General features: G+C 52.0%; 55 protein-coding genes and 1 other annotated feature (1 of these 56 cut by a window edge). Of the genes, 10 read left to right on the top strand and 45 right to left on the bottom strand.

What is annotated here, in order from left to right:
* The 4 genes from F3J29_RS03140 to F3J29_RS03130 all read right to left on the bottom strand — a co-directional run.
* On the bottom strand, positions 1 to 347 hold the 5' portion of the coding sequence (locus F3J29_RS03140; RefSeq protein WP_166862934.1) for an APC family permease. 1,018 nt of this gene lie to the left of the window's left edge; the window shows 347 of its 1,365 coding nt (coding positions 1-347); it begins with the start codon at positions 345 to 347; its stop codon lies off the left edge, out of view.
* Positions 337 to 399, bottom strand: a complete 63-nt coding sequence (locus F3J29_RS22900; protein WP_494493252.1) for a hypothetical protein — start codon at positions 397 to 399, stop codon at positions 337 to 339. The genes F3J29_RS03140 and F3J29_RS22900 overlap by 11 nt, the downstream gene beginning before the upstream one ends.
* A gap of 373 nt (positions 400 to 772) precedes the next feature.
* Complete coding sequence (locus tag F3J29_RS03135; RefSeq protein ID WP_166862932.1) at positions 773 to 1,687, bottom strand: LysR substrate-binding domain-containing protein; 915 nt, start codon at positions 1,685 to 1,687, stop codon at positions 773 to 775.
* A gap of 26 nt (positions 1,688 to 1,713) precedes the next feature.
* Positions 1,714 to 2,541: an SDR family oxidoreductase gene (locus tag F3J29_RS03130; protein WP_166862930.1), complete on the bottom strand. Its 828-nt coding sequence runs from the start codon at positions 2,539 to 2,541 to the stop codon at positions 1,714 to 1,716.
* 200 nt (positions 2,542 to 2,741) lie between these two features.
* Here F3J29_RS03130 and hisL point away from each other — a divergent pair, with 200 nt between their 5' ends.
* From hisL to hisIE, 9 genes are all read left to right on the top strand, one after another.
* Positions 2,742 to 2,792 (top strand): his operon leader peptide, encoded by a 51-nt coding sequence (hisL, locus tag F3J29_RS03125; protein WP_126358378.1) that lies wholly within the window; start codon positions 2,742 to 2,744, stop codon positions 2,790 to 2,792.
* Positions 2,768 to 2,890: a sequence feature (His leader region), on the top strand. (Overlaps the previous gene by 25 nt.)
* Positions 2,891 to 2,927: 37 nt before the next feature.
* A complete protein-coding gene (hisG, locus tag F3J29_RS03120) occupies positions 2,928 to 3,827 on the top strand; it encodes an ATP phosphoribosyltransferase (RefSeq protein ID WP_008455029.1) in 900 nt (299 codons plus the stop codon).
* Positions 3,828 to 3,831: 4 nt separating this feature from the next.
* Positions 3,832 to 5,139, top strand: coding sequence for a histidinol dehydrogenase (gene hisD, locus F3J29_RS03115; RefSeq protein WP_166862927.1), 1,308 nt, complete (start codon positions 3,832 to 3,834; stop codon positions 5,137 to 5,139).
* Positions 5,136 to 6,218, top strand: coding sequence for a histidinol-phosphate transaminase (gene hisC / locus F3J29_RS03110; RefSeq protein ID WP_166862925.1), 1,083 nt, complete (start codon positions 5,136 to 5,138; stop codon positions 6,216 to 6,218). Before hisD ends, hisC begins: the two co-directional genes overlap by 4 nt.
* Positions 6,215 to 7,282 carry a bifunctional histidinol-phosphatase/imidazoleglycerol-phosphate dehydratase HisB gene (hisB, locus tag F3J29_RS03105; RefSeq protein ID WP_166862923.1) on the top strand — a complete coding sequence of 356 codons (1,068 nt, stop codon included), beginning with the start codon at positions 6,215 to 6,217 and terminating at the stop codon, positions 7,280 to 7,282. The genes hisC and hisB overlap by 4 nt, the downstream gene beginning before the upstream one ends.
* Positions 7,282 to 7,872, top strand: a complete 591-nt coding sequence (gene hisH, locus F3J29_RS03100) for an imidazole glycerol phosphate synthase subunit HisH (RefSeq protein ID WP_166862921.1) — start codon at positions 7,282 to 7,284, stop codon at positions 7,870 to 7,872. Before hisB ends, hisH begins: the two co-directional genes overlap by 1 nt.
* A 3-nt stretch (positions 7,873 to 7,875) precedes the next feature.
* Positions 7,876 to 8,613: a 1-(5-phosphoribosyl)-5-[(5-phosphoribosylamino)methylideneamino]imidazole-4-carboxamide isomerase gene (hisA, locus tag F3J29_RS03095; RefSeq protein WP_166862919.1), complete on the top strand. Its 738-nt coding sequence runs from the start codon at positions 7,876 to 7,878 to the stop codon at positions 8,611 to 8,613.
* Positions 8,595 to 9,371, top strand: coding sequence for an imidazole glycerol phosphate synthase subunit HisF (gene hisF, locus F3J29_RS03090; protein ID WP_166862917.1), 777 nt, complete (start codon positions 8,595 to 8,597; stop codon positions 9,369 to 9,371). Before hisA ends, hisF begins: the two co-directional genes overlap by 19 nt.
* A complete protein-coding gene (gene hisIE, locus F3J29_RS03085) occupies positions 9,365 to 9,976 on the top strand; it encodes a bifunctional phosphoribosyl-AMP cyclohydrolase/phosphoribosyl-ATP diphosphatase HisIE (protein ID WP_166862915.1) in 612 nt (203 codons plus the stop codon). The genes hisF and hisIE overlap by 7 nt, the downstream gene beginning before the upstream one ends.
* A 57-nt stretch (positions 9,977 to 10,033) precedes the next feature.
* On the opposite strand, the gene wzzB is transcribed toward hisIE, so the two are convergent.
* The 38 genes from wzzB to F3J29_RS02895 all read right to left on the bottom strand — a co-directional run bounded on the left by wzzB (position 10,034) and on the right by F3J29_RS02895 (position 52,016).
* Positions 10,034 to 11,029, bottom strand: a complete 996-nt coding sequence (gene wzzB / locus F3J29_RS03080; RefSeq protein WP_166862913.1) for an LPS O-antigen chain length determinant protein WzzB — start codon at positions 11,027 to 11,029, stop codon at positions 10,034 to 10,036.
* A gap of 232 nt (positions 11,030 to 11,261) precedes the next feature.
* Positions 11,262 to 12,671, bottom strand: a complete 1,410-nt coding sequence (gnd, locus tag F3J29_RS03075) for an NADP-dependent phosphogluconate dehydrogenase (RefSeq protein WP_166862911.1) — start codon at positions 12,669 to 12,671, stop codon at positions 11,262 to 11,264.
* Between the two features lie 140 nt (positions 12,672 to 12,811).
* Positions 12,812 to 14,185, bottom strand: a complete 1,374-nt coding sequence (gene cpsG / locus F3J29_RS03070) for a phosphomannomutase CpsG (protein WP_166862909.1) — start codon at positions 14,183 to 14,185, stop codon at positions 12,812 to 12,814.
* Positions 14,186 to 14,219: 34 nt separating this feature from the next.
* A complete protein-coding gene (locus tag F3J29_RS03065; RefSeq protein ID WP_166862907.1) occupies positions 14,220 to 14,966 on the bottom strand; it encodes a glycosyltransferase family 2 protein in 747 nt (248 codons plus the stop codon).
* A gap of 63 nt (positions 14,967 to 15,029) precedes the next feature.
* Positions 15,030 to 16,436: a mannose-1-phosphate guanylyltransferase/mannose-6-phosphate isomerase gene (locus tag F3J29_RS03060; protein ID WP_353620541.1), complete on the bottom strand. Its 1,407-nt coding sequence runs from the start codon at positions 16,434 to 16,436 to the stop codon at positions 15,030 to 15,032.
* An 18-nt stretch (positions 16,437 to 16,454) separates the two neighbouring features.
* Positions 16,455 to 16,901, bottom strand: a complete 447-nt coding sequence (locus tag F3J29_RS03055) for a GDP-mannose mannosyl hydrolase (protein ID WP_166862903.1) — start codon at positions 16,899 to 16,901, stop codon at positions 16,455 to 16,457.
* A 9-nt stretch (positions 16,902 to 16,910) separates the two neighbouring features.
* Positions 16,911 to 17,873, bottom strand: coding sequence for a GDP-L-fucose synthase (gene fcl / locus F3J29_RS03050; RefSeq protein WP_205246629.1), 963 nt, complete (start codon positions 17,871 to 17,873; stop codon positions 16,911 to 16,913).
* A 3-nt stretch (positions 17,874 to 17,876) separates the two neighbouring features.
* Complete coding sequence (gene gmd, locus F3J29_RS03045) at positions 17,877 to 18,995, bottom strand: GDP-mannose 4,6-dehydratase (RefSeq protein WP_166862901.1); 1,119 nt, start codon at positions 18,993 to 18,995, stop codon at positions 17,877 to 17,879.
* Positions 18,992 to 20,026 (bottom strand): glycosyltransferase family 4 protein, encoded by a 1,035-nt coding sequence (locus tag F3J29_RS03040; RefSeq protein ID WP_166862899.1) that lies wholly within the window; start codon positions 20,024 to 20,026, stop codon positions 18,992 to 18,994. Before F3J29_RS03040 ends, gmd (F3J29_RS03045) begins: the two co-directional genes overlap by 4 nt.
* Complete coding sequence (locus F3J29_RS03035) at positions 20,026 to 21,363, bottom strand: hypothetical protein (protein ID WP_166862897.1); 1,338 nt, start codon at positions 21,361 to 21,363, stop codon at positions 20,026 to 20,028. Before F3J29_RS03035 ends, F3J29_RS03040 begins: the two co-directional genes overlap by 1 nt.
* Positions 21,364 to 21,379: 16 nt before the next feature.
* Positions 21,380 to 22,621 carry a glycosyltransferase family protein gene (locus F3J29_RS03030; RefSeq protein ID WP_166862895.1) on the bottom strand — a complete coding sequence of 414 codons (1,242 nt, stop codon included), beginning with the start codon at positions 22,619 to 22,621 and terminating at the stop codon, positions 21,380 to 21,382.
* Between the two features lie 20 nt (positions 22,622 to 22,641).
* Positions 22,642 to 23,892 carry an O-antigen translocase gene (locus F3J29_RS03025; protein WP_166862893.1) on the bottom strand — a complete coding sequence of 417 codons (1,251 nt, stop codon included), beginning with the start codon at positions 23,890 to 23,892 and terminating at the stop codon, positions 22,642 to 22,644.
* A complete protein-coding gene (locus F3J29_RS03020) occupies positions 23,889 to 24,992 on the bottom strand; it encodes a DegT/DnrJ/EryC1/StrS family aminotransferase (RefSeq protein ID WP_166862891.1) in 1,104 nt (367 codons plus the stop codon). The genes F3J29_RS03025 and F3J29_RS03020 overlap by 4 nt, the downstream gene beginning before the upstream one ends.
* 4 nt (positions 24,993 to 24,996) lie before the next feature.
* Positions 24,997 to 25,455 (bottom strand): acyltransferase, encoded by a 459-nt coding sequence (locus tag F3J29_RS03015; RefSeq protein WP_166862889.1) that lies wholly within the window; start codon positions 25,453 to 25,455, stop codon positions 24,997 to 24,999.
* A complete protein-coding gene (locus F3J29_RS03010; protein ID WP_166862887.1) occupies positions 25,455 to 25,850 on the bottom strand; it encodes a sugar 3,4-ketoisomerase in 396 nt (131 codons plus the stop codon). The genes F3J29_RS03015 and F3J29_RS03010 overlap by 1 nt, the downstream gene beginning before the upstream one ends.
* An 8-nt stretch (positions 25,851 to 25,858) precedes the next feature.
* Complete coding sequence (gene rfbA, locus F3J29_RS03005; RefSeq protein WP_166862885.1) at positions 25,859 to 26,722, bottom strand: glucose-1-phosphate thymidylyltransferase RfbA; 864 nt, start codon at positions 26,720 to 26,722, stop codon at positions 25,859 to 25,861.
* Entirely contained in the window at positions 26,722 to 27,795 is a 1,074-nt protein-coding gene (rfbB, locus tag F3J29_RS03000; RefSeq protein ID WP_166862883.1) for a dTDP-glucose 4,6-dehydratase, read from the bottom strand. Before rfbB ends, rfbA begins: the two co-directional genes overlap by 1 nt.
* A 400-nt stretch (positions 27,796 to 28,195) precedes the next feature.
* Positions 28,196 to 29,095, bottom strand: a complete 900-nt coding sequence (gene galF, locus F3J29_RS02995) for a UTP--glucose-1-phosphate uridylyltransferase GalF (RefSeq protein WP_039304633.1) — start codon at positions 29,093 to 29,095, stop codon at positions 28,196 to 28,198.
* A 174-nt stretch (positions 29,096 to 29,269) separates the two neighbouring features.
* On the bottom strand, positions 29,270 to 30,694 hold the full coding sequence (gene wcaM / locus F3J29_RS02990) for a colanic acid biosynthesis protein WcaM (RefSeq protein WP_166862881.1): 1,425 nt from the start codon (positions 30,692 to 30,694) through the stop codon (positions 29,270 to 29,272).
* 26 nt (positions 30,695 to 30,720) lie between these two features.
* Entirely contained in the window at positions 30,721 to 31,941 is a 1,221-nt protein-coding gene (gene wcaL, locus F3J29_RS02985) for a colanic acid biosynthesis glycosyltransferase WcaL (protein WP_166862879.1), read from the bottom strand.
* The gene (wcaK, locus tag F3J29_RS02980; protein ID WP_166862877.1) at positions 31,938 to 33,218 is read right to left on the bottom strand and encodes a colanic acid biosynthesis pyruvyl transferase WcaK; all 1,281 of its coding nucleotides are present in this window, start codon (positions 33,216 to 33,218) and stop codon (positions 31,938 to 31,940) included. Before wcaK ends, wcaL begins: the two co-directional genes overlap by 4 nt.
* Positions 33,219 to 33,275: 57 nt before the next feature.
* A complete protein-coding gene (locus F3J29_RS02975; protein WP_166862875.1) occupies positions 33,276 to 34,754 on the bottom strand; it encodes an MOP flippase family protein in 1,479 nt (492 codons plus the stop codon).
* Between the two features lie 12 nt (positions 34,755 to 34,766).
* Positions 34,767 to 36,161 carry an undecaprenyl-phosphate glucose phosphotransferase gene (wcaJ, locus tag F3J29_RS02970; RefSeq protein WP_166862873.1) on the bottom strand — a complete coding sequence of 465 codons (1,395 nt, stop codon included), beginning with the start codon at positions 36,159 to 36,161 and terminating at the stop codon, positions 34,767 to 34,769.
* 236 nt (positions 36,162 to 36,397) lie between these two features.
* The gene (cpsG, locus tag F3J29_RS02965; RefSeq protein ID WP_166862871.1) at positions 36,398 to 37,768 is read right to left on the bottom strand and encodes a phosphomannomutase CpsG; all 1,371 of its coding nucleotides are present in this window, start codon (positions 37,766 to 37,768) and stop codon (positions 36,398 to 36,400) included.
* Between the two features lie 73 nt (positions 37,769 to 37,841).
* Positions 37,842 to 39,284: a mannose-1-phosphate guanyltransferase gene (gene cpsB / locus F3J29_RS02960; RefSeq protein ID WP_166862869.1), complete on the bottom strand. Its 1,443-nt coding sequence runs from the start codon at positions 39,282 to 39,284 to the stop codon at positions 37,842 to 37,844.
* Positions 39,285 to 39,287: 3 nt separating this feature from the next.
* The gene (gene wcaI, locus F3J29_RS02955; protein ID WP_166862867.1) at positions 39,288 to 40,508 is read right to left on the bottom strand and encodes a colanic acid biosynthesis fucosyltransferase WcaI; all 1,221 of its coding nucleotides are present in this window, start codon (positions 40,506 to 40,508) and stop codon (positions 39,288 to 39,290) included.
* Positions 40,505 to 40,984: a GDP-mannose mannosyl hydrolase gene (locus F3J29_RS02950; protein WP_166862865.1), complete on the bottom strand. Its 480-nt coding sequence runs from the start codon at positions 40,982 to 40,984 to the stop codon at positions 40,505 to 40,507. The genes wcaI and F3J29_RS02950 overlap by 4 nt, the downstream gene beginning before the upstream one ends.
* 2 nt (positions 40,985 to 40,986) lie before the next feature.
* Entirely contained in the window at positions 40,987 to 41,952 is a 966-nt protein-coding gene (gene fcl, locus F3J29_RS02945; RefSeq protein WP_166862863.1) for a GDP-L-fucose synthase, read from the bottom strand.
* Positions 41,953 to 41,954: 2 nt separating this feature from the next.
* Positions 41,955 to 43,076, bottom strand: a complete 1,122-nt coding sequence (gene gmd, locus F3J29_RS02940) for a GDP-mannose 4,6-dehydratase (RefSeq protein WP_039304664.1) — start codon at positions 43,074 to 43,076, stop codon at positions 41,955 to 41,957.
* Between the two features lie 102 nt (positions 43,077 to 43,178).
* Positions 43,179 to 43,718, bottom strand: coding sequence for a colanic acid biosynthesis acetyltransferase WcaF (gene wcaF, locus F3J29_RS02935; protein WP_166862861.1), 540 nt, complete (start codon positions 43,716 to 43,718; stop codon positions 43,179 to 43,181).
* A 17-nt stretch (positions 43,719 to 43,735) separates the two neighbouring features.
* Positions 43,736 to 44,488: a colanic acid biosynthesis glycosyltransferase WcaE gene (gene wcaE / locus F3J29_RS02930; RefSeq protein ID WP_166862859.1), complete on the bottom strand. Its 753-nt coding sequence runs from the start codon at positions 44,486 to 44,488 to the stop codon at positions 43,736 to 43,738.
* Entirely contained in the window at positions 44,488 to 45,720 is a 1,233-nt protein-coding gene (gene wcaD / locus F3J29_RS02925; RefSeq protein WP_166862858.1) for a colanic acid polymerase WcaD, read from the bottom strand. Before wcaD ends, wcaE begins: the two co-directional genes overlap by 1 nt.
* Entirely contained in the window at positions 45,695 to 46,912 is a 1,218-nt protein-coding gene (locus F3J29_RS02920) for a glycosyltransferase (protein ID WP_166862856.1), read from the bottom strand. Before F3J29_RS02920 ends, wcaD begins: the two co-directional genes overlap by 26 nt.
* Entirely contained in the window at positions 46,909 to 47,394 is a 486-nt protein-coding gene (gene wcaB, locus F3J29_RS02915) for a colanic acid biosynthesis acetyltransferase WcaB (protein ID WP_166862854.1), read from the bottom strand. Before wcaB ends, F3J29_RS02920 begins: the two co-directional genes overlap by 4 nt.
* A 2-nt stretch (positions 47,395 to 47,396) precedes the next feature.
* Complete coding sequence (wcaA, locus tag F3J29_RS02910; protein ID WP_166862852.1) at positions 47,397 to 48,245, bottom strand: colanic acid biosynthesis glycosyltransferase WcaA; 849 nt, start codon at positions 48,243 to 48,245, stop codon at positions 47,397 to 47,399.
* A 10-nt stretch (positions 48,246 to 48,255) separates the two neighbouring features.
* A complete protein-coding gene (gene wzc / locus F3J29_RS02905; protein WP_166862850.1) occupies positions 48,256 to 50,424 on the bottom strand; it encodes a tyrosine-protein kinase Wzc in 2,169 nt (722 codons plus the stop codon).
* Between the two features lie 2 nt (positions 50,425 to 50,426).
* The gene (gene wzb / locus F3J29_RS02900; RefSeq protein WP_045783167.1) at positions 50,427 to 50,870 is read right to left on the bottom strand and encodes a low molecular weight protein-tyrosine-phosphatase Wzb; all 444 of its coding nucleotides are present in this window, start codon (positions 50,868 to 50,870) and stop codon (positions 50,427 to 50,429) included.
* A 6-nt stretch (positions 50,871 to 50,876) separates the two neighbouring features.
* Positions 50,877 to 52,016, bottom strand: a complete 1,140-nt coding sequence (locus tag F3J29_RS02895) for a polysaccharide export protein (RefSeq protein ID WP_166862848.1) — start codon at positions 52,014 to 52,016, stop codon at positions 50,877 to 50,879.
* 727 nt (positions 52,017 to 52,743) lie between these two features.
* On the opposite strand from F3J29_RS02895, the gene F3J29_RS02890 reads away from it, so the two are divergent.
* Positions 52,744 to 54,327, top strand: coding sequence for a TerC family protein (locus F3J29_RS02890; RefSeq protein ID WP_166862846.1), 1,584 nt, complete (start codon positions 52,744 to 52,746; stop codon positions 54,325 to 54,327).
* 30 nt (positions 54,328 to 54,357) lie between these two features.
* Here F3J29_RS02890 and asmA read toward each other — a convergent pair whose 3' ends face one another.
* The 3 genes from asmA to udk form a co-directional block, all read right to left on the bottom strand.
* Positions 54,358 to 56,211 carry an outer membrane assembly protein AsmA gene (asmA, locus tag F3J29_RS02885; RefSeq protein WP_166862844.1) on the bottom strand — a complete coding sequence of 618 codons (1,854 nt, stop codon included), beginning with the start codon at positions 56,209 to 56,211 and terminating at the stop codon, positions 54,358 to 54,360.
* 46 nt (positions 56,212 to 56,257) lie between these two features.
* The gene (gene dcd, locus F3J29_RS02880) at positions 56,258 to 56,839 is read right to left on the bottom strand and encodes a dCTP deaminase (protein ID WP_039304717.1); all 582 of its coding nucleotides are present in this window, start codon (positions 56,837 to 56,839) and stop codon (positions 56,258 to 56,260) included.
* Between the two features lie 124 nt (positions 56,840 to 56,963).
* A complete protein-coding gene (udk, locus tag F3J29_RS02875; RefSeq protein ID WP_008455103.1) occupies positions 56,964 to 57,605 on the bottom strand; it encodes a uridine kinase in 642 nt (213 codons plus the stop codon).
* Between the last annotated feature and the right edge of the window lie 66 nt (positions 57,606 to 57,671).

Here is a 57,671-nt window from a genome sequence, read left to right as displayed (position 1 = left end):
AGAATGTTGATCATCGGCATGAACAAATAGTCCAGCAGCGACGACCAGCCAACCATAAACCCAACGGTAGGGTTAATGGACTTCTGAGCGTAGGTATAGGCGGAGCCCGCAGACGGGAAACGACGCACCAGCTTGCCATAGCTCAGCGCGGTGAACAGAATCGCCACCAGAGCAAAGGCATAAGCCGTCGGCACATGGCCGTCGGTCATCCCGGAAACAATACCGAAAGTATCAAACAAGGTCATCGGCTGCATGTAGGCAAGGCCCATCATGACTACCGGTACCAGCGTCAGGGTCTTACGCAGACCTGGGCGGGTGTTTGCACCTGCGGTGACGTTAAGCGACATGGTTGTTTCCCTCAGTAGAGAAAGCCTGCGCAAAAGCAAAAATCTGCCCCATCTTAATTTCCTCGGCGACACGACTGTCGTTTTTTAAAAGCTAGTATCTATCCGGTACGAAGCCCGGCCTCTTGGTTTTTTTGGCAAATGCCGTTTGTCTGACTTAATTGATTGCAAAAAAATAACCGACGTCTCTTAAACGTCGGTTAGTTTTCTATTTTGCAGGCCGCATATTTTGCACCATTTGAAGGCACAATGACAAGATGTTAAAGCCATCTTTAGCAATTTCTTTTTCAGCCTCTGGCGGCAGTAAAAACTGGCTAGTCCCACAGAGCAGAAGAAGATCGGCCTGAAACGCACTCTCAGCGCCATACGTCCTGTCTGGCTGCATAGAACATAGTAGAGCGAATTCAAAACCGCCAGTCAAAAAGGCACTATTTTTCTACTGGCATATACACCAGGGCAATATGCGGGTCACCGACGATTTTTTCGCGCCACCATTCGCTGGCGAGCCCGGCCGTTTGCTCATTCCAGCCTATCCAGACCGGGACATAAGATACCTGCCCTGCGACCTGTTTTTCCACCAGCGCACCGCTCTCAATATAACGCTGAGCCATATAGCGCGGCATGTACCCGCAGCCAATGCCGCTGATTTGCAGCTCGAGCTTGGTTTTGAAATCAAACACGGTGATCGCCTCCTGCTCTTCAAGCAAATGCAGCGCTCTGGCGGACTCGATTCTGGAGGTGTCTCCCACTACCACCGCCCGGGACTGTTTGACTAAACGGCGCGGCAGCGGTTCCTCGGCTTTCGCCAGTGAATGGTGGGGCGCCACAACAAAGACGATCTCCAGCCTGCCCAGCAGCGTATAGCCGAAACCGCTCAGCGAAGGCGGTTCGCTCATCGCCCCGACAATAATGTCCGCCCGCCCTTCCGTGAGCGCTTCCCACGAGCCGCCAAGCACATCGTTGATAAATTTTAGCCGCGTGACGCTGTAGCTTTGATAGAACGCCTCGATTAACGGCGTCAGCAGGGAAAAGGGAAACGCGTTGTCCACGCCGATGGTGAGTTCGTGCTCCCAGCCCTGCTGGAGTTTGATCGCCTGCTTTTCCAGTTCGCGCACCGAATGCAGAATTTCCCGACCTTTTTCCAGAAGAAGCTGGCCGGTCCGCGTAAAACGTGCCCGGTGGCCGCTGCGGTCGAGGATTTGAATATTGAGGTCGCTTTCCAGCTTTTGCACGCTGTAGCTCAGCGCCGAGGGGGTTTTAAAGAGTTTTGCCGCCGCGGCAGCAAAACTCCCTTCTTTATCCAGCGCATCGAGAATGATCAGGACCTCCAGTAAAGGTTTCATATTCACTCCCGGATATGTGGCTGAATTTACTGCATAGGCATCAGCAGCGGATTAGGATATTGATAGTCGAAGCCTAGCTCATTACAGATACGGCTGCCGTCAATCAGCTTGCCGTGGCCGGCTGCCGTGTCTTTACGAAACGACGGTGCCTCAAGACCAATTTGCCTGGCCATGCGCGTATAAAACTCTTCTCGCGTTGGGTGAGCAGGGGCACAAAGATTATAGACTCGCCCGCCTTTTGGCGCCTGAAGCAGCAGCGTAATGGCCGAAACCACATCTTCCAGATGGACCAGGTTCACGCCGTGCTGCCCGTTTGCCACATCCGTTTTCCCCGCCAGAAAACGCCCGGGATGACGTTCCGGCCCCACCAGCCCCGCGAGGCGGAGGATATCCACGGACGTTCCCGGCAGTTTGTGCAGCCAGTCTTCAAGCTCTTTAAGCACTTTGCCGCTGGCGGTGACAGGGTTAAGTGGAGATGTCTCTTTTAGGTTGCCCTCGCCCTCACCATACACGGAGGTCGAGCTGGTAAAGATAATGCGCGGCACGGAATGTGCGAGCGCGCTGTCGACAATTTCCTGCACCGCCTGCAGATAAAAATCATCACCTTCACCGCTGCGTCGGGCGGGTAGCGTCACCACTAACGCGTCGACGTTCAGCAGCGCTTCCAGATCCTCACTGTCGCAAACCAGTTCCGGCTGCAGATGCAGCTGATAACTTTCGATCCCGCACATGCGGGCTGCTTCTACGCCATCCCGCGTGGTTTTGCTGCCGGTGACCTGATAACCGCGCGCTGACAATGAAAGCGCCAGCGGCATTCCCAACCACCCTAACCCGACTATTGCGACCCTTTTCATGCCTTGTCTCCTGACCTTGCAGCATTATCTTCTGAAGAGTGAATTTAGCTCTCCGTTAAGGCTACGCCACCCGGGCAGAACTGACAATTCCCTCAGTCTTACAGAATATTAATCAACGAGGAAAAAACCCCTTGCGCTCGGTGCGTCATCTGGTTTACGTTAATTGGCACATAATGAATAGTCATTCATACGAGAATTTTATGACACGCGCTCAGTTTAAAAACCACCATCATCACCATCACCCTGACTAGTCTTTCAGGCGATTGGTGCTGGGAGACGAAAAGATCTTCCAGTGGTGCGTGAACGCGAGAAAAAGCCCCCGGAAGATATCTTCCGGGGGCTTTTTTATTGGGCGTCAGACAGGAATTGATAAGGGGTAACTACCGATGACCGACAACAACCGTTTACGCATAGCTATGCAGAAATCAGGCCGTCTTAGCGATGATTCACGCGAATTACTCGCCCGCTGCGGCATAAAAATCAACCTGCACACCCAACGCCTGATTGCGCTGGCCGAAAATATGCCCATCGACATCCTCCGCGTACGTGATGACGACATTCCGGGGCTGGTGATGGACGGCGTAGTGGACCTCGGTATCATCGGTGAAAACGTCCTCGAAGAAGAGCTGCTTACGCGCCGCGCCCAGGGCGAAGATCCGCGTTATTACACGCTACGTCGCCTGGATTTTGGCGGCTGCCGCCTGTCCCTGGCTACCGCCGTGGACGAACCCTGGGATGGCCCGGCAAGCCTCAACAACAAACGCATTGCGACCTCTTACCCGCACCTGCTGAAGCGCTACCTCGACCAGAAAGGCGTGCAGTTTAAATCCTGCCTGCTGAACGGCTCGGTGGAAGTGGCGCCGCGCGCCGGTCTGGCCGATGCCATCTGTGACCTGGTCTCTACCGGCGCAACGCTTGAAGCCAACGGCCTGCGTGAAGTCGAAGTTATCTACCGCTCTAAAGCCTGCCTGATCCAGCGTGACGGCGAAATGCCGGCGGCCAAGCAGCAGCTGATCGACAAACTGCTGACCCGTATCCAGGGCGTGATTCAGGCTCGCGAGTCCAAATACATCATGATGCACGCGCCAACCGAGCGCCTGGATGAAGTGATTGCCCTGCTGCCGGGCGCCGAGCGTCCAACCATTCTGCCGCTGGCCGGCGATCAGCAGCGCGTGGCGATGCACATGGTGAGCAGTGAGACGCTGTTCTGGGAAACGATGGAAAAACTGAAGGCGCTGGGTGCCAGCTCCATTCTGGTGCTGCCGATTGAGAAGATGATGGAGTGATGTGATGAGCAACTTCAACACGCTGATTAACTGGAACGACTGCGACGAAGCCGCTCGCCGCTCGCTGCTGATGCGCCCTGCTATCTCCGCTTCGGACAGCATAACCCGCACCGTGGCGGAAATCCTGAACAACGTTAAAAGCAACGGCGATGCCGCCCTGCGTGAATACAGCGCGAAGTTCGATAAAACTGAAGTGAAGCAGCTGCAGGTCACTCAGCAGCAAATCGATGAAGCCGTCGCGAGACTCGGCAGCGAGATTAAAGAGGCGATGGCCGTGGCCGTTGCTAACATCGAAAAATTCCACCTCGCGCAGCAGCTTGCGCCGGTGGATGTGGAAACCATGCCCGGCGTACGCTGCCAGCAGGTAACCCGCCCTGTAGCCTCCGTGGGCCTGTACATTCCCGGCGGCTCTGCGCCACTCTTCTCGACCGTGCTGATGCTGGCCACGCCTGCCCGCATCGCCGGATGCAAAAAAGTGGTGCTTTGCTCCCCGCCGCCGATTGCCGATGAGATCCTCTATGCCGCACGGCTCTGCGGCGTACAGGACGTGTTTCAGGTCGGTGGCGCCCAGGCTATTGCCGCGCTGGCGCTAGGCACAGAAAGCATTCCTAAAGTGGACAAGATTTTTGGGCCAGGCAACGCCTTCGTTACCGAAGCGAAGCGCCAGGTCAGCCAGCGCCTCGACGGCGCGGCCATTGATATGCCTGCGGGCCCGTCGGAAGTACTGGTGATCGCCGACAGCGGTGCCACGCCTGATTTCGTGGCCTCCGACCTGCTTTCTCAGGCAGAACACGGCCCGGATTCTCAGGTCGTTCTGTTGACCCCGGACAGCGCCATGGCCCAGGCCGTAGCCGATGCTGTCGAGCGCCAGCTTGCCGCCCTGCCGCGCGCAGAAACCGCCCGCAAGGCGCTGGAAAGCAGCCGTTTAATCATTGCCCGTGATTTAGCGCAGTGCATTGAGATCTCGAATCAATACGGCCCGGAGCACCTGATCATTCAGACGCGCAACGCCCGTGAGCTGGTGGATGATATTACCAGCGCGGGCTCGGTATTTCTGGGCGACTGGTCGCCGGAATCCGCCGGGGATTATGCCTCAGGAACGAATCACGTGCTGCCGACCTACGGTTACACCGCCACCTGCTCAAGCCTCGGGCTGGCGGATTTCCAGAAGCGCATGACCGTGCAGGAGCTGTCAGCACAAGGGTTTGCTTCTCTGGCAAAAACCATTGAAACCCTGGCCGCCGCCGAACAACTGACCGCCCACAAAAACGCCGTTACCCTACGCGTCGCCGCCCTGAAGGAGCAAGCATGAGCATCGAAGAGTTAGCCCGCGCCAACGTTCGCGCCCTGACCCCTTATCAGTCCGCCCGTCGCCTGGGCGGGCACGGCGACGTCTGGCTGAACGCCAACGAATACCCGACGCCGGTAGAGTTCCAGTTAACCGCGCAGACGCTGAACCGCTACCCGGAATGCCAGCCCAAACAGGTCATCGCCAACTATGCCAGCTACGCAGGCGTGAAGCCTGAGCAGGTTTTGGTGAGCCGCGGCGCGGATGAAGGTATTGAGCTGCTGATTCGCGCGTTTTGCGAACCGGGCAAAGATGCCATTCTCTATTGCCCGCCGACCTACGGCATGTACACCGTCAGCGCAGAGACTTTTGGCGTGGAGTGCCGCACGGTAGCCACGCTGGATAACTGGCAGCTGGATCTGCCGGCGATTGCAGAAAACCTCGACGGCGTAAAAGTCGTTTATGTTTGCAGCCCAAACAACCCAACTGGCCAGCTGATTAACCCGCAGGATTTGCGTGTACTGCTGGAAATGACCCGTGGCAAAGCATTAGTCGTTGCCGATGAAGCCTATATTGAGTTTTGCCCTCAGGCGACGCTGGCGGGCTGGCTCGACGAATATCCGAACCTGGTCGTGCTGCGGACGCTCTCTAAGGCGTTTGCCCTGGCCGGCCTGCGCTGCGGCTTTACGCTGGCGAATGAAGAAGTGATTAATCTGCTGCTAAAAGTCATCGCCCCTTACCCGCTTTCTACGCCGGTGGCCGACATCGCCGCCCAGGCGCTTAGCCCGCAGGGCATTAACGCAATGCGTGAGCGCGTGGCCGACGTGCTGCTTAATCGCCAGTACCTGATTAATGAGCTGAAAAGCGTACCTTGCGTTGAGCAGGTTTTCGACAGTGAAACCAACTACATCATTGCCAAAATTACCGCCTCCAGCGCGGTCTTTAAATCGCTGTGGGATCAGGGCATTATCTTACGTGACCAGAATAAACAACCGACGTTAAGCGGCTGCCTGCGCATCAGCATCGGCACGCGCGAAGAGTGCCAGCGCGCCATTGAGGCGCTGCGTCAGCAACCCGGCCTGCAGGCCACGGAGAGCAAATGAGCCAGAAAGTACTTTTTATTGACCGCGACGGGACCCTGATTTCCGAACCACCGAGCGATTATCAGGTCGACCGCATGGATAAACTCGCCTTCGAACCGGCCGTTATCCCGGCTCTGCTGCAGCTGCAAAAGGCGGGTTATCGCCTGGTGATGATCACCAACCAGGACGGCCTGGGGACCACCAGCTTCCCACAGGCCGATTTCGACGGCCCGCACAACCTGATGATGCAGGTGCTGACCTCACAGGATGTTATTTTTGATGAGGTACTGATTTGCCCTCACCTGCCGGCGGACAACTGCGACTGCCGTAAGCCAAAGCTGGCGCTGGTCACCGGCTACCTGCAGGACGGCGTGCTGGACAAAGCCAACAGCTATGTTATTGGCGACCGCGCCACGGACGTTGAGCTGGCCGAGAACATGGGCATTCAGGGCCTGCGCTACAACAGCGATGGCCTGGACTGGAAGCAAATCGCCGAGAAACTCACTAAGCGCGATCGCTACGCCCACGTTGAGCGCAACACCAAAGAAACGCAGATTGACGTGAAGGTGTGGCTGGATCGTGAAGGCGGCAGCAAGATTGCTACCGGCGTGGGTTTCTTCGACCACATGCTGGACCAGATCTGCACCCACGGCGGCTTCCGCATGGAGATCGCGGTGAAAGGCGATTTATACATCGACGATCACCACACCGTGGAAGATACCGGCCTGGCGCTGGGCGAAGCGCTGAAGCTGGCGCTCGGCGACAAGCGGGGCATCACCCGCTTTGGCTTTGTGCTGCCGATGGACGAATGCCTCGCCCGCTGCGCGCTGGATATCTCCGGCCGCCCGCACCTCGAATATAAAGCCGAGTTCAACTACCAGCGCGTGGGCGATCTCAGCACCGAGATGGTGGAGCACTTCTTCCGCTCGCTCTCTTACACCATGGGCGTGACGCTGCACCTGAAGACCAAAGGCAAGAACGATCACCACCGCGTGGAGAGCCTGTTTAAAGTCTTTGGCCGCACCCTGCGCCAGGCAATTCGCGTAGAGGGCGACACGCTTCCCTCCTCGAAAGGAGTCCTGTAATGAACGTGGTGATCCTCGATACGGGCTGCGCCAACCTGCATTCGGTAAAATCGGCCATTCAGCGCCACGGCTATGAGCCGCTGGTCAGCCGTGACCCGGACGTGGTACTGCGCGCAGATAAGCTTTTTCTACCGGGCGTAGGTACCGCACAGGCGGCCATGAACCAAATCATCGAGCGCGACCTGGTGGAGTTGATTAAAGCCTGCACCCAGCCCGTGCTGGGTATTTGCCTGGGAATGCAGCTTCTCGGCAGCCGCAGTGACGAAAGCCACGGCGTTGAGATGCTGGGCATTATCGACCAGCCGGCGCTGCAGATGAAAGACTTCGGCCTGCCGCTGCCGCACATGGGCTGGAACCGTGTCTACCCAAAGGCAGGCGATCGCCTGTTTCGCGGCATTGAGGACGGGGCGTATTTCTACTTTGTTCACAGCTACGCGATGCCGGTCTGCGAAAACACCATCGCCCAGGCAAACTACGGCGAAGCCTTCACCGCGGCGGTGCAAAAAGATAATTTCTGGGGCGTTCAGTTCCACCCGGAACGTTCCGGTGCGGCCGGGGCTCAGCTGCTGAAAAACTTTCTGGAGATGTAGACGATGATCATTCCGGCTCTTGATTTAATTGACGGCAACGTGGTGCGTCTCCATCAGGGAGATTACGGCCAGCAGCGCGACTACGGCAGCGATCCGCTTCCGCGTTTACAGGACTATCAGGCTCAGGGTGCAGAAGTGCTTCACCTCGTTGACCTGACCGGGGCTAAAGATCCGGCAGCTCGCCAAATTCCACTGCTGCAAAAGCTGCTGGCTGGCGTGAGCGTGCCGGTTCAGGTTGGCGGCGGTGTGCGTATAGAGCAGGACGTTGAAGCCCTGCTGGAAGCCGGTGCCGCTCGCGTTGTTGTTGGCTCCACCGCCGTGAAATCCCCGGCGCTGGTACAAAGCTGGTTTAAACGCTTTGGGGCGGATGCTTTAGTGCTGGCGCTGGACGTGCGCATTGATGGCGAAGGCAACAAGCAGGTCGCGGTGAGCGGCTGGCAGGAAACCTCCGGCACCACGCTGGAACAGCTCGTCGAAGCATTCCTGCCGTTTGGCCTGAAGCATGTGCTGTGCACCGACATTTCCCGCGATGGCACGCTGGCAGGCTCAAACGTAGAGCTTTATCAGGAAGTGTGCGCGCGCTTTCCGCAGGTTGCGTTTCAGGCTTCCGGCGGCATTGGCGGGTTAGATGATATTGCCGCCCTACGCGGCAGCGGCGTGAAAGGCGTGATTGTTGGGCGCGCGCTTCTGGAAGGTAAATTTAACGTGAAGGAGGCCATTTCATGCTGGCAAAACGGATAATCCCTTGTCTGGACGTGCGTGACGGCCAGGTGGTGAAAGGCGTTCAGTTCCGCAATCACGAAATCATCGGCGACATCGTGCCGCTGGCGCAGCGCTATGCCCAGGAAGGCGCAGACGAACTGGTCTTCTACGATATCACCGCCTCAAGCGATGGCCGCGTGGTGGACAAAAGCTGGGTGACCCGCGTTGCAGAAGTGATCGATATTCCTTTCTGCGTGGCGGGCGGGATTAAATCCGTGGAGGATGCCGCGCAGATCCTGTCGTTCGGGGCGGATAAGATTTCCATTAACTCCCCTGCGCTGGCAGATCCTGAGCTTATTACTCGCCTGGCGGATCGCTTTGGCGTGCAGTGCATCGTGGTCGGCATTGATACCTGGTTTGACGCTGAAACAGGCAAATACCACGTGAATCAGTACACCGGGGATGAAAGCCGCACCCGCGTGACGACGTGGGAAACGCTGGATTGGGTACAGGAAGTGCAAAAGCGCGGTGCCGGTGAAATCGTCCTGAATATGATGAACCAGGATGGCGTACGTAACGGCTACGACCTGACGCAGCTGAAGAAAGTGCGGGACGTCTGTCACGTGCCGCTTATTGCCTCCGGTGGCGCAGGCACGATGGAACACTTCCATGAAGCCTTCCGCGATGCAGACGTTGACGGCGCTCTGGCGGCTTCCGTGTTCCATAAGCAAATTATCAATATTGGTGAACTGAAGGCGTTTCTGGTTCAGCAAGGCGTGGAGATTCGAGTGTGTTAACAGAACAACAGCTAGCCCAGCTGGACTGGGAAAAAACCGATGGCCTGATGCCGGTTATCGTTCAGCACGCGGTATCCGGTGAAGTCCTGATGCTCGGCTATATGAACCAGGATGCGCTGGCGAAAACCCAGGAAAGCGGCAAAGTAACCTTTTTCTCACGCACCAAACAACGCCTGTGGACGAAAGGTGAAACCTCTGGCCATTTCCTGAACGTAGTGCGTATTGCCCCAGACTGCGATAACGACACGCTGCTGGTGCTGGTGAACCCCATTGGCCCAACCTGCCACCTCGGCACCTCAAGCTGCTTCGGGGAGGCTCATCACGACTGGCATTTCCTGTTTGAGCTTGAGCAACTGCTGGCCTCGCGTAAAACTGCCGATCCGGCCAGCTCCTATACCGCCAAACTGTACGCCAGCGGCACCAAGCGTATTGCGCAGAAAGTCGGTGAAGAAGGCGTGGAAACCGCGCTGGCAGCAACCGTGAACGATCGTCACGAACTGACCAACGAAGCCTCTGATTTGATGTATCACCTGCTGGTGCTGCTGCAGGATCAGGATTTGGACTTGAGTACGGTAATTGAGAATTTACGGGCCCGGCATAAATAAGCGCGGGCACGGACGTAAAAAAGGCCGCTAATGCGGCCTTCTGTTTTTTTAGCAAGCTTAGGCTGCTGATTTATAGTTACGCAGCGCGTTGCGCCCCAGGACATAGCCCGAGCCGACAATAATGCCCAACAAGGCGGCAAGCACCAACGTCAGGCCTTTTTTCGGGCTGTCTTTACGCACCGGCAAAGTTGGCTTCATGACATACCGAAACGCATAGGTCGTTTCCGGCGTCGATTTTAATTCACTTACCGCAAGGAGCGACTGACGGGCGTTAAAATATGAGTTATCTAAAGGCAGCGGACGGGACGCTTCATTTTTAATCATAGAAGAAAGCGCCTCGCTCCCCAGTGCAAACAGCGTATCTTCAGACATTGTTTCAGCCTGTGAAACCGCAGGCTTAGTAATATTAGATTGCTGAGCCACCAACAGCGCCTGGTTCAGCTCATCCAGACGCTTTTGCTGTTTCTCCTTCGCAACTTTTTCTTTTGTGGCGAGCAGGTCTTTTAAATCGCTTATTTTTGCGTCAACGGAAGTTTTAAGGTCATCATCCAGCTCAGCGACAGTCCGCTTATTAATCTGCTGGAGATAAGTATTCAGTGTTTTCTGCGCCTGTTCAGCTGAACTCGCTACATAGCTAATCTTCAGCGGCAGTGGTTGATCCTTTGCGGCGGGTTCTACGGTCAGTTTTTCTGGCGTTTGCTGATTATCCAACTGCTCAGATAAGGCAGAAATGGCAGAGTTGAATCGCCCAAAATAACGCTGTTGGATCTCGCTCAGCGAGGGCACAGTCTCTGGATACTGGGCATTAAGAACGCTCATGGCATTGCTGTAGTTCGAAATCTGACCGGTATCCGGGAGCGTAACTATCGCCTCAGAAGTCCATTTTTCTTTTGCAAAAGTGAGATAAACAATAGCGATTAAGATGGCTAAAATCATTGCTGCCGCAATGGCGATTTTGCCTCGCCAAAGCTGGATAATAAGATCAATTAAATCAATATTTTCCTGTTGATTGCTGGTGTGCTCTTTCGCCACATTTAAGTCAGCTCGATTCATAATTGCCTTTGAAAAAATAATGAGAACAGCTTCGTATATTCATCAGATTTATAGTATAGAAAGATAATAGGCAAAAGACCTTAATGATTTGTAAGGAAAAGCTCGGAATTTGCTGAAAAATCAGCACAGAGACCGAATGCCAAAAAATCACAAAATAAGCTGTGTGATATTTGACCAGGCCTCAAATGTAAAAAAGGCCCTCGAAGGGCCTTTTATCAGAACGTGAAAAGAATCAGTCAAGCCACTCGGTGTGGAAGACGCCTTCTTTGTCCGTGCGCTTATAGGTATGTGCGCCGAAGTAATCACGCTGCGCCTGAATCAGGTTAGCCGGCAGCACTGCTGCACGGTAGCTGTCGTAGTAGGCAATGGCTGCGGAGAAGGTCGGCGTCGGGATACCGTTCTGTACCGCGTAAGAAATCACATCGCGCAGAGCCTGCTGGTAATCGTCGGCAATTTTCTTGAAGTAAGGTGCCAGCAGCAGGTTAGCAATCGCCGGGTTCTCCGCGTATGCGTCGGTGATTTTCTGCAGGAACTGCGCACGAATGATGCAGCCCGCGCGGAAAATCTTCGCAATCTCACCGTAGTTCAGGTCCCAGTTGTTCTCTTCGGACGCGGCACGCAGCTGAGAGAAGCCCTGCGCATAAGAGACGATTTTACCGAGATACAGCGCACGGCGTACTTTCTCGCTGAACTCAGCTTTATCACCGGAGAACGGTTTAGCCTGCGGGCCGCTCAGCACTTTAGAGGCCGCAACACGCTGCTCTTTCAGGGAAGAGATATAACGCGCGAACACGGATTCAGTAATCAGAGACAGCGGCTCGCCGAGATCCAGAGAGCTCTGGCTGGTCCATTTCCCGGTACCTTTGTTGGCCGCTTCGTCCAGGATCACATCGACAAGATATTTACCCTCTTCATCTTTTTTAGTAAAGATGTCCTTGGTGATGTCGATCAGGTAGCTACTCAGCTCGCCTTTGTTCCACTCGGTAAAGGTTTCAGCCAGCTCTTCGTTGGAGAGATCCAGGCCATGCTTCAGCAGGGAATAGGCTTCTGCAATCAGCTGCATGTCACCGTATTCGATGCCGTTGTGAACCATTTTAACGTAGTGGCCAGCGCCATCAGGGCCGATGTACGCTACGCAAGGCTCGCCGTCTTCCGCAACCGCAGCAATTTTGGTCAGGATTGGCGCAACCAGCTCGTAAGCGTCTTTCTGGCCGCCAGGCATGATAGATGGGCCTTTCAGGGCGCCCTCTTCACCGCCGGAAACACCGGTCCCGATGAAGTTAAAGCCTTCAGCAGACAGGTCACGGTTACGACGAATAGTGTCCTGGAAGAAAGTGTTCCCGCCATCAATGATGATGTCGCCCTTATCGAGGTAAGGCTTCAGGGAGTCGATGGCAGCATCGGTACCCGCGCCCGCTTGCACCATCAACAGGATGCGACGTGGTGTTTCGAGGGACTCAACGAATTCTTTTACGGTGTAGTAAGGAACCAGTTTCTTGCCCGGGTTCTCTGCGACAACTTCTTCAGTCTTCTCACGGGAGCGGTTGAATACGGAAACGGTATAACCACGGCTTTCGATGTTCAGCGCCAGGTTGCGCCCCATCACGGCCATACCCACAACGCCGATCTGCTGCTTGGACATTACATACTCCTGTCAGGTGTGCTCACCGCGCCGGGGGCGCGGCTTGAAATGTGGCTTTGATGTTAACTCACCTTATGGACTCTGGGTAGAGTTTGATGCAACTCACATTCTAAAGAGCACAGAGTTAGAAAGCTAAGAGATCACTTCTGCCGCAATAAGTCTAAAACTTCAGCAGTTTTTTGCTGCATCAGCGCTTCATCCCCGCGCGACTCCACGTTCAGACGCACCACCGGCTCGGTGTTAGAACTCCGCAGGTTGAATCGCCAGTCGCCAAACGACATGCTGATGCCGTCCGTGTGGTCTGTCTCTGCTGCATGCGGGCCGAAATGCGCGCGTACACGTTCAATCGCCTCCGCCGGCGCCTCCAGCTTGCTGTTGATTTCACCGCTGGCCGGCCACGCTGCCATCCGGTCCGCTACCAGCTCGCCCAGCGTTTTACCCTTCAGGCACAGCAGCTCCGTCACCAGCAGCCACGGGATCATCCCGCTGTCGCAGTAGGCAAAGTCGCGGAAATAGTGATGGGCGCTCATCTCCCCACCGTAAATCGCATCCTCTTCGCGCATCCGCTCTTTGATAAACGCATGCCCGGTTTTCGACATCACCGGCTGGCCACCCGCACGCTCGACGATATCAACCGTGTTCCAGGACAGCCGCGGGTCGTGAATGATTTTTGCCCCAGGCTGTTTCTCAAGAAACGCCGCCGCCAGAAGACCCACGATGTAGTAACCCTCGATAAACTGCCCTTTCTCGTCGAACAGGAAGCAGCGGTCAAAGTCCCCGTCAAACGCGATGCCCATATCCGCCCCGTGCGCAATCACCGCGTCGCGCGTATCGGCGCGGCACTCCGGCAGCAGCGGGTTAGGGATACCGTTCGGGAAGTTGCCGTCCGGCGTGTTGTGCACCTTCACGAACGTCAGCGGCACGTTGAGCGCCTTAAAGCGGGCTTCTATGGCGTCCACAATCGGGCCCGCCGCCCCGTTGCCGGAGTTCACCACCAGCTTCAGCGGCTTGATGTGGCTGACGTTGATGTAGGAGAACAGATGGTCGAGATACGCTTCCAGCACCGACACTTTCCGGTAGCTGCCGCGCGTCGCCTCATTCACCGGCGGGAAATCGTTGGCTTCCGCCAGGCGCTGCACGTCCCGCAGGCCGGTGTCACCGCTGATAGGGCGTGCCCCCTGGCGCACCAGCTTCATGCCGTTGTAGTCCATCGGGTTGTGGCTGGCGGTCACTTCGATGCCGCCGTCCACGTCCAGATGCCAGGTGGCAAAGTAAATCTCTTCGGTACCGGACAGGCCGATATCCAGCACATCCACGCCCGCATCCTGCAGGCCGCGCGCCAGCGCCTGCTTCAGCGATTCGCTGGTCAGACGCACGTCGCCGCCCAGCACGATAGTGTTTGGCTTCAGGTACTCACCGTAGGCGCGGCCAATGCGCCAGGCGATGTCTTCGTTCAGCTCGTCGCCCAGGCGGCCGCGGATGTCGTAGGCTTTAAAACAGGTCAATTTATTCATAGAAACTTTTCTTGAACCGATCTTTAGTTAATGATTACGACTTAGAAAAAAGCTGCATAAATTTAGAAAGTTTGCGGTAAACCATTGCAACTCTCCAGTTTATATTATGCATCCCCATAACCCGGGCGATTTCCTTAGTGCTCAGAACTGTATTATCAATTTTAGTGCTTTCGCCCCCAAGTCTCATTTTTACAATGACCTCGGGAAGATAGGATATTTTGACATCATCACGTTTTAAAATTCGAAGCATTTGATCGTAGTCTGCCGCGATTTTGAATGATATATCAAAAACCCCATCTTCAATATAAAGGGATCTTTTCATATAAAATGAGGGATGAGGCGGCACCCAACCTAACGCAATTTTGAATTTTTTAAATGTACCACTGGCCCAGTATCTTTTTACTTTATCGGTTCGCTCTCTATCGATAAAGACCAGATCGCCGTAAACAACGTCAGCATCAGCGCGTTCAAATTCAGCAACAATCGATGCAATAATATCAGGGCGCGCCAGTATATCATCCGAATGAATGAATCCAACGATATCACCAGATGCCAGCTGCACGCCTTTATTTAAGGCATCATAGATACCCTTGTCTTTTTCTGATATGCACTTGCTAACTCTGGTCGAAACGCTATCAACCAACGTTAAAGTTTGGTCTGTGGAGCCACCATCAACGATTATATACTCTATATCTTTATAGGTCTGCGCCTCAACGGACTCTAGCGTATCACGTATTGTTTTTTCGCTATTGTATGTTGCGGTGATAATACTTACTTTCATTTTAATTTCCGATTTTAGACAACGAGATATCTGAGAGTTTTAAGAGGGTGCAAAAATAGCTATTTAATACCCTGCACCATTAGTTGACATTCTCACCACATCATCTTCGCCTAAATACGCGCCTGAGCGTACTTCAATGATTTCCAGCGGGATTTTACCCGGATTCTCAATTGAATGAGCAGTACCAACGGGAATATAAATTGATTCATTTTCGGCGACAAGCCGCGTTTCATCCCCCATATGCACTCTTGCCGTGCCGCTGACGACAACCCAGTGCTCGGTGCGGTGGAAATGAACTTGTTTCGCCGTGATTTGTCCAGGCATGACAATGACATGTTTAACCTGGTAACGTGCTCCCTCTGCAATCGTGTCGTGACTTCCCCACGGACGGAATATTTCACGATGTTGCAGATACTCAGGTCGACTTTGTTTTTTTAGCTTGTCGACAATCCCTTTTACCTGCTGCACACGGTCTTTGTGCGCGACAAGGACGGCATCTTTTGTTTCAACAACCACTAAATCTTTGACCCCGACAGCCCCTATCAAGCGATGCTGAGAATACAAATAGCTATCGGAAGAGTCCTCGGTCATCACATCGCCACGTATAGCGTTGCCACTCTCATCCTTGTGGGTCATTTCCCACAACGCAGACCATGAGCCCACGTCGTTCCACTCGGCATCGAGCGGCACAACAACCGCATCTGCGGTGTGTTCCATCACGGCATAGTCGATGGATTCATCCGCACACTGAAGGAAGGACTCGCTTTCAAGACGAGTGAAATCGAGATCTAATGAAGCCCCGGATAATGCTTTTTCACAGGCTTCAAGAATATCCGGACGATATAATTTTAATTCTTCCAAGTAACGCGATGCCCGGAACAAGAACATCCCACTATTCCAATAATAGGTTCCCTGATCCAAATATTGTTGTGCAGTTTCTAAATCGGGCTTCTCAACAAACTGTGCGACCTCAAAAGCAGAATCAGACACAGCAGCACCCTGCTTAATATATCCATACCCTGTTTCAGGCTTATTGGGAACAATACCGAACGTCACAAGCTTACCGCACGCTGCCATATCAACAGCGCTCTCAACGACAGAAAGAAATGCCTCATTATTCTGTATCGCGTGATCGGCCGCAAGAACAAGCAAGATAGGGTCATCCTGATGCTGCACCGCATGGAGAGCAGCGAGCGCAATAGCAGGCGCAGTATTTTTACCCACAGGCTCCAGTATAATTCCGCTATGCTGCATATGAATTTGCCGAAGCTGTTCTGCAACTATAAATCGATGTTCCTCATTACAAATGATCAGCGGATCCCGATGCTCTAATCCTTCGAGACGAGTAATGGTCTCCTGGAGCATAGAAAAATCTGAGGTCAACGAAAGAAATTGCTTCGGGTACAATGTTCTTGAAAGTGGCCATAGCCGACTGCCTGTCCCACCGGCCATCACTACAGGAAGAATAATGTTTGACATCTTAACCTTCTAGTTAAAATATTGCTGGGTGTAAGCGTGTACTTTCTCATTATGCCGTGCTGATTGCACATCTAAAAAGATGTATTCTTCATGCTGCGAGAAAGGTAAATCGCTTAAATTCAGATTCAGATGCAGCTCATAGGCAAGTACTACATAGTGAGTATTAACATCTTCGCTAACAAAGGAATCTGAATAAAAGTGCTCAAACACACCGAAAAACTTTGCTTCGGATAAATCAATATCCATACCGATTTCAGATAAACAGACGCGATGGAAGGCATCTGCTATTTTTTCATTCTTATAGATTCTACCACCAGGAACAAAATAATAATCCTTTGCAGGAGCATTATTTCTTTTCCCCAGTAAAACCTCACCATCAGAATTATAAACAATTAAGTCTATCGATATGAGTGGCGTATGTTCTACCACGGCCCGGAATTGCGCAAAATCTAACATAGGAAATACCTATTTTCGGAAAGTATCTTGATGTTTAAGGAACCAACTGTAGGTCAACTCCAGGCCATCCCGCAGCGAGGTTGACCATTTCCATCCCATATTAGCAAGACGCTCAACATCCATCAGTTTACGTGGAGTGCCGTCGGGTTTGCTGGCATCAAAAATAATGTCACCTTTAAAACCAACAACCTCAGCTATGGTTTCCGCCAGTTCGCGAATCGTACAATCAACGCCTGTCCCGACGTTAATATGCGACAGCATAGGCAGAGTGTTTTTAGTATAAGTCTCCGCCGATAAATTCATCACGTGAATTGAAGCTGATGCCATATCATCCACAAACAAGAATTCACGTTTAGGATTACCGCTTCCCCATACGGTAACAGTTTCCGCATTTTCAGCCTGAGCCGTATGGAAACGTCTAATCAGAGCGGGAATAACATGCGAGTTTTCCGCATGAAAATTATCGTTATAGCCATAAAGATTGGTTGGCATCACGCTGCGGTAATCTCGCCCATACTGGCGGTTGTAAGATTCACACAGTTTTATGCCCGCAATTTTTGCAATCGCATAAGGTTCGTTCGTACTTTCCAGAACCCCAGTTAACAGCGCATCTTCACGCATTGGCTGAGGCACTTCACGGGGATAAATGCAGCTAGAACCTAAAAACAGCAGGTTGTTAACATCATTACAGTGGGCCGCATGAATAATATTACTTTCAATCATGAGGTTCTGATAGATGAAATCTGCGGGGAAAGTGTTGTTAGCATGAATACCGCCAACCTTAGCCGCCGCCAGATAAACCTGATCGATGCTCTCATTTTCAAAAAAATCATTCACCGCATGCTGTGAAAGAAGATCGAGCTCATCACGGCTTTTGGTAACAATTTCAACGTCTTTTTCCTGGCTTAGCTTTCTTACCAGGGCAGACCCCACCATGCCGTTATGCCCGGCGACAAATATTCTTTTCGCCATGATTTAGTTCTCCAGTGAAATGGAAACATCAAATCCATTAGCCTTTAAGAGGGCATGCTGCTTCGCCTTCTGAAGGTCACTTTTAACCATCTCCTGGCACATCTCTTCCACGGTAATTTCTGGAACCCAGCCCAGTTTTTCTTTCGCTTTGGCAGGGTCGCCAAGCAGCGTTTCCACTTCTGCCGGGCGGAAATAGCGAGGGTCGACACGCACAATCACATCACCAACCTGCACGGCATGAGCATTATCCCCGGACACATTGACCACGGTGGCAATTTCATCCACGCCTTCACCACTAAACTGGAGCTCAATACCGGCTTCCAGCGCTGACATACGAACAAATTCACGCACGGAAATTTGTTTCCCGGTGGCAATCACGAAGTCTTCCGGTTGTTCCTGCTGCAGCATCATCCACTGCATTCTGACGTAGTCTTTGGCGTGACCCCAGTCGCGCAGGGAGTCCATATTGCCGAGGTACAGGCACTTTTCCAGGCCCTGAGCAATGTTGGCGATAGCGCGGGTGATTTTACGGGTGACGAAAGTCTCACCGCGGCGTGGGGATTCGTGGTTGAACAGAATGCCGTTACAGGCATACATGCCGTAGGATTCACGGTAGTTGACGGTGATCCAGTAAGCATAAAGTTTGGCGACTGCGTACGGAGAGCGCGGGTAGAAAGGCGTGGTCTCTTTCTGCGGGATTTCCTGCACCAGGCCATACAGTTCGGAGGTCGAAGCCTGATAGAAGCGCGTTTTCTTCTCGAGGCCGAGGAAGCGAATGGCTTCCAGCAGGCGCAGGGTGCCCATCGCATCCACATCAGCGGTGTATTCCGGCGACTCAAAAGAAACCGCCACGTGGCTCATCGCGCCCAGGTTATAGACTTCATCTGGCTGCACTTCGGACAGAATGCGGGTCAGGTTGGAGGTGTCGGTCAGATCACCGTAGTGCAAATGGAATTTAGGATTATTGGCATGCGGATCCTGGTAGATATGATCCACGCGCTCGGTGTTGAAGGAAGAAGCGCGGCGTTTAATACCATGAACTTCATAGCCTTTTTCCAGCAGGAACTCCGCCAGGTAAGAACCATCCTGCCCAGTGATACCAGTAATCAATGCAACCTTCATTTTTTGCCTCTTATGCAATTGTAAAATTCCAATGTTTCTAATGCCATTTTATCCCAGGAGTAATTCCCGGCATTATCAATACCTGATAATATTTTTTCCATCCTAAAATCATGGTTTTTAAATTCAACAATCCCTTGTTTTATTTTTTCCGCAGTAATATTTTCAAATAATATTGCCGCATTGGCGGAAATTTCCACGATTGACGATGATTTTGATGCAATCACGGGACAACCAGATTTCATTGCCTCAATCACTGGAATACCAAATCCCTCGTAGTACGATGGGTAGACAAGTGCCAGGGCATTTTGATACAGACTCTCAAGCTCTTGCTCAGAAATAAATCCAGCGTGGGCGTATCGTCCCGCAATTTTGCTATCTAAGAGCTTCAGTTCATCATCGGTAAACTTCCCGCCACCAACGACGACCAACCGCACATCCTGTAGATCCTGGAGTGCAGAAACACACATATCGAAGTTTTTATATCCTCCGCGGGCACCCACAAATATGACATATGAATCATATTTGCCATCAGTGTTTTTCACTGAAAAGTCCCCTACGCCGTTATAGATAACGCGTGTCGGAATGTTTTTGGATTCTGGAATGAATTTATGCATATCTTTTTTAGTATTTTCAGATATGCAAATTATGCCATCGCTATTCAAAATAGCAGATTTTTTCTGCGCATTAAGAATCTTTGAATTAATGCCCCGAGGATAAATATCCTCGGTGAAATCATGAACGGTAGTAATCACCTTGCCGTCGAATTTCTTATCAGGCAACCGATAATAGCTGGAATGGAAAATGTCATCCTTGCCTCCCGCAACCTTTACTCGTCTAAATCTCTCTAGCTCGATGTGTAATCTTACTTTACTATTAACACTGATATTTTTAGTGTAACTATTTTGATTTTCATACAGTAAGTGTAAAATTTTTTCATCGTGTTTATTCAGACGACGTATCAGTTCATCAAAATATACCGATATCCCACCTGATTTTTGTAGTGAAAAGATAATTCCATCAATAATAATCATTAAATCTTCCTTTTGCTATACGCTATACCATATCTGACCAGGTACATGTAAAGACTAATTGGAATTATTGTTTTTAGCCCGAATGAAGGGAAATCCATAAATCCGACCAAAACAAAATAAAGGCCTAATGCATAAAACGCTGCTGAAGAGAATAGCTTGTTATTTTTGAACACCCAAGACATTCTAACAACATTATTGATTGCCGCAAATAAAAAGCAAACACCCAGAAGCCCAAAGTTTTTAATCCATGAAAGATATGGCATCTGGAAGGCTAATTTATAGTCGGACTTTAACTCATCTGAAATGTATGCCCCAGGGTCGAAAAACACCGGGGTGTCAAAGAAGATATAGGCTTTTGATGGACCAATACCAAAGAAAAGCAACAACAAATTATCTTCATAATTAAGAAACAATTGATAAACCTGGAAATACCGGGTGTATATCGAAATATCTAACATATACATGCCTATTACGTAGGATATGATCCACGAAAGAAGCATGATAAATAAAAATAGCACTCCCAGGTTAGCAGCGCTTGTTTTAGTTTTCTGGTATATCCATGCAATACCAAGCACAAGCAGGGAATATATTCCTGCCTTGCCACCGCTTAATGTCAGCATAGTGACCAGTATCAGCGCATAAATTTTATATCTATGCTGATGGCTAAGGGGGCCCCACAGAGCAATTACGCAGTACAGGAAGACAATAAACTGGTCGGTTTGATCAAGAAAAAGATAATTAAATGAATATTTGACCCACGTATACCAACCCGGCAAGAAGTTAAGAAGAACTGCATTCACGATACAATAGACAAAGATAATGTTTGCCAGCATTCTCAAAAAAGCATTCAATCCAATACTTTGGCAAGCTTTATCTATCACACAGTAGATCGCGACGATATAAACAATGGACTTCAGTATCGACAGCGCCCGGGCGACGCTGTCCAATTCTGGAGACCACATAAAAAATGATGATATCGTATATGATATTATGGATACCACTACGATGCCGAGGTAAAACTTCTTAAAAAAAGGCGGTATTTTCAATGCGGCGTTTAAATTTTTTGCGACAAGAAAGAGTGCCAAAAGATCCAATACTGAGAAGCCTAAAATCTTATAGAAATTTAGAAAATTAAGTATCCCACTATTGTTGTACAAGCCATAAGACTCATAGGTATCCTGCCGGAATGGAATTATTGATATCGAATAAGGTGAACATATTATTAGAATGAGAAACAAACATTCCCAAAACGGAAAACCTTTTCTGCAATAAATAATAGCAAATATGGCAGCCATTAAAACATAGGCAAGTTCAATCAGATGCACAGCTATTGGCATTTTAATAATTCCACTATTAAACCCCTGAGCGCAGCCTCTTACCAGAAATAAATTTAGTGTAGGCAGAGAAAATTTTTGAAGTTTTTAATTCAGAAACAAGCACAGAATTGGAATTTAACACTACGTTCAACAAATTGTCCTGCGTAATCGCTTTCCCAAAACTACGCTGGAAATAAACAGAGCTTTGACTTACTAAATCCAATTCATTTTTATAATAAATCAGAACAATTTGCTCGAAGGTGAGGTATCCGTCACTTTCAAATGGGGTGTTGATGTATTCGCCTAAAGTAAATTCATCGCTGAGATGTAAAAATTTATAGACGTCATTGCGTTTTTCAATAGCTTTGTCCGTGCATGGCAGCAAGACTGTAGGTATCCCACGGGAGATGCCCTCCAGCGCCGACGTTCCCATGGCAAAGAGCATTGAAAAATGACCATCACAAAAAAGTTGCGATAAGTCTGAATTATTGACATAACCCAAGAACTCAACCTTAATATCCTGTCTTCCGAAAAATTTATCTTCCATCATTTTTCGTGCCGGCCCATCACCAGCAATACTGACAGTTATTTTCTCGCCGCTTATTACACGGTTATACTCGATAACATCTTCAATAAATTTTAAAATGCCGTGCGTTTTAAAATCATCAAGGCGGCTAAGTACCAGAAACTTTCTTCCGCCTGGAGGGACTGCATCAAGGGGTTGATATTCAAGGTTTGTGATAAGCGGCAGCACAATATTTTTACGGAATTGATAATTAAACGCCCACTCACTTTCTTTTTTACAGGCTCCATCCATAATCCATAAATTTTGATTATTATCCAGCTGTTGAATTATTTTTTTATATGTTTTAAAAGCCGGCAATATGCGAATGTATGTTCGAAGACATTGATATCCCTTTCTTTTCAACGCCGTGCTGCCAATACAATAGCCAGAATACAGTTCTGACGGGTGTAACAGCCAGAAAAAAGGTTTAATTTCTACTATGCTATGAGCCTTACAATCCAGGAGCACTCTGGCTATGTTTCGGGCACTTGCTATCAGCGTCGCGCCTTCCAATACATGTTTTCCATCAAAATGCGTAATATCATGATAGCAAACACGATCATTTCTGAGCTTAGTTGAAAGAATACCATCTTCAAAATCAATAACATTGATCTCTTGATACCCTCTTGCCACAAGCAGTTCGATGACTCTTGAAAAAAGAATTTCTGTACCACCAAGATATTTGCTCGGATGATATATTGTAATTCTAGACAAGCATAACCCCTATTTATAATTCACTTAGCGATTCTTTTGAAATTAACAACCATAAATAAGAAATAGACAATATAATTTATCAGGTACGCTAAATTCGCACCATGCACGCCATACAGAGATACAAAAACAAGAGCCAATAGTACAAACGTAATGGCAAAAATTATCTCAGTAGTAACATACCACTTTGTTGCGCCACGCGATAACATTGGGTAGGCATACAGCCAACTGCCTATCTTAACGACATCGCCGACCAATTGTATAAGGAAGAGTTCTCGTGATGATGCAAACTCGCTGGTGAACAAAATAGAAATGACAATATCACGAAAAAGATAAACACCCAGAGCCATAATCATTGCTACTGGAATGACGATCGCAGCCGTTTTGTTTACTTCAGAAAGTATTTTATCTGCGCCTGTGAGAGATGAAAGACGTGGCAGATAATAAGTACTTAAGGCAATGGTAATTACGCTCAAATAAACTTCTGATATTTTCCAAACGGCCTGCCACTGTCCGGCCTGTTCCCAACCGTCATAGGCAATAATAATATTTCGTACCAGGATCAATGCGACAGGGGCTGTAATGGCAGTGGTGACTGCCATTAATATATAGCCCCCAATATCCCTGCGAGCCTGTCGATGGGTCTGTCCCCACCAGTAGCGTAAGGTAAACCATTTCTGTTTGATATTTGCAAACAGCATTACCACGCCAATAAGCGAGGACTGGAGCACGGCGGCAACAAACGCCCCTTTAATGCCATAAAACACGATCATCGCAATCATGATTGCGCTTGAAAACACTACCGAAATCATCGCCAGTGCAATATATCTGCGATAGTTTTCCAGACCATTAATGACTGAGGAGAATAGCGTTCCTATTGCGGCTAAAGGCAGGCATACCGCCGTCAGGCAGACGATCCAGCGATACTCTGTACTCTGGAAAAGCCATTCGGATAATACCCCGGAAAAAATAAAGCCGGCCGGGATAAGAATTGCGCACAGGACGATCGTCCATTCCAGAGATGCTCTCCACCAGGGAGAGCATTTTTCATACCCGGAGGCATGTTTTTCGGCTGTGTACCTTACCACCCCGGAACTGACCGGGGCGTTAACAATACCGTTGAAGCTGTTAATGAGGCTCTGTACTTGCCCTAACATGGCCATTCCGGTTGGCCCCGTATAAACAGCAATGACTTTTGCGATAACAAAACCCATCAGCATTTTGAGCAAGGTCAGCAGCCCGCTTAAAGCCGTTACTTTAAGCAGTCTTTTCATAGTTGAAAGTCATTTACCGCATTAATGACTTCAGCAATCTCCTCTTCTGACATATTCGGATCCATAGGTAAGGATATCACTCTATTATGGATAGACTCTGTCACCGGCAGACTGAGATGGTTGAGATACTCGTAAGCCTTTTGTTTATGAGGAGGTAGTGGGTAATGTATGAGCGTTTGAATTCCGCGAGAGGACAAATGTGATTGTAGCTCTGCACGGTTATTGGTCTGTACAACAAATAGGTGCCATACATGTCCTTCACCGGCTTCAACGAGCGGTAACTCAACTAAAGGATTGTTAATTTGAGTAAGATATTTGTTCGCAATAGCCTTTCTCAGTGCAGTTTCATGGTCGAGATAAGCCAGTTTAACGCGAAGCATAGCCGCCTGAATTTCATCGAGACGGCTGTTATAACCAATATAAATATTCTCATATTTTTTATGAGAACCATAATTACGCAGCGCTTTTACCACCTGAGCCAGCTCTGCATCATTGGTTGTTATCATGCCAGCGTCGCCAAGTGCTCCTAAATTTTTTCCTGGGTAGAAACTGAAACCAGCGGCATCCCCCCATGTCCCGGTCTTCTTCCCGGATATAGACGCACCGTGCGCCTGAGCCGAATCTTCCAGTACCAATAGTTCTTTTTCACGAGCAAATTTTAGAATTTCAGGCATCGGCGATATTTGCCCGTATAGATGGACGGGAACAATAGCTTTAACTCCTTCTTCCCATGATTCCACCAACCCTTGATAGGTAAGATTGAATGTCTGACTATCAGGTTCAACCAAAACAGGAACAAGATTATTTTGAGTAATAGCCATCACTGACGCAATATACGTGTTCGCCGGCACCATCACTTTATCATTATCTTTAAGCTTGCCCATTTCCTTCCAGGCACGCAAAACCAGTATAAGTGCATCTAAACCATTAGCTACGCCGATAGCATGTTCTGCGCCGCAATATCCAGCGAACTCAGACTCAAATGCGCTAAGCTCTTCACCCTGAATATACCAGCCAGATTTAATAACGCGTTCGCATGCCGCTAACAATTCTTTTTCGTATTTATTATTAATTTCTTTAAGATTTAGAAAGTTAATCATTTAGTTAATCCAATTTTTTGATAATTTTTGCAGGATTGCCAACCACGACCACATTATCAGGAACATCTTTTGTTACCACCGCACCGGCCCCAACCATACTATTTTCACCGATTGTAATGCCAGGCAATATGGTGGCATTCGCACCTATTGACGCATTTCTCTTAATGCGAATTTCCGGGTATTTATCCGTATGTATTTTTGACCTTGGGAATTTATCATTAGTAAATACCACACACGGCCCAATAAAAACATTATCTTCTATCCGAGTGCCGTCCCAAATATACACACCAGATTTTACAGTGACGTTATTGCCTATAATGACATCATTCTCGATCAGAGAATTAGCACAAATATTGCAATTCTCTCCAATTTTAGCGTTTTTGAAAATAACGGCAAATTGCCAGATTCGAGTCCCGGCGCCAATAGACTCACTCTGAACGTCACTTAGAGGATGGATATACATTAGCCCGCCATTTTTTTAAACTGTTCATAATCACGAACATAATCTGATTCATCGTATTGACTGTCGGCTAATACCATTAACACACAATCATCAGAGAATTCAGACATTTCCCGCCACATGAACGATTCAATTAATAACCCTTGAGCAGGGTTATTCAATATCACATCAACCCTCTCATGGCCATCGTCAAGCGTAAACTTACAGGATCCCCTGACTGCGATAGCAACCTGTTTTAGTGCTTTGTGCGCATGATAGCCACGAATGACGTCTTTCTTTGTATCAAAAAGGTAATATACCCGTCTGATCTCAAATGGAATGTTTTTCTCTGTCTCAAGCGCGACCAGAGAGCCACGTTCATCGCCGTGAATCTGTAATGGAATCAATTCAATTTTCATATAAAGTATTATTTAAGTAGCTTTAATAAATATTGGCCATAATGATTTTTCTTAAGCAGAGTGCCGCGACACTCAATTTCTGCATCGCTTAACCAGCCATTACGCCAGGCAATTTCTTCTGGGCAAGCAACCATCATGCCCTGCCTCTTCTGAACGGTTTCAACAAAGCTACCGGCTTCAATCAAGCTGTCGTGCGTTCCGGTGTCTAACCATGCAAACCCACGCCCAAGCTGCTCAACATTCAGTTGACCGCGCTTGAGATACTCATCGTTGACGGAGGTTATTTCTAACTCACCGCGCTCGGAGGGTTTTACATTTTTTGCGATTTCAATGACCGCGTTATCGTAGAAGTAAAGCCCGGTCACCGCCCAATGAGATTTCGGCTGGGAGGGTTTTTCTTCTATGGAAATAGCTTTGTTGTTTTCATCAAATTCGACCACGCCAAAGCGCTCAGGATCCATAACCTGATAACCAAAAACGGTTGCGCCTGTTTCACGCTGCGCCACGGCTTTTAATTTAGGGCTAAAACCTTGCCCAAAGAAAATATTATCGCCAAGCACAAGGCAAACCGAATCGTTGCCGATGAACTTCTCGCCAATAATAAATGCCTGCGCTAAGCCATCCGGTGTAGGCTGGACTTCATACGTCAGGTTAATGCCCAACGCGCTACCATCACCCAACAATCTAATGAAACTGTCCTGATCTTCCGGCGTGGTGATGATCAGGATGTCGCGAATTCCCGCCAGCATTAACACTGACAGCGGGTAATAAATCATCGGCTTATCATAAATCGGGAGTAATTGCTTAGAGACGCCCATGGTTATTGGATACAAACGAGTGCCGGATCCTCCGGCCAGAATGATACCTTTCATTATTCTAATCCTAAGCGTTCACGTTGATAGCTGCCATCCTGCACACGCTGGCACCATTTCTGATTTGCCAGATACCACTCCACCGTTTTCCGGATCCCACTTTCGAAGGTTTCCTGTGGTTTCCAGCCCAGTTCCAGGCCAATTTTATCGGCATCGATCGCGTAACGGCGATCGTGCCCCGGGCGATCGGCCACATAGGCGATCTGGTCGCGGTAGGAGCCTTCCTTTGGAACGATTTCATCCAGCAGAGAGCAAATAGTTTCTACCACATCAAGGTTTTGCTTCTCGTTGTGGCCACCAATATTGTAGGTTTCACCAATCTTACCCTGAGTCACCACGGTATACAGCGCGCGCGCGTGGTCTTCGACGTAGAGCCAGTCACGAATCTGGTCGCCTTTACCGTAAATCGGCAGCGGCTTACCTTCCAGCGCATTCAGAATAACCAGCGGGATCAATTTCTCAGGGAAATGATATGGGCCATAATTATTAGAACAGTTAGTGACGATAGTAGGCAGGCCATAGGTGCGCAGCCAGGCGCGGACCAGGTGGTCGCTGGAGGCTTTAGAAGCAGAATATGGGCTGCTTGGCGCATAGGCTGTTGTTTCAGTAAACAGGGGTAATGTCTCGCCCTGCCCTACTTCATCAGGATGGGGAAGATCGCCATACACTTCATCAGTGGAAATATGATGGAAGCGGAACGCTGCTTTTTTCTCACCGGCCAGTTCAGACCAGTAGCGACGTGCGGCTTCCAGCAGGACATAAGTGCCAATAATGTTTGTTTCAACAAATGCCGCCGGGCCGGTAATAGAGCGATCTACATGGCTTTCAGCTGCCAGATGCATGACGGCATCTGGTTGATGTTCATGGAAAATCCGATCTATTTCGGCTGCATCACAAATATCAGCCTGTACAAAGTAATAACGCTGATTAGCGGCGATGTCTGCTAAAGACTCCAGATTACCGGCGTAGGTCAATTTATCGACGTTAACTACGCTATCCTGGGTGTTATTTATAATGTGTCGAACAACGGCTGAGCCAATAAAACCCGCCCCGCCGGTAACAAGAATTTTCACTTGAGCAGTCTCTCTATAGTCTTATCATTACATTCCATGCAAACCATGAAATATAATATTTTTCAAATATATGTTATCGCTGCGTATATCACATTTGGCGATCGGCCATGCTACCGCCCCTGGCTCAACAGCTACCAGTCCACTGTACAACTCGCGAGAGGTCTTTCGGAATGTATTCAGGATAAATTCCGGGAATTCTCATCTTTCATGCAAAGATTCTCAAGTAAAAATTTTGGTCTATACAGTTCAACCAAAAAATGATAAGCCCATGAAAAATTTGAATTTCACTGTCGATTTATAAAGCAAAAACGGCGGCTCAACGTTCAAAGCCTGCCTAAGACTGAACGCCATGCCACCGTTTACCTCGCTCTCCTCCATGACAGCGACTTAAAACAGAAACTTATGCCTTAGCTAGCAGCTTCTGGATGCTTTCGCGAAACTTCTGGCCTTCTTTATGGTTACGTAGCCCGTACTGGACGAATGCCTGCATATAGCCCATTTTCTTACCGCAGTCATAGCTCTCGCCGGTCATCTGCATCACTTCAACCGGCTGAGTTTCATTCAGTACCGCAATGGCATCGGTTAACTGAATACGGCCCCATGCACCCGGCTCCGTTTTTTCGAGTAATGGCCAAATATCAGCCGAAAGCACATAGCGCCCCACGGCAGCGAGATCGGAGTCCAGCGTTTGCGGCTGGTCAGGTTTTTCAACAAACTCGACCACCCGGCTCACCTGCCCTTCATTCTGCAGCGGTTCTTTGGTGGTGATCACTGAATACGCCGACAGGTCTTCATTAGGCATATGTTTTGCCAGAACCTGGGTACGACCCGTTTCATTGAAGCGAGCCACCATGGCCGCCAGGTTATAGCGCAGCGGATCGGCGGTAGCACCATCAAGCACAACATCCGGCAGCACCACAACAAAAGGATTGTTGCCCACGATAGGCTGAGCGCAAAGAATAGAGTGCCCCAGTCCCAGCGGTTGGGCCTGACGAACGTTCATGATGGTGACCCCAGGGGGGCAAATAGACTGAACTTCGGCCAGCAGCTGACGCTTAACGCGCTGCTCAAGCAGGGCTTCCAGCTCGTATGAGGTGTCGAAGTGGTTTTCAACGGCATTCTTGGAAGAGTGGGTTACCAGCACGATTTCTTTGATACCAGCGGCAACAATTTCGTCGACGATGTACTGGATCATCGGCTTATCAACAATAGGCAGCATCTCTTTAGGAATCGCCTTCGTTGCAGGCAGCATATGCATACCTAAACCGGCTACCGGGATAACTGCTTTTAAATTAGTCATTCTTAGTCCCACCTCTAAATGGTTGGCAGATTATAGTCTTTTCGTGCTCTGATGCCAGCATGAATTTATTAAATGAATGATTCATGCTAGCGCCATAGAAGCGTCAACGAAATATGTCAACGCCGCGATTTGAGCCTCTGTTGACTCAGAATTGTCGTAAAAGGGGTTGCATTATTATTTGCTTGCCCTTGCGAGGGAAAAATTAAGGTTTTCACCGTTCACGTGAAGCTGATCGATCCGGTCGATATCGACCGAACTCTGCCCTCTTTCATTCACCGCATGAATATTCGCCAGCGACAGCAGCGTGCCATCTTTGGCCATGAACTTGCCGCGCACGTCTTTCCGGAGGTCGAAGTTAAGCTTCAGGGCTGGCCCCGCCGTAGAAATCTGCATCACATTGATATTGCGCATGAAAAGGTGCTGAGGTTTGTTGTGAAACTCAAGCGAGGCGTGCTTAAGTGTGACGTTGTTCAGTGCCACAAAGGAGGTGGCATTGCCGGATGAGATCTGAATACCGCGCAAAGGGCTGCTCAGTTCGCTATTATCGAGCTTAATATCGCTTAGCTTAAAGTTTTGCGGAATAGACAGATAATTGCCCTTAATCACGCCATAACCGATCAGCATCCCGGCGCTGTTCACCATATCCACATCGTCAATCACAAAGTTATCGCAGCCATATATCGCCACGGTCGCGTTATCAATTCCTGCGGTGCGGCTGAACGTTGGATTAATATTACGCGCTTTTACGTTACGAATAACGAAATGCTTCCCATTCTCAACATGAACGAGCTGCCGACAGTTACTGCCGGTGATATTCGCCACCACAAAGTTTTTTACCGCCTGATCTTCGGGATAATTATTGTCATACGTGCTGCCCGCCAGCCCAATGCCTATCCCCCAGTTAATCTTTCCATTAGTACAGTTAATGTTGTCGATAACGTGGTCGGAAATCAGCAAGTCGTGGTCGTTGATTGCCACGTTCCACTCGATGGCATCCCCTTGCAGATGACTGAAGTGACCATTGGTGATGCGCACATTCTCCATCCGGTTGTGAAACCCCTGCCGCAGGATGGCATAGTTGGCATCATGTACCGTGATATTGTCGATGGTCAGATTGCGCATAGTCCGGTTATCTTTCCCGCCAATGTAAATCTGCGCCACATTGACAAACCCGCTCATATCTATGCCCTTAATCGTGCAATCGGAGCCCCTCACATCCAGCGTAATATTGTTAAACCGCCCTTTCCCCTCCCCGACGATCTGGCAGCTATCCTGCAGCACAAACCGCCCTTTGCCGTTACCTTTCAGCCCGCCTGCCACACGCAGCGTTTTTCCCTGCGGCATAAAAATCGCGGTATTCATGCTGTCACAGACGACATTGGCCGGTACCTCAACGATATCCGCCGCGGCAAAAGCCTGGTTAAACGCGGCTATCCAGTCGTTTTGATAGAAATCTTTAACATTGACCTGGGCGTTCCGGCCAGCCGCCTTCCCCGTGCCAGGTATAAGTGAAACCGCCGCCAGCACAGAGCCTGCAGTCAACAGCTTGCGGCGAGACGCAGAGAAAGACAGGTGCTTCAGTGAATTGCTTTTCGACATAAGTCCTCAGCATAAGATTCGGTGATTTACAGCGTCTGAAGCTGACGGGCAAGCTGCTGGTAGATAACCTGTTGATTGAACTGGACGGCGACTTTATCTCTTGCCCGGGCCAGCATTAGCTGCAGATCGCGTTCTGGAACAGAAGCCACGGCCTGGAGCGTGTCGGCAAGCGCAAAGGCATCCTTTTCCGGCACCAGCCAGCCCGATTCATCGGCGTCGATAAGCTCCGGAATACCGCTATGAACGGTGGACACGACGGGAATGCCAACGGCCATCGCCTCCATTAGCGCCACGGGTATGCCTTCCATGTCCCCGTCCTCGCCGGTCACCGAAGGAAGCAAGAACAGGTCGGCCTGGTCCAGCATCGCCTTCACTTCATGGCTCGGCTTAAAGCCGGGCATAAAGACCACATCTTCCAGCTGCAGTTGCTCAATCAGCGTCTTCAGACGACGCTCCCAGGGGCCAATGCCCAAAATGTTGTAGCGAAAAGCCACGCCCCGCGCCTTCAGCAGGCGGCAGGCCTCAATGGCAAAATGTAACCCTTTTTTTTCCGTCAGCCGCGCCACCGAGATAATCTCCAGCGTCACCCCCGGCATTTTCATGGGTCTCAAAGAAAACTTGTCCATATCCACGCCCATGCGGGATACGGCAATTTTGTTCTCCGGGCAGCCCATGTTCTTCAGGCGGCTGGCCCAAAGATTGCTGATGGGCAACATCAAATCCCCACGCTCAAACAGCTGCCTGTATTCCGGCGTATAGTGAGCCAGCGCATCCCGGTGTGAGATATCAATGCCGTGGAACACGGTGGCAATTTTGCCGTTAAGCACGCCAAGCTCTTTGAGTTTGGCGGCAGTAACGCCCGCCGGGCCAAAGTGGGCAATAAAAACGTCGGCCTCAAAGGGCCGCTTCTGCCGGCCACAAATCGAGGAGAGGATCAGATTGCGGGCTTCATCACCATAGCGAGTGCGATTTAACGCTCGCCACGTACTGCCACGCAAAATCCCACGCAGCGTATTCCACGCCCGGTTTTTCAGCTTCGCGACTTTACCGTCTGGCTCGTCGAGCAGCCAGACGGTTTTTTCCGAAAGCCCATAGCTTTTAAACGCCGCGTGGGTATTGGTCAGGTCGCCCTTTTGCAGGGCAACAATCTCAACCTCGTAGCCCATGTCGATAAAAGCAGTTATCTGATTCAGCACAAACGTTTCCGAGGCCAGCGGAAACTTCAGCAGGAAGAAACCAACCTTCATGCCCCCTCCCTGACTCGCTCAAGCACCGACTTCACCATGTTCATGCCGTTTGCGCGCTCAGCGCTCACTGCCGTCGCAAGCCGTTGGTTAATTGCAGGTAATTGTCCCAAAACATCCGCCACTACGCCCTGCAAAGAGCCGTCCAGCAACTGGCGAATATCAATCGCCATTTCTGGCATCCCCAGCTGCTGCATAATGCCCGCAGATTTGTGCTCGTAGTTGATGGCGATTGCCGGCGTGCCGAAGTTCATCGAAATAATGGCCGAGTGGAGACGCGTTCCCACCGTGAGTTCGCAGGCAGCAAAAATCTTGCCCATTTCAAGATCGTTTAGCTCGTCCATCACAACGTGGTAGCTGTCAGGCTGGTTGATGTACTGGCGGATATTGAGCGCCACCATGCGATCGTCTTTGTTATAGCTGTCGATGCCGGTACAGGTGGAAAGTGCCAGGACCTGATAGCCCTGTTCAATCGTGCGATTCACCACCTCGGCGAATGCCCGCTCATAGGCATCCTGCGTGGTGCCCAGTCGCTTATCAAACGGTGCCAGCTCCCGGAGCGTAATGGCCACGGTTTTCTTTTTCTCGACCACGCCCAGCCAGTGCTTAACCGCATAGCCCGGCACAAAGTCCTCTTCATGCTGCGCCACCAGCCACGCCGTATCGACCCCTTGTTCCACCTTACTGGTGTCGATTTGACTTTGCTTCATCAGCGCCAGGCTCACGGTTTCGCGCAGAATAAGGGACTTCGCGTGGCCGAAAACATAGTTCGCCAGTTGGTTAAACTGCGGCTCCTGGAACGGGCCCACGCTATGCCCAACCATATAAACCGGCTTGCGGGCCATAAAGCTGCACAGCGCGTGCTCAAACTGCGTGACGCCATAAAGATCGACAAAAAAAGAGCCGCCCACCTGAATAATCGCGTCGTATTCCTGCAGCGATTTCACAAAATCAATAAACCCCTGGGGGATAGCAATATTGCGCAGCCGCCCGGTATTGGTTGCCTTGGCCACCAGCACATGGTGCTGATATTTACGGCGCAGAACTTTTTTCACCCGCCCAACCAGCCCGGCGGCGTTGTTATACCGCTTCATCTGCTTGTAGAGTCCGTCCCCCAGAACCGGCCGACCCAGCAACCAGGCAGAACTTACCGGGTAGCGGCTCATGACATCCACATGAACACCGTCATCAAGCGTAGTGATGGCATCAATTAATCCGCGCAAAATGGCGCTGTCGCCGCGGTTGCCGCAAGTATGGTTGCCAAGAATAAGTAATTTCATATCGACCTCTGACTTTATGACAAAGAGGAAACGTGTGGTTTCCCCTCTTTGTTGTTCTTAGCCCGCGCGGAGTAGCGCTTTCAGGCGTTCGCTTCGGCAAAACTGCCGCTTAAGTTCAACGATCAGCGCATTACGGGACAAAATAATCATCACCATAAACGCCGCCGCCCCGGCAGCGACCTGTACGCCAAGCATGGCCGCCAGCGGCAAATGCCCGGTCAGCACAATGCCCAGCCCGGCACTGACAATCAGCGTGGGGAGTGAGAGATAAAAAGGCAGCCAAATGCTGAGGATGTATTCCCGATAGCTGGAGCCCAGCACCGGTTTAATCATGATGAAATAGCTGAGCACGGTGTTCACAACCTGAACCAGCAGGAAGCCGAGCGTCACGCCGAGCGCGCCGCCGAGCTGGCCGCCGACGATAATCGCCGGGATAAACAGGCAGGTTTTAAACACGTTGAACTTGAAGCTAATGTCCACGCGCGCTTTCGCCATCAGCAGCGAACCGATTGGGTTCCCGATGGAGCGCAGCAGGCCAACAACGCACAACAGCTGCAGGATAGGCGTGATGAACTGCCACTTTTCCCCAAATACCAGCGGAACGACGTTATTGGAGACCACCATCAACCCCAGCAGCGCCGGGAAATTAATGATGCCCACAATCGACAGCAGCTTGTAAAAGTTCACCCGCAGCTTCGCCGTGTCGTCCTGAATTTTGGCAAACGCCGGAAACAGTACGCGAGTGATGATCGGGTTGAGCTTCATCGGCGGCACAACGGCCACGTTATAGGCGAGGTTATAGCCCCCTGCGACGCTGGCGCCGAGGATACGCGCCAGCACCAGCGTGGAAAGGTTGGTGTTGACGTAGTTGATCACGCTATCGGCGGTCAGCCACGCACCAAACTTCAGGTTTGAATTCACCGACTTCAGGGAGAAGCGGAATCCAGGGCGGTAAATCTTGCGGCCAAAGAAGCCAAACAGTGAGGTACGAACGACGGTATTCACCAGGTAACCGATGATTGCCGTGATGGCGAACGGATAGTACATCGCCGCCGTCACGGTGACGCTGAACCCCACCAGCACGGATACCGTCTCAATCGAGCCGATTTTCGAAAATTCCAGCTCCTTTTGCATCAGGGCGCGAAACTGCTGCCCGTGAGGAATAACAATAAAAGCCAAGGCCAGCGTTTTAATCAGCGGCGACAAATCCGGGTTATGTAACGCGCCTGCAATCACCCCACTCAGTAAAAAGACCGCAATGCACACCAGCACGCCCAGCCCGACATTCAGCCAGTAGAGCGTGGTCAGCTCCAGCTGGCTTATCTCTTTACGCTGAATAATCGAGTTGGCGATGCCAAAATCAGACAGCGTATCGGCCAGGGCGATGATCACCAGCGATACCGTCAGCAGGCCAAACTGATGGTTATCAATGGTTCTGGCCAGAATTGTCATCTGCGCCAGCCCTAAACCAATAATGATCACCGTTGCAATCGCGGACCACTTTGCGCCGCTGATGGTTTTTTCTCTCAGGCTCATGTTGGGTTCCGGTCAGTAAGCCGCTTTGTTAACAAAGCCTTTGAAAACGGTCAGGAAAACAATTTTGATGTCGAACCACAGGCTCCATTCGCGAATGTATTCCAGGTCAAATTCCACGCGCTTTTCCATCTTGTCGAGCGTATCCGTTTCCCCGCGCCAGCCGTTAATTTGCGCCCAGCCGGTAATGCCCGGTTTAACCTTGTGGCGCAGCATGTAACCTTCTATTAGCGCGCGGTATTGCTCGTTATGAGCCACGGCGTGGGGGCGAGGACCAACGATGGACATGCCGCCAAGCAGCACGTTGATAAACTGCGGCAGTTCGTCGAGAGAGGTGCGGCGCAGGAAGCTGCCTACCGGCGTGATGCGCGAATCCCCTTTCGTGGCCTGCACAACCACCGCGTCGTTTTCCATCACCTTCATAGAGCGGAACTTCCACACCTTGATTGGCTTGCCGTCCATGCCGTAGCGTGTCTGACGGAAAATAACCGGCCCGGGTGAAGTCAGCTTCACCGCGAGGCTAATGCAAATCAGAACCGGGGAAATCAGCAGCAAAATAAAAGAAGACAGCACGATATCCTCCAGCCGTTTGAGCACGCTGTTAAAGCCGCTCAAAGGCGTTTCAAACAGCGGTACAACCGGCACGCCGTTGACCTCTTCGGTGCGGGCGTTAAGGATATTGAAGGTGAAAACATCGGGGATCAGCAGTACCGAACAGGTGGTATCCGCCAGCTCGCTCACCAGCTTTTTAATGCGCGACTCGTGGCTCATTTCCATCGCGATATAGACTTTATCAATCTGGCCGTTGCGGGCGTCCGCCACCAGCGTATTGAAGTTGCCAATATAGCTAACCAGGGCGCCCGCAGGCGGCTCATCGTCATACACCCCAAGCACGTTAAAGCCGAGCCACGGTTCATTCTTGAAGCTTTGCGCCAGCAGCTGTCCGACCGGCAGAGAGCCGGCAATGGCAACGCGTCGAGTATTAAAGCCTTTGTTACGCAGCCAGCCTGCCGCAAAACGAATCCAGGAGCGGCAGATAACCATCCCTACGCCGCTCAGGACATACCAGGCAAGGTAGACCCAGAAAGAGCCATCAAAATCGCTGTTAAAAGCCAGTAGCCCGGCGCTGAAAACCACGCTCAGCGTCCAGTTTTGCAGCAACAGGAAGAGCTCGCTGGATATTTTTACCCCACGCCAGGAACGGTAAAAATCCGTCATCCCACCGATCATCTGGAACACAACGAGCGTCAATAAAGCCATCAGCAAGTGCATATAGAGAAAAGGCAAAGCGTTAGCCTTACAAACCATCCATAGCCCGGCAAACATGATGCTGATGTCAGAAAAACGTTGCACCATAGAGATCAACGATGCGTTGGTTTTTGGCAGCTCACGCTTTTTTAGATTTGTCATCGTTTTACCTTAGAAAGTTGTCGCATCGGTGTTTTCCCCCTCACCCCAGCCCTCTCCCCACGGGGGAGAGGGAGAAAAGCTGGCATCAGATATTTCCTTCCCACGGGAGAAGGAGAAAAGCTGGCACCTGACTATTCCCTCTCCACTGGAGAGTGCGAGAAAAGCTGGCACTTGATATTCCCTCTCCCTTCCAGGGAGAGGGTCAGGGTGAGGGTCAAACACCTCAATACGGCAGATTATTGGTTCAGCAACGCCATAATTTCCTGCGTTCGCGCCTGCATCAGCGCTTCATCCCCGCGGGACTCCACGTTCAGGCGCACCACCGGCTCGGTGTTAGAACTCCGCAGGTTGAATCGCCAGTCGCCAAACGACATGCTGATGCCGTCCGTGTGGTCTGTCTCTGCCGCATGCGGGCCGAAATGCGCGCGTACACGTTCAATAGCGTCCGCCGGCGCTTCCAGCTTGCTGTTGATTTCACCGCTGGCCGGCCACGCCGCCATCCGGTCCGCGACCAGCTCGCCCAGCGTTTTACCCTTCAGGCACAGCAGCTCCGTCACCAGCAGCCACGGGATCATCCCGCTGTCGCAGTAGGCAAAGTCGCGGAAATAGTGATGGGCGCTCATCTCCCCACCGTAAATCGCATCCTCTTCGCGCATCCGCTCTTTGATAAACGCATGCCCGGTTTTCGACATCACCGGCTGGCCACCCGCACGCTCGACGATATCAACCGTGTTCCAGGACAGCCGCGGGTCGTGAATGATTTTTGCCCCAGGCTGTTTCTCAAGAAACGCCGCCGCCAGAAGACCCACGATGTAGTAACCCTCGATAAACTGCCCTTTCTCGTCGAACAGGAAGCAGCGGTCAAAGTCCCCGTCAAACGCGATGCCCATATCCGCCCCGTGCGCAATCACCGCGTCGCGCGTATCGGCGCGGCACTCCGGCAGCAGCGGGTTAGGGATACCGTTCGGGAAGTTGCCGTCCGGCGTGTTGTGCACCTTCACGAACGTCAGCGGCACGTTGAGCGCCTTAAAGCGGGCTTCTATGGCGTCCACAATCGGGCCCGCCGCCCCGTTGCCGGAGTTCACCACCAGCTTCAGCGGCTTGATGTGGCTGACGTTGATGTAGGAGAACAGATGGTCGAGATACGCTTCCAGCACCGACACTTTCCGGTAGCTGCCGCGCGTCGCCTCATTCACCGGCGGGAAATCGTTGGCTTCCGCCAGGCGCTGCACGTCCCGCAGGCCGGTGTCACCGCTGATAGGGCGTGCCCCCTGGCGCACCAGCTTCATGCCGTTGTAGTCCATCGGGTTGTGGCTGGCGGTCACTTCGATGCCGCCGTCCACATTCAGATGCCAGGTGGCAAAGTAAATCTCTTCGGTACCGGACAGGCCAATATCCAGCACGTCCACGCCCGCATCCTGCAGGCCACGCGCCAGCGCCTGCTTCAGCGATTCGCTGGTCAGACGCACGTCACCGCCCAGCACGATAGTTTTTGGCTTCAGGTACTCACCGTAGGCGCGGCCAATGCGCCAGGCGATGTCTTCGTTCAGCTCGTCGCCCAGGCGGCCGCGGATGTCGTAGGCTTTAAAACAGGTCAGTTGCTGCATGATTTCGCTCCTTCGGGCAACAGTTACCCAACCCACGGGTTCTTGGCCCGTGGAGCATGTCTTTAGTCAGGGATTAAATACGCCCGTAGCGATCCTGGAAGCGGACGATGTCGTCTTCTTCCAGATAGGTACCGGAGCGAACCTCAATCAGGTCGAGGGGAATTTTGCCGGGATTTTCCAGGCAGTGGGTCATCCCGAGCGGAATGTAGATGGACTCGTTTTCGCCCAGCAGTTTAACCTCATCCCCCAGCGTGACCTTCGCGGTGCCCGCCACCACAATCCAGTGCTCGGCGCGATGGTGATGCATTTGCAGCGACAGGCCCTCGCCCGGCTTAACGGTGATGCGTTTCACCTGGTAACGCTCCCCGGCGTCGATGGAGTCGTATTTCCCCCACGGGCGGTAAACTTCCCGGTGGTTATGGTGCTCGTGGCGGCCATCGCCTTTGATGCGCTCCACCACTTTCTTCACGTTTTGCACGTGGTCACGATCGGCAATCAGCACCGCATCTTTGGTTTGCACCACGACCAGGTCTTTCACCCCCACGGTAGTGACCAGGCCAGATTCGGCATAGATGTAGCTGTTTTCGGTTTCGTGACTGATGACATCGCCGTGATGCACGTTCCCTTCCGGGCTCTTGGCGCTGATTTCCCACAGCGAGGACCACGAGCCCACGTCGCTCCAGCCCGCGTCCATCGGCACCACCACCGCATCGGCGGTTTTTTCCATCACCGCATAGTCAATAGACTCATCCGGGCAGGCCAGAAACGCCTGCTCATCCACGCGGACAAAATCCAGATCCGGATCAACGCCCGCCATGGCTTTTTCGCAGGCGGCCAGAATGTCGGGGCGGAACTTCGCCAGCTCTTCCAGATAGCGGCCCGCGCGAAACAGGAACATGCCGCTGTTCCAGTAATATTCCCCGCTGGCAACATAGGCCTGGGCGGTGGAAAGATCCGGTTTTTCGACAAACTGCGCGACGCTAAACGCCAGAGCATCAGCGCCGTTTTCCGGCGCGGCCACTGCGCCACGGCGAATGTAGCCGTAGCCCGTTTCCGGCAGGTCGGGGACGATACCGAAGGTCACCAGCTTGCCTGCTTCGGCGTAAGGCATCGCGCAGCGCACCGCCTCACGAAAAGCCTCTTCATTCTGGATGACGTGATCGGCGGCGAGGATCAGCATCAGCGGATCCTGCTGCGGCTGATTACGCAGCGCGGCCAGGGCGGCCAGGGCAATCGCCGGCGCCGTATTGCGCCCGGCAGGCTCCAGCACGATGTTTTCGGTCAGTTTACTTAGCTGGCGCAGCTGCTCGGCGACAATAAAGCGATGCTCCTCATTGCAAATCACCACTGGACTTTCGCACTCTACCCCGTTCAGGCGATTGATGGTGGTTTGCAGCATGGTCAGATCCCCTTTCAGGCAGAGGAACTGCTTGGGGTACAGCACGCGGGACAGCGGCCAAAGACGGCTCCCGTTTCCGCCCGCCATGATCACCGGATAGAGTTGTGACTGACTCATCATTTATCCCCGAATGTCAGCAATAAATTGGCTTAACACGTTCTCTTTTTCGAGCGTGCGTTCGGCATATTCACGTGCCGTCGTGTTGTCCGCGGGCAGCTGCAGACAGCGTTCAATGCCCGCCGCCAGCGCATCGGCGGACTCAGGCATCACGCAAACCGCAATGTCCGGATACGCTTCGCAAAGCTGGCCCAGCTCTGTTTCAGGCTCGGCGGTAATCACCGCATTTCCGCCGACGGCCAGGATGTTGGTGAGTTTTGACGGCAGGACGGCGTCTGCCGCCCCCCGGCGCTGGATAACAAGATGGCAATCGGCCAGGCAAAGCAGCGCGGGCAGCGCGTCGTAAGACTGAAGCGGGTGGAACGCCACGTTACTCAACCCGTGAACGTGCACCAGTTTTTCCAACCTTTCTTTACCGCCGCCCTGGCCCACAATGACGAACAGATACGGGCTTTCAGAGAACCGGCCCGCCACTTCAATCACCGTTTCCAGCCCCTGTTTTTCACCGATATTGCCAGAGTACAGGATGATTTTTTTATCTTCCGGCAGGTTGAGCGCCTGACGCACGGCCTGGATTTGCTCAGGATCAACGTCGCGGAAACGCGCTACTTCCGACCAATTAGGGAAGAAAATTACCCGCTGTGGGTCGACCCCTTTCTCTGTGGCTTTATTCATCATCGAGCGAGAAATGGTGGAGACGTTATCGACGTTGTGCAGCCCACTTTTTTCAAAGCGCTGGGCCAGACGAGCAATTTTGCCCGGCGTTTTGCCAGCCATGCCGAGGCCGAGCATCGCGTCCACCTCATAGTCCTGAATGTGCAGCAGCGTCCGCGCCCCACTCAGTTTTGCCAGCAGGCGCATCCCCGGCACGCAAAACAGCGTCGGTACCACGCCAATCACCCGGTCAGGCTTCCAGCTACGCTGCGCCAGAAGCGGGAAAAATGAACTCAGCGCAAAACTGCCCAGGTGAATCAGACGCTTCAGCGTCGAAGGCTGCTTCGGCACATACAGCGGGCAGCGCCAGACTGTTGCTTTCCCCTGCTCTTTTTTGTATTTCCATGCCGAGTAGTCCGGATGCACGCGCCAGACCGGATAATAAGGCGGCGCGGTGATCACCCGCACCTCATGGCCCCGGCTGGTCATCCACTCCACCATTTCACCGGTGTACTTGCCGATGCCGGTCAGCTCCGGGGAATAGTTAATGCCGTAGACCAGAATTTTCATAAGCCCGGTACCTTCCCTTTGCCCTGGGTGATGAAGTAAGCGCGGCTGTTGTCGTGCACGTCTTCCCGCTTGAGCAGTGCTTCCGGCGTCAGCCAGCAGTACGCTTTGTGCTGTTCGGCCGGCAGATTGAGCCGTTTGTCGTCCACCCGCAGCCGGAACCCCAGCACCACGTAATGCGTCGAAAAATCCTTGCCGGAGAAGTTATCGCCGTAGAAGTGCTGCCAGACGCCGTAAAATTCCCCGTCCAGCAGCGTGAACGATTTGCCCAGTTCAGCCTCCGTTAGCCGAATAAAAGCATTCGCCAGCGTTTCGTTCTTCAGTACCCGCCCTCCCGGCACAAACCAAAAGCCCTTCGCAGGGCGATTGGTCCGCAAACCCAGCAGGAACTCGCCTGCCTGGTTTTCGACAATAAGATCGATGGAGATCAACGGTGTAGCGCTCACAACGGTGGCAAAATCCTCAGCGCTTAAAAACATGCTTACCCCCGGAACCGCGACTGGTTTTCGAGGAACCACTGGTAAGTGCTGGCGAGGCCTGCCTCCAGGGAAATCTCGTGATACCAGCCGAGACGATGCAGGCGGGAAACATCCAGCAGCTTGCGCGGCGTGCCGTCTGGTTTGGTGGCATCGAACACCACGCGCCCACGGTAGCCGGTCACTTTCGCCAGGGTCTGCGCCAGTTCACGAATGGTGCAATCTACGCCAGTGCCAACGTTAATGTGCGACAGCATTGGCTCGGTGTTTTCCTGCCACACTTCCCGATCCAGTTCCATCACGTGAATGCTGGCCGCAGCCATGTCGTCGACGTGTAAGAACTCGCGCATCGGCGTGCCGCTGCCCCACACCACCACGTCCGGGGCATTCTCCAGCGTGGCTTCATGGAAGCGGCGCAGGAGGGCCGGAATAACGTGAGAGTTGCTCGGGTGGAAGTTGTCGTTTGGCCCGTACAGATTGGTTGGCATCACCGAACGGTAATCCCGTCCGTACTGGCGGTTGTAGGACTCGCACAGCTTGATACCGGCAATCTTAGCAATCGCATACGGCTCGTTCGTCGCCTCAAGCGTGCCCTGCAGCAGCTCGCTTTCGGCCATCGGCTGCTTCGCCAGCTTCGGGTAAATGCAGGATGAGCCGAGGAACAACAGTTTGTTCACGCCGTGCGTGTGCGCGGCATGAATGATGTTGTTTTCGATCATCATATTCTCGTAGATGAACTCTGCCGGGAACGTGTTATTGGCGACGATGCCGCCCACTTTTGCCGCCGCCAGATACACCTGGTCGATTTTTTCACTGGCAAAAAAGGCCTTTACCTCGCTGGTGTCCAGCAGATTCAGCTCATCGCGCCCGCGCAGCACCAGCTCAACGTCATCGCGCTGCCCAAGCTGGCGGACGATGGCCGAACCGACCATCCCGCGGTGGCCGGCAACAAAGATACGTTTCTTATTCATGCTCAGGACTCCAGCGCGATGGCAACCTCGTAACCATGGGACTTCAGCAGAGAGTGTTTCTTCGCCGCTTCCAGGTCTTTGGCCACCATTTCACCGACCATCTCCTGCAGGGTGATTTCCGGCTTCCAGCCCAGCGTTTCATGCGCTTTGGTTGGGTCGCCAAGCAGAGTTTCTACTTCCGCAGGACGGAAGTAACGCGGGTCAACGGAGACAATCACGTCGCCCGGTTTCACGCCCGGTGCGTCGTGGCCCGTGACGGAAACCACAATGCCTTTCTCTTCCACGCCCTGCCCTTCAAAGCGCAGTTTGATGCCCAGCTGCGCCGCCGCCATTTCTACGAACTGACGCACGGAGTACTGCACGCCGGTGGCGATGACGAAGTCTTCCGGCTGTTCCTGCTGCAGCATCATCCACTGCATTTTCACGTAGTCTTTGGCGTGGCCCCAGTCGCGCAGGGAATCCATATTGCCGAGGTACAGGCACTTTTCCAGGCCCTGAGCAATGTTGGCGATAGCGCGGGTAATTTTGCGAGTGACGAAGGTTTCGCCGCGGCGTGGGGATTCGTGGTTGAACAGAATGCCGTTACAGGCATACATGCCGTAGGATTCACGGTAGTTGACGGTGATCCAGTAAGCATAAAGTTTGGCGACTGCGTACGGAGAACGCGGGTAGAAAGGCGTGGTCTCTTTCTGCGGAATTTCCTGCACCAGGCCGTACAGCTCAGAAGTGGAGGCCTGGTAGAAACGCGTTTTCTTCTCGAGGCCGAGGAAGCGAATGGCTTCCAGCAGGCGCAGAGTGCCCATCGCATCCACGTCCGCAGTATATTCCGGTGACTCAAAAGAAACCGCCACGTGGCTCATCGCGCCCAGGTTATAGACTTCATCCGGCTGCACTTCGGACAAAATACGGGTCAGGTTGGAGGTATCAGTCAGGTCGCCGTAGTGCAGATGGAATTTCGGATTACCCGCGTGCGGATCCTGATAAATGTGGTCCACGCGTTCGGTGTTGAAAGAAGAGGCGCGGCGCTTGATACCGTGAACTTCATAGCCTTTTTCCAGCAGGAACTCCGCCAGGTAAGAGCCGTCTTGTCCGGTGACACCCGTAATGAGAGCTACTTTAGTCATGATACTTTATCCTCTGTGAACATTTTTATTGGCCCTTACCCCTCACTCCCTGTCTCTCCACGGAAGAGATAACCGATAACAAACAGAGCAAGGGTGAAAGCATTACGCGCGGTCGCGTATTTTTACTGCCGGATTTCCCCGACAAACGGCATTCGCCGGTAATGATTTATAAACACTGCTCCGGGCCCCGACGACGCAGCCATCGCCTATCGTGACGCCAGGTGAAACAAAAACATCCGTTGCCAGCCAGCATTTTTCGCCAATCACAATAGCCGACTGCGTAATATCGAAGTGCTTGCTCATATAATCGTGACTGCCGGTGCACAAATAACATTTTTGCGACACCACGGAATTTGCTCCAATAGTGATTTCCCCGAGGGTGTATAGCACGGCATCATCGCCAACCCACGCGTAATCACCGAGCGTCAGCTTCCATGGATAAGTGATTTTTACAGACGGACGAATAACAACCTTCTTTCCAATCCTTGCGCCAAAAAGCCGCAGTAAAAATGCACGCCACGGATAGAGAACCTGCGGAGACCAGGCAAATAACGTGGCCTGAACCAGCCACCATAATTGTACTTTTATACCGCCTGCGCCGCGAAAACCCCTCGGCACGCTGAAGCCGCTTAATTCCTGCATGATATTTCCCGTGAGCTTTAAGCTTTGTGATAAAGCGCTTTTGCTTTGCCGGTTGTTTTTAACCTGAGTCGGAAAGAGAGCTCGGCAATGAAGCCTGGTACACGTAATATTTTTCGCTGCACGTTTCTCGCATCACGGCACAGCTCAATATTATTTGAGGTGGATACTCCACCCATTGAGAATTCTGAGACCAGCCCTTTGATGCGCTTAAAGGCATAGCCGTTTTTATACATTTTGGCCGCCAGCGCATAATCAGATGAGACTTTATATTGCAGATCGTAGGGGTATTTATGCAAACCAGACAGCGGGAAAAAGATTGCCTGGTGACTCGCCGGCAGGCTGTGATAGATATACCAGCCGCGTTTGGCGCTGCGGCGAATTTTATTGCCGTCGCCAAAGTCCAGCAGCGCGTCGCCAATCACCATCGCATCATCGCGATCGCCCAGCGCCGCAAGTTGATAAATGACGCGGGCAATATCCGGGTGGAAGGCATCTCCGGAATTCAAAAATAGTGCATAGCGCCCTTGTGCCATGGCGATGCCTTTGTTCATCGCGTCGTAAATGCCGTTGTCTTTCTCGCTGACAAAGCGCAGGTTGTACTGTCCATGCAGGCCTGCAAGAAATTCAGCCGTGCCGTCCTGAGAGTTGCCGTCCACAACGATCCATTCAAACTTAATATCTTTAGTCTGTGCCAGGTGCGCCAGTGATTGCCAGGTCTTCACTACCCCGTCATGGTTACGCCATGCAACTGTAATAATACTTAATAACATTATTGCGCACCTCCTGGCAGCGAATGCTTAATTGCTTTACGCAAAATAAATGGGCAAACAATTAAAAATGCATATTCCGGGCTAAAAATAGAACCGGTAAAGAACAAAGATACAGGCATAAACAACCAAAGCTGAACACGATAATTCTCATTATTGCCAAATGCATTACGCATCATTTTCATGACTCGCCACATATAGCCAGCGGTCATTAACACTGCAAACCATGAGAAATAAATAATCAGCAGATACAGTCCATTGTCCACGGTTTTCCCTACGTCCGCACCGTTAAATATTCCGAATGATGCGACATATTCATACAGAGAACCAAACCGTACTACGCCATCAACGTTTGCCAGTGAATATCCAACCATGGCTAATGGGCCAATGATACGATAATACGATGACGATCCTTCCGTGCCCAAATCACCAATACGGGTCGCGATATATGGAAAGGCAAATACCATACCGATTAAAAAAACAGCCAATGATATAATTGCTAACGGCAACTTCTTTTTAATCGCACTTTTATTAAGGTATTGAAACGCCCACTCAAGCAGATAAAACAAAATAAACGTCATTACCCCGGAGAAAGATCCTGACAGGATTATCCCTAAAAGAATCATAACATCAGTTTTCGGCGTTTTGATACCAAACTGTTTGATGCTGAGCCAAATTGAGATTAATGCCAGGGCGAAGAAAGCGGGCTCAAAATAAAGCGCCGTGGTACGCCGCCCCCCGAAGCTAATAAAGTTGAGCACGTAGCTGTTGCTGTAGATGAGAAACTTTGAAATTTTCTCAATCAGGCTGCTGCCGCCGGTCAGAATAATCTGGGCCATTTCTGCCGCCGCCAGCGCCACAATAATGCCGACCACGGCATAGAAAAACCGCAATATCTTACGGTGATTGCGCGGCGAAATAGTTTTGAAGCGACAACTCCATGTCAGGCCCAATATCAGCACAATATAGACAAACAGCATCATCGAGGTGACGTACTTGGCCGGGTCGAGCGACTGGCCGAAAATGTAGTTAAACGCCGTCAGACCCGCGCCCACCCCCAGCGCAATCATCAGCTTTTTAAGGTTGATACGCTCGATGTACAGAAACAAAATCGCTGGCAGGAAGGTCACGATGGTTATCGGGAAACTCTCCCCCAGAGAGGCAAGCTTGATGTTCACCACCAGATAGATGAACGGCAGCAGCAGATAGCTACAGACCCTGATAGAACGAGACATATTCCTCCAGCATCTGCTTGCCGCTATAGGCCGTGCGGCTGGCCGCACGGAACGTCGCTAAATCTGTCGCGAAGACCTGCTGTGCCAGCTGCGTTTTTTTAAGCTGCACCAGCGCCAGAACCTGCTCAGGTGTGAAAGTTTTTCCGCCAACCTTGTGCAAAACTTCATCCGCAGCTTCACTGCGGGTCGCCACCACCGGCACGCCGATAGACAGCGCCTCGCACAGGATCAGCGGATAGTTATCCACGCGGGAACTGAACACCAGACTGTCCATGGTGTTCAGTTCGCTCATCAGCGCGCGTTTGTCGGTCATGTAGCCGTGATTCACCACGTTAGCGCCTTCAAACGGCGAGAATTTGCCAAAGGTATGCAGCTCGATTTTTTCACCCAGCGCCATCAACGCCTGCACCAGTTTTTGGTTGGTTTTGCCGTCATAGCGCAGATCGTGGGCCACAATAGCCACGCGGGGTTTTGCCGCCGCGACGCTGCTTTCCGGCAGCTCCGCCAGGATTGCCTCGGTGGCAACGTCAATACCGTTATTAATGATGCTGCAGCGCCCGGCGCCATAAAGCTGATTAAAAGCCTCCGCAACGTGCTGGCTGGGGGAGATAAACTTGCAGCCCAGCGTCAGCATCTGGCGAAACAGCTGGCGTTTGCCCTCCACCTGCTGATGCGCTTTATCCACCTTAACCGGCGGATAGTTGTTCAGCGTCGGGCATTTAACACAGCCTGTTTTCCAGCCTTCGCAGCCGTCAAGAAAGGCACAGCGCCCGGTGATACTCCAGTGATCGTGCAGCGTCCAGACGAAGGTGACATCCGGCTTGTTCGCCTTCACCCTCTGGCAAAACGACACCATTTCATCCAGATTCAGCCAGTAGCTGTGCACCACATGAAAATGCAGGACAACCGGCTGCGGGCTGCGGGTAACCCGGCGGTAGAGCTTATTCAGATTGCCGAATGGGTCGCGGTTCAGAAAACGAAACAGCGCGATATTGGCGACCGACACCAGACGAGGCGTGTGTTTTTCAACGTCGGGGTAAATATCGTGGCTGGCGCTTTTCTTGCCGCCTTTGCCATAGCCGTAGATAAAACGTGAGGACAGCCCGGCCAGACGTGCGCGCTGGTGGAGATCGAGCGCCACGCCCGCCGCACCGCCTTCTGCCAGGCGGACATTAAATTGCATGATGTTCATTGGATCACCTTCACCCGAGCTTTTTCGCCGACCACCAACGCGTTGTCCGGCACGCTGTCCAGTACCACGCTGCCCGCGCCTACCGTCACGTTATTACCGAGGGTGATATCACCCAGGACGATCGCGTTGGCTCCCAGCTCAACGCCGTTGCCAATCACCGGGCAGGCGAGACTGTTCCCCCGGTTACCAATGGTGACGCCGTGGCGGATGGTGAAATCATCCCCGACGACGACGAACTTATTGATAACCACCGCATAGCCGTGATGAATAGTGAACCGCCGGCCAATGGTGGCTCCCGCCTGGATTTCATAGCCAAACAGACATTCAGTAATGAATCGGTAGGCCAGCAGCACAGGCGCAGCCCAAAGGTTGTTGATGACGCTCTTCTTGCGCCATACCGAGCAAAAGTGAGCCACGCGGTAGGCCAGCACCATGCAGCACGGGCGCAGGCTCCAGCTATTGGCACGCATATCCTCCAGCACGCTTACCTCCCCCGCAGACTATCGGCAAGGCGTTTGCCGTTGCGCACCGTCAGCAGAGCTAACAGGGTGCGCCACGACATGCGCTTATTGCGGATCTGATACAGCGTATACAGCTGATATTTCTTACTGGCCCGGTCGAACTTGTCTTTGTGTTTGCGGTAGAAGTGGAAATAACCGGCAAACTTTTTCGGGGATTGCGTTATCTGCATTTCGCCATGATTCACGTGCAGAATTTGGGTCGCCTCTTCTACCTTCCACGGCTGGCCGAACGCCACCACCATGCGCAGAAAGATGTCGTAATCCTGCGCCGCTTTCAGATCGGTATCAAACAGGCTGCTTTTAAAGCGCTCTGCGTAGGTAAAAACCTGATTGCCAATGATATTGCGCTTATAGAACAGCTTCAGGGAATACGGCGACTTCGGGTACAGCGGCAGGCTGGTCGGCTGGGAGTAGACCTGCCCTTCACACAAATAGTCGTTGGCATAGAGAAAAGCGTGGGTGACCAGTTGATGCTGGTGGGACAAAAATACCGACAGCCGGTTTGGCGTCCATTCGTCATCATCATCAATGCCGGTAATAAACCGCCCCTTCGCCAGCCCAATGGCCTGGTTGCGTACCGCGCAGGCCCCGCTGTTCGCATCGTTGTGAATGTAACGCACCCGGGGATCGCCAAGGTCTGCAACAAACTGCTGCAGCTGCTGGAAGCTGGCGGAGCAGTCATCGACAACGATCATTTCCCAGTGGTCATAATCCTGCCGCAGCACCGAGTTGATGGCGCGGATAGCCAGCTGTTGACGATTCCACGTCGGCATATAAATAGAGATAAGCGGGCGAGTTGCGCTGCTGTTCATGGCCATCACCTTATTTAGCATCCGACTTATATTCGTACTCGTAATACCCGTAATCCTGGTAGCCCGTGGCTCTGCGGAAGATCGAGTTGAGGATCACGCCACGCACGGTAATGCCGTTCTGCTCAAAGCGGCTCAGGCTGGTTTCCACTTCTTTCAGCGTGTTCACCGCGTAGCGCGCCACCATCAGCGTGGTGCCAGCATGGCGCCCCACAATTGCCGCGTCCGTGACGGCCAGAATCGGCGGCGTATCAATCAGCACCAGGTCATAATTTTCACTGGCCCACTTCACCAGCTGAGAGAAGCGCTCATTCATCAACAGTTCGGACGGATTAGCCGGAACCTGCCCGCGAGGGATAAGGTCAAAGTTCGGCACGGAGGTTTTCTGCGCACAGCGGGTAATATCCCCCTGCCCCGACAGCACGTCGGACAGCCCGTTCACGTTGGTGGTCCCCAACAGTTCGTGGGTATAGCCTTTGCGCATGTCGCAGTCCATCAGCAGCACGCGCTTGTTGGTCTGGCTAATCACCGCCGCGAGGTTGGCGCACACAAAGGTTTTACCGATAGACGGGCTAACGCCGGTGAGCATCAGGACATTGTTGGAGGCCTGCATCATGGCGAAATGCAGGCTGGTGCGCAGGCTGCGAATGGCTTCAATGGCCAGGTCAGTCGGGTTACCCACCGCCAGCAGCTGGCTCTGTTTGAAGCGTTTAGCCCCTTTAACGTTGCGCAGGTTGGCCTGGTCGCGGGTTTTCTGCCATTCGGAGAGGGGAATGCTTGCATAAACGCTAAGCCCCGCTTCTTCCAGCACGGTAGGACTTTCAATGCCGCCGTTAAACAGCGAGCGCAGCAGCACCCCGATCACCGACACAATCAGGCCCAGAATAATGCTGCCCAACACCACCAGCACGCGCTGAGGTTTAACCATGCCCGGCTGCGTAATTGCCGGGTCAACAATGCGCACGTCACCCACCGTACTGGCTTCGGTGATTTTCAGCTCTTGCTGCTTGTTCAACAGCTGCATGTAAACCTGCTGTCCGGACTCCACATCGCGGGTCAGGCGTACGATTTCCTGCTGGGTTTTAGGCATCGCGGCAATGCTGTTGGTCAGGCGGGCTTTCTGATCTTCAAGCGTTCTGCGCTGCTCCAGCAACGTGCGGTAGGACGGGTGAGCTTTGGTGTACAGCTTTGATATTTCGGCTTCTTTGAAGGTCAATTGATTCAGCTGAGCGTCAATGTTGACCACTGAATCCAGCAGCGATTTCGCCTCCAGGGAAAGATCCACCGAATCCTGGCGCTGGCGATAGGCGTTCAGCTTGTTCTCTGCGGCATCCAGGTTGTGGCGCACTTCAGGCAACTGCTCGGCCAGGAACTTCAGGCTTTTGGCGGCCTCTTCAGATTTACGCTGCACGTTCTGCGCCAGGTAGTTGCGGGTGATACTGTCGAGAATGGTGCGGATCTGATCTTTATCTTCCCCGGTGTAGGACAAACTAAGCACGCCGGTATCTTTGCCGTTTTCAGTCACCGTCAGGTTGCCCAGCAGCTGGTTGATCATCCCCAGCGTGGAGTACTTGACCACCGTAAAGCTGTCGCCAGGCTGCGCCTGAATACCGTCCACCTGCATTGTGACGCCGGATTTACTCAGCAGCTTGCCCACTTCTCCCTTGGCGCTAAAGCCATTGTCGCTGGTCAGTTGATACTGTTTGTCGTTCAGCACTTCCACGGTAAAGGTGTCTTTGTTCATCGCCGCCGGCAGCGTAAACGTGGTGACATTCACCGTGTCGTTCTGGTGCCCCTGCAGGCGGTCCCAGCCCGCGCCGAACAGCCAGAAGGTATTCTTGGTTACCGAGATGTCCAGGTTCAGGTCATCCACGGTTTTCCCCAGCACCATGCGGGACTGGATCAGCTGAATTTCTGCGGCAGACGCCGGTGGCTTATTGCTGAGTGCGGAGCTGATATCGTTCACCAGCGTGTTACCGGCATTTTGTTCGATTTGTACCAGCGCGTCGGCCTTGTACACCGGCGTAGCAAACAGGGCATAAACCGCAGCCAGCACGGCAAACAGCCCCGTAATGCCGATAACCCACCAGCGAGCCTCCAGCACGGTGCCAAACAAACGGCCAATATCAATTTCGTCATTGCCCTCGGTCGGGGCGCTCGAACGGCGTACTTTCTCTGTCATTGTTATCCCTGATGAGCGTTGAGTGCGTTAGCCCACTTTTGGGCAGAAAGGTCGAGCATGCTGTAGACCGCTTCGAAGGCGTCGCGGCTTTTACGATAGGGGTCAGGAATTTCTCTGCCGGCGTCCCAGTGGCCAAACAGCATCACTTTGCCGCGCATTTCGGGTGCCATTTCGCACAACGTGGTGATGTGACGTTTTTCCATCGCCAGAATCAGATCGTGCTCCCGGCATAGACGCCCCGAAACCTGGCGGGCTAAATGCCCTTCGAGCGAAAGGTTGTGCCGTCCGGCGACGTCGATAGCACCGGCATCCGCGCCCTTCCCGACTAACGCCCCCAGCCCGGCAGAGCTGACGCTAAGCTCCGGATGGTAACGTTTAAGCAATCGTTCAGCCGTGGGGGAACGGCAGATGTTCCCCACGCAAACCACAAGTATTTTGTTGAACATAGCGCGTTACCAGGTATGGATATCTTTGGCGGTATCGGTCATGTAACGAACGCCGCTGATGGTTGGCAGGAGCTGGTTGATCAGGCGATTCCAGCGGGAAACCGGGGCGGTGGTCACATACACCACGTCATAAGGCTGGAGCTGGAACTCGGTGCCCATTACCAGCGAGGTCGCATCGGACATATCAAGCTGATAAATATTGGCAATCTTGCCGTTTTGCTGCGTCTGGCCTTTGAGCGGGCGAATCACGAAGATGCCGCTGGCGTTGGAAGACGTGAGATCGATACCTTCGGCCTGGCCAAGCGCCTCGGTAAGCGTCATGCCGCTGAAGTCCATTTTGAGAGTGGTTTGCTTTTTCACTTCCCCCATCACGAACACTTTCAGATCGTCATTACGCGGCACAAACAGAATGTCGCCGGGGTACAGTAAATGGTTTTGGCTAAGGTCGCCGTTTTGCATCAGCGCCTGCAGAGATATGCGCTTTTCCTGGCCGTTATGAGTCAGGACGACGTTGCGCCAGTCGGCCACTTCGGTTAAACCGCCTGCGGCATTGATAGCGTCAAGGATAGTCAGCGGCACGTTAGTGATGGGCTGCTGGCCGGATTTATTGACCTGCCCGGAGATATAGGCTTTTTGCGAACGGAAGGCAGCGATATTAACGTCCACCTGCGGCTGGGCAATGTATTGCGCAAGACGGCTGGTAATATCGCTGCGAATTTCTGCCAGCGTTTTACCCGTCACGCTGATTTTACCCACATACGGATAGAACATGGTGCCATCGGGCTGAACCCAGTTACCGGTGTCACTTGAGCTACGATACTGCCCCGCAGGCGTGGTGAGCTCCGGATGATCCCAGACCGTGACGTTTAATACATCCCCCGGCCCAACGCGGTACTGATAATTGGCGATATCTTTATCCAGTCCGGCATTCGGCTGGGCAACTACCGGACGAGGCCTCAGCTGCTCCACCAGTCGCGGCGTTAAAGGATAAACGTTGACCATTCGGTCAAGGTCGAAATCAGCATCCTGTTGTTTGATGACGTCTTTTCCCGACGTAGACATATTGCTGCCGGGAAATATCGTGCAGCCGCTCATCAGGGTGACTGACACCAATAATGGCATCAACTTCAGTTTGTATTTTATCATTGAATATTTATCACTATGGCAGAGTAATTATCCTGAGCGAATAAAACAGGCAAGCAATTAACCGTGAGAACGAAGTGCAGAATTGAACATATTCAGAGAATGAGAAAACTGGCATTATTCCTAAAATAAGCTTATTCCCCGACATTCTGATGACGCCATCGCTTGCTGTTATCTGGCCGCATCCGGGCACGCTACCGCCCCTGGTTCACAGTCACCAACCCACTGAAAAAGGTAAATAATCCTAATAACCTGAGATTCTCTAATATCCGAAAAAATATTGAAAAAAATGAATCAGGTCTTATGACAATGCTGGGACAAACTATTACTAAACGAGTAATCACACATTCATTGCTAATCATCGCCAAAGATTGTTGCAGCTTAAAACTCAGCAGGCAAGGAGACAAAAGGCTGGAGGCGGACTTTTAAGAATAATATGAACCACTCAATAATTACATTTTAGGATTTTCTTTATATTGACAATAAAAATAATAAGACAATTTCCGGGCAAATATGCAGAACTATCTCATGGTGGCGTATTCATATATAAAATATATAACTCAAATGCTTCTTTAAATATTATCCGCAATAATTTGCCGGGCATTCATTTAACGCTGGAAATTCTATAAGTCATTACGGATTAATCTCAGACAAACGTTGCTTTTTGTCCGACAATTATCCATCATTTCCGTGTGGCATATGCCCGAAAGTGAAAGGCTATAAACCCCGTATGGAATGGATTGCCGACCCCTCAATCTGGGCCGGGTTAGTTACCCTGGTCGTTTTAGAACTGGTTCTGGGCATTGATAACCTCGTTTTTATTGCCATCCTCGCCGAAAAGCTGCCTCCCAAACTGCGCGATCGCGCCCGCGTCACGGGCTTGCTGCTGGCGATGGTTATGCGTCTGCTGTTGCTGGCCTCAATTTCGTGGCTGGTAACGCTTACCCGACCGCTTTTCGCCCTCCACGACCTTAGCTTTAGTGCCAGGGATCTGATCATGCTGTCTGGCGGTATGTTCCTACTATTTAAAGCCACAATGGAGTTGAATGAGCGGCTGGAGGGCAAAGACAACGAGCACCACACGCAAAAACGGGGAGCCAAATTCTGGCCCGTTGTGGCGCAAATCGTCATTCTTGACGCCGTATTTTCCCTTGATTCGGTGGTCACCGCCGTTGGCATGGTCGACCATCTGGCGGTCATGATGGCCGCGGTTATTATCGCCATCGGGCTAATGGTGCTGGCCAGCAAGTCCCTGACCCGGTTTGTGAACAGTCACCCGACCATCGTGATTTTGTGCCTGAGTTTTCTGCTGATGATTGGCTTTAGCCTGGTGGCCGACGGCTTTGGCTATCAAATTCCGAAAGGCTATCTCTATGCCGCCATCGGTTTCTCAGTGATGATTGAATCACTTAATCAGCTGGCGATTTTTAACCGCCGGCGTTTTCTTTCCGCAAATCAGTCGCTGCGGGAACGTACTGCCGAAGCCGTGCTAAGACTGTTGAACGGTAAGAAAGAAGAAGCGGAACTGGATGCCCAGACCGCCTCGCTCATTGCCGACAGCGGCATTAACAGCGATGTTTTTAACCCGCAGGAAACGCGGATGATCGAGCGCGTGCTGCACCTGAACCAGCGCAGCGTCAGCAGTATCATGACTTCCCGCCACGACGTCGAGCATATGGACATTACCGCCCCGGAAGCAGAGATCCGCGAACTCCTGAATAAAAACCAGCACACGCGTATCGTGGTTACCGATACTGAAGATGACATTCTCGGCGTGGTGCACGTTATTGATTTATTAAAGCAGTCGCTGCACGGTGAAGCACTGGATATTGTGCCGTTGATTCGCCAACCGCTGGTTTTCCCGGAAACATTGCCGCTGCTGCAGGCGTTAGAGCAGTTCCGCAACGCGCGAACCCATTTTGCTTTTGTCGTGGATGAGTTTGGCTCGGTGGAAGGCATTGTCACGCTAAGCGACGTGATGGAAACCATCGCGGGCAACCTGCCGAACGAAGTGGAAGAGATAGATGCCCGCCATGATATCCAAAGAAATCAGGATGGCAGCTGGACGGCTAATGGCCACATGCCGCTGGACGATCTGGTGCAGTACGTCGCCCTTCCTCTGGATGAGAAACGGGAATACCACACCATTGCCGGGTTGCTGATGGAGCATTTACAGCACATTCCTGCCAAAGGAGAGAGCGTTGAAGTGGGGAATTACGTGCTGAAAACGCTGGAGGTGGTGAACCACAGGGTAAATAAAGTGCAAATTATCCCGCGTGAGCCAGAGGACGATCTGCTGGACTATGAGGTATAAAAAAACCGGCGAGAGCCGGTTTTTTTGTCGTTAAAGCTTATTCAGTAATTGCTTAACGTCTTTCGATTTATCGCTATCTTTATGCTTATCCAGCCAGTCATTGATCCGGCGCTTAGCTTCATCCTGCAGCTGCTTACGCAGCACCTGGTCAACCTGCAGCGTGTAATTCAGCTGCTGCCACGGGCCATAAACACGCAGCGGAACGGCCGTGGTTTTTAGCGCTTCAATCAGTTTACTGTTGCTGCCCAGCCAGCCGCCGCTGACTTTAATCGCAAAGTTGGTGTCGCAGATCTCTTTCACCAGATCCATTGTGCCTTCGCCGGTCAGGGACAGCACGCTGGATTCACCGACCATCTTCGTCATCGTCAGAAGGCCGTTATCCAGCGTCGCCGACGTGGAGAAGTGGTCAAGCTCGGTGACGTTCTGAACGTTTTGCTGCGCATCCACGCCCTCGTTATTCCGACTGACAGCCTGTTGAATAAGCTGCTGGAAGTTCATCCCCTCCAGGCGGGAGTGAGCCAGCTCAAGCTGAGCCTCTCCCTGCCAGTTACTGCGGAAATCTTCCGCATCCAGGCGCTCTCCGCTGAAATCGCCAGTCATAGAAAACTGCCCGGTTAACGCAATCGGGTAATCAAAAGCGGTCAGGATTTTGCCTATCTCAATATTTTTCACCTGCGGCTGGAAGGCAAGCTCAGGCGTTTTACCGCTGGCATCCAGGAAGCCCGGCAGCGAGAGCGTGCCCTGCCCCAGCTTGCCGCTGAGCTGGTTAATACTGAGTTTCCCAGCCTGATTCACCAGCGCAGTCTGCACATCGCTGAACGCAAGACCGCGCCAGCGCACTTCACCCGCTTTGATATTCAGTTCGGCGGTAAAATTACGCAGGCTGTGGTAGTTGGTTTCACCCTGTTCTTCGGCAATCACCGGGCCTGGACGAGACGGCTGCTGAGTCTGCTGGGCTCGTGGGTTAGCCGCGGTACCCGCAGCGGGTGCATTGGCTACCAGTTTGTCGAGATTGAGCAGGCGAGATTGCAGATCTACCGTCCACTGTGGCTTATCCTGCCACGCCACGCTGACATTGCCCTGCAAATCACTGTCGTTGGCCGTGAGCTGCATATTTGCCAGCGAAAGCTGGCTGTTGGTGTTTTTCCAGCCCAGTTGAAGCGACCCCGAGCCAACGATGCCGTCAACCGGCAGGTCGGCGCCCTGCAGCCGGTAGTCAATTTGGCTTAACGTGGCGTTTATTTGCTGCGGATAGTCATGGAGATCGACATCTGCGGTGACCGAAAGCGTTAAATCCCGCTGATCGCGATTGATTTGACTGCTGAGTTCAATATGCGCCTGCCGCTTGTCATCCTGCGTCATTTGCAGATTAATATTGCGAACCGTAACCTGCTCGTCATTGATATGCTGGAAGACCAGCACACTGTCGACCACCTTAAGCTTCGAAACATCAAAGGACCAGCCGCGTCCGGTATCAGGTTCACTGACGGTGTCTTTTGGCCCTACCGGCGCGTTAGCCGAAAGCTTCGCTTCAGCCTGCGGCGTCATCTGAATCACCGCGCTTTTTAGCATGACCTGACGAACCTGAAGCTGGTGAGAAAGCAGTGGAATCAGCCCCACATCAAGACGCATATTTTCCGCGCTGACCATCGGCTGACTGGCGCCCGGTGCCGTCAGCGACATACGACCAGACAAAATACTCAGCTGCGGCCAGACATGCCAGCGCAGCGGCCCTTCCAGTTCAAGATGGTAGCCGCTGCGGGCCTCAACCTGACGAATCATATAACCACGGAAGTCATTGGGATTAACCAACAACACAAGTGAGGTCAGGCCGGCTATCAGCACAACCAGCAGAATCATCAACGTGGTTAACAGTCGTCTCATAACATTCTCCATATCATTCGCCAGAGGGCGAACAATTTACTGCGATTTAGTCTTTATCAATACGGCTCGCTACAGCTCCCTGCTGGTCGCGGTATTTGGCATCCTGACGGCGATTATAAGGACGAGCTGCTGGCCCGGATAGCGGTTCAAAGCTCAGCGCGCCAATCATCATTCCCGGACGCAGCGCCAGCGGCAGCTTCCCTGAATTGTAGAACTCAAGCACGATACAGCCATGCCAGCCCGGATCGATGCGGTGGGCAGTGACGTGTACCATCAGGCCAAGACGCGCTAACGAGGAGCGCCCATCCAGCCAGCCCACCAGATCGTCCGGCAAAGTAACAGATTCCAGCGTCACCGCCAGCGCCAGCTCACCCGGGTGGAGAAAGAAAGCTTCGCCCTCATCCAGCACAATCTCATCACTCATCACGCGCTCTAACGCTTCGGTGACTTCATCTTTAGGGCCGCTGAGATCGATAAAAGGTGCGGTATGCCCGCTAAACGTGCGGAATTTATTGCCCAGGCGAACGTCTACGGTCGCACCGTTAATGCGCTCAACCGGAGGACGCGGGGTAATCGCTAAACGGCCATCATCCAGCCAGGCTTCGATATCACGATCGCAAAGGCGCATCGCAGATTCTCCTTATCAATCTCAGTTTTACACACACTGCCACAGAGCGTCGTCGATAGCCAATTGGCAATGGATGAGGGATTCAACGTAAGAGCGAGCGGCTTACGCGCGCTCGCAAAGGTCTTTATTCAAAGAACTGACTGATTTTGGCTTTCAGAATATCGATTGCAATGCGGTTCTTGCCCCCGCGCGGCACGATAATATCGGCGTATTGTTTGGAAGGCTCAATAAATTGCAGGAACATTGGACGTACCGTTTTTTGATACTGCGCCATCACGGAATCCATTGAACGCCCGCGCTCGTTAACGTCGCGCTTCATACGGCGCATCAGGCAGATATCCAGCGGCGTATCGACAAAAATGGAGAAGTTCATCTCCTGGCGCAGACGCGCATCGGTCAGCAGCAGAATGCCTTCCAGAATGATCACCTTCTTCGGAACCAAATGCACTGTCTGGTCGGTGCGGGTATGCTCCACGTAGCTGTACACCGGCAGTTCGATAGCTTTGCCGGACTTCAGCGTCTGCAAATGCTGGAAAAGCAGGTTGTGGTCCATTGCGCTGGGGTGATCGTAGTTGGTTTTAACACGCTCTTCCATCGACAGATGGCTTTGATCTTTGTAGTAACTGTCTTCTGGAATGACACCAATGTGTTCATCGCCGACTTGCTCGCGCAGTTCACGATATAACGTGCTGGCAATGAGGCTTTTCCCTGAAGCCGATGCGCCGGCTATCCCGATGATGACGCATTGATGAGACTGATCGGTCATATTATTACGGCCTGAATACGAAAAGTGTTGGAAGGACGACGCGGAGGCGTCAAACGCCGCAATTAT

The organism is Enterobacter sp. Cy-643, assembly GCF_011752815.1.
Lineage (GTDB): Bacteria > Pseudomonadota > Gammaproteobacteria > Enterobacterales > Enterobacteriaceae > Cedecea.
The sequence above is the reverse complement of the archived record's forward strand: the minus strand, read 5'-3'. Positions and strand labels throughout refer to the sequence as shown.

Bases quoted from the DNA above. Each gene is read 5' to 3' on its own strand.
- F3J29_RS03135 (WP_166862932.1), bottom strand. From the start codon at position 1,687: ATGAAACCTTTACTGGAGGTCCTGATCATTCTCGATGCGCTGGATAAA.
- F3J29_RS03130 (WP_166862930.1), bottom strand. From the start codon at position 2,541: ATGAAAAGGGTCGCAATAGTCGGGTTAGGGTGGTTGGGAATGCCGCTG.
- hisG (WP_008455029.1), top strand. From the start codon at position 2,928: ATGACCGACAACAACCGTTTACGCATAGCTATGCAGAAATCAGGCCGT.
- hisD (WP_166862927.1), top strand. From the start codon at position 3,832: ATGAGCAACTTCAACACGCTGATTAACTGGAACGACTGCGACGAAGCC.
- hisC (WP_166862925.1), top strand. From the start codon at position 5,136: ATGAGCATCGAAGAGTTAGCCCGCGCCAACGTTCGCGCCCTGACCCCT.
- hisB (WP_166862923.1), top strand. From the start codon at position 6,215: ATGAGCCAGAAAGTACTTTTTATTGACCGCGACGGGACCCTGATTTCC.
- hisH (WP_166862921.1), top strand. From the start codon at position 7,282: ATGAACGTGGTGATCCTCGATACGGGCTGCGCCAACCTGCATTCGGTA.
- hisA (WP_166862919.1), top strand. From the start codon at position 7,876: ATGATCATTCCGGCTCTTGATTTAATTGACGGCAACGTGGTGCGTCTC.
- hisF (WP_166862917.1), top strand. From the start codon at position 8,595: ATGCTGGCAAAACGGATAATCCCTTGTCTGGACGTGCGTGACGGCCAG.
- wzzB (WP_166862913.1), bottom strand. From the start codon at position 11,029: ATGAATCGAGCTGACTTAAATGTGGCGAAAGAGCACACCAGCAATCAA.
- gnd (WP_166862911.1), bottom strand. From the start codon at position 12,671: ATGTCCAAGCAGCAGATCGGCGTTGTGGGTATGGCCGTGATGGGGCGC.
- cpsG (WP_166862909.1), bottom strand. From the start codon at position 14,185: ATGAATAAATTGACCTGTTTTAAAGCCTACGACATCCGCGGCCGCCTG.
- F3J29_RS03065 (WP_166862907.1), bottom strand. From the start codon at position 14,966: ATGAAAGTAAGTATTATCACCGCAACATACAATAGCGAAAAAACAATA.
- F3J29_RS03055 (WP_166862903.1), bottom strand. From the start codon at position 16,901: ATGTTAGATTTTGCGCAATTCCGGGCCGTGGTAGAACATACGCCACTC.
- fcl (WP_205246629.1), bottom strand. From the start codon at position 17,873: ATGGCGAAAAGAATATTTGTCGCCGGGCATAACGGCATGGTGGGGTCT.
- gmd (WP_166862901.1), bottom strand. From the start codon at position 18,995: ATGAAGGTTGCATTGATTACTGGTATCACTGGGCAGGATGGTTCTTAC.
- F3J29_RS03040 (WP_166862899.1), bottom strand. From the start codon at position 20,026: ATGATTATTATTGATGGAATTATCTTTTCACTACAAAAATCAGGTGGG.
- F3J29_RS03035 (WP_166862897.1), bottom strand. From the start codon at position 21,363: ATGCCAATAGCTGTGCATCTGATTGAACTTGCCTATGTTTTAATGGCT.
- F3J29_RS03025 (WP_166862893.1), bottom strand. From the start codon at position 23,892: ATGAAAAGACTGCTTAAAGTAACGGCTTTAAGCGGGCTGCTGACCTTG.
- F3J29_RS03020 (WP_166862891.1), bottom strand. From the start codon at position 24,992: ATGATTAACTTTCTAAATCTTAAAGAAATTAATAATAAATACGAAAAA.
- F3J29_RS03015 (WP_166862889.1), bottom strand. From the start codon at position 25,455: ATGTATATCCATCCTCTAAGTGACGTTCAGAGTGAGTCTATTGGCGCC.
- F3J29_RS03010 (WP_166862887.1), bottom strand. From the start codon at position 25,850: ATGAAAATTGAATTGATTCCATTACAGATTCACGGCGATGAACGTGGC.
- rfbA (WP_166862885.1), bottom strand. From the start codon at position 26,722: ATGAAAGGTATCATTCTGGCCGGAGGATCCGGCACTCGTTTGTATCCA.
- galF (WP_039304633.1), bottom strand. From the start codon at position 29,095: ATGACTAATTTAAAAGCAGTTATCCCGGTAGCCGGTTTAGGTATGCAT.
- wcaM (WP_166862881.1), bottom strand. From the start codon at position 30,694: ATGTCGAAAAGCAATTCACTGAAGCACCTGTCTTTCTCTGCGTCTCGC.
- wcaL (WP_166862879.1), bottom strand. From the start codon at position 31,941: ATGAAGGTTGGTTTCTTCCTGCTGAAGTTTCCGCTGGCCTCGGAAACG.
- wcaK (WP_166862877.1), bottom strand. From the start codon at position 33,218: ATGAAATTACTTATTCTTGGCAACCATACTTGCGGCAACCGCGGCGAC.
- F3J29_RS02975 (WP_166862875.1), bottom strand. From the start codon at position 34,754: ATGAGCCTGAGAGAAAAAACCATCAGCGGCGCAAAGTGGTCCGCGATT.
- wcaJ (WP_166862873.1), bottom strand. From the start codon at position 36,161: ATGACAAATCTAAAAAAGCGTGAGCTGCCAAAAACCAACGCATCGTTG.
- cpsG (WP_166862871.1), bottom strand. From the start codon at position 37,768: ATGCAGCAACTGACCTGTTTTAAAGCCTACGACATCCGCGGCCGCCTG.
- cpsB (WP_166862869.1), bottom strand. From the start codon at position 39,284: ATGAGTCAGTCACAACTCTATCCGGTGATCATGGCGGGCGGAAACGGG.
- wcaI (WP_166862867.1), bottom strand. From the start codon at position 40,508: ATGAAAATTCTGGTCTACGGCATTAACTATTCCCCGGAGCTGACCGGC.
- F3J29_RS02950 (WP_166862865.1), bottom strand. From the start codon at position 40,984: ATGTTTTTAAGCGCTGAGGATTTTGCCACCGTTGTGAGCGCTACACCG.
- fcl (WP_166862863.1), bottom strand. From the start codon at position 41,952: ATGAATAAGAAACGTATCTTTGTTGCCGGCCACCGCGGGATGGTCGGT.
- gmd (WP_039304664.1), bottom strand. From the start codon at position 43,076: ATGACTAAAGTAGCTCTCATTACGGGTGTCACCGGACAAGACGGCTCT.
- wcaF (WP_166862861.1), bottom strand. From the start codon at position 43,718: ATGCAGGAATTAAGCGGCTTCAGCGTGCCGAGGGGTTTTCGCGGCGCA.
- wcaE (WP_166862859.1), bottom strand. From the start codon at position 44,488: ATGTTATTAAGTATTATTACAGTTGCATGGCGTAACCATGACGGGGTA.
- wcaD (WP_166862858.1), bottom strand. From the start codon at position 45,720: ATGTCTCGTTCTATCAGGGTCTGTAGCTATCTGCTGCTGCCGTTCATC.
- F3J29_RS02920 (WP_166862856.1), bottom strand. From the start codon at position 46,912: ATGAACATCATGCAATTTAATGTCCGCCTGGCAGAAGGCGGTGCGGCG.
- wcaA (WP_166862852.1), bottom strand. From the start codon at position 48,245: ATGAACAGCAGCGCAACTCGCCCGCTTATCTCTATTTATATGCCGACG.
- wzc (WP_166862850.1), bottom strand. From the start codon at position 50,424: ATGACAGAGAAAGTACGCCGTTCGAGCGCCCCGACCGAGGGCAATGAC.
- wzb (WP_045783167.1), bottom strand. From the start codon at position 50,870: ATGTTCAACAAAATACTTGTGGTTTGCGTGGGGAACATCTGCCGTTCC.
- F3J29_RS02895 (WP_166862848.1), bottom strand. From the start codon at position 52,016: ATGATAAAATACAAACTGAAGTTGATGCCATTATTGGTGTCAGTCACC.
- F3J29_RS02890 (WP_166862846.1), top strand. From the start codon at position 52,744: ATGGAATGGATTGCCGACCCCTCAATCTGGGCCGGGTTAGTTACCCTG.
- asmA (WP_166862844.1), bottom strand. From the start codon at position 56,211: ATGAGACGACTGTTAACCACGTTGATGATTCTGCTGGTTGTGCTGATA.
- dcd (WP_039304717.1), bottom strand. From the start codon at position 56,839: ATGCGCCTTTGCGATCGTGATATCGAAGCCTGGCTGGATGATGGCCGT.
- udk (WP_008455103.1), bottom strand. From the start codon at position 57,605: ATGACCGATCAGTCTCATCAATGCGTCATCATCGGGATAGCCGGCGCA.